General features: G+C 42.8%; 53 protein-coding genes (1 of these 53 cut by a window edge). 19 read left to right on the forward strand and 34 right to left on the reverse strand.

Annotation, left to right across the window (positions count from 1 at the left end):
* The 5 genes from bamJ to dnaK all read right to left on the reverse strand — a co-directional run.
* On the reverse strand, positions 1–533 hold the 5' portion of the coding sequence (gene bamJ / locus AC19MX_RS02910; RefSeq protein WP_432399045.1) for a BamJ family beta-barrel-assembly machinery protein. The gene continues 85 nt to the left of window position 1, outside the view; 533 of the gene's 618 nt are visible here — the first part of the coding sequence; its start codon is at positions 531–533; its stop codon lies beyond the left edge, outside the window.
* Positions 534–614: 81 nt separating this feature from the next.
* Positions 615–1421 carry a M48 family metallopeptidase gene (locus tag AC19MX_RS02915; RefSeq protein ID WP_432399046.1) on the reverse strand — a complete coding sequence of 269 codons (807 nt, stop codon included), beginning with the start codon at positions 1419–1421 and terminating at the stop codon, positions 615–617.
* Positions 1422–1525: 104 nt separating this feature from the next.
* Entirely contained in the window at positions 1526–2758 is a 1233-nt protein-coding gene (locus tag AC19MX_RS02920; RefSeq protein WP_432399047.1) for a DEAD/DEAH box helicase, read from the reverse strand.
* A gap of 108 nt (positions 2759–2866) precedes the next feature.
* Complete coding sequence (dnaJ, locus tag AC19MX_RS02925; protein ID WP_160055296.1) at positions 2867–3997, reverse strand: molecular chaperone DnaJ; 1131 nt, start codon at positions 3995–3997, stop codon at positions 2867–2869.
* 111 nt (positions 3998–4108) lie between these two features.
* On the reverse strand, positions 4109–6031 hold the full coding sequence (gene dnaK / locus AC19MX_RS02930) for a molecular chaperone DnaK (protein WP_432399048.1): 1923 nt from the start codon (positions 6029–6031) through the stop codon (positions 4109–4111).
* 395 nt (positions 6032–6426) lie between these two features.
* Between dnaK and AC19MX_RS02935 the strand changes: the two genes are divergently transcribed.
* Complete coding sequence (locus tag AC19MX_RS02935) at positions 6427–6762, forward strand: hypothetical protein (RefSeq protein WP_432399049.1); 336 nt, start codon at positions 6427–6429, stop codon at positions 6760–6762.
* A gap of 67 nt (positions 6763–6829) precedes the next feature.
* Here AC19MX_RS02935 and AC19MX_RS02940 read toward each other — a convergent pair whose 3' ends face one another.
* The 4 genes from AC19MX_RS02940 to AC19MX_RS02955 all read right to left on the reverse strand — a co-directional run bounded on the left by AC19MX_RS02940 (position 6830) and on the right by AC19MX_RS02955 (position 13098).
* Entirely contained in the window at positions 6830–8104 is a 1275-nt protein-coding gene (locus tag AC19MX_RS02940) for a glutamate-5-semialdehyde dehydrogenase (RefSeq protein WP_432399050.1), read from the reverse strand.
* Between the two features lie 10 nt (positions 8105–8114).
* A complete protein-coding gene (gene proB / locus AC19MX_RS02945; RefSeq protein ID WP_432399051.1) occupies positions 8115–9224 on the reverse strand; it encodes a glutamate 5-kinase in 1110 nt (369 codons plus the stop codon).
* Positions 9225–9404: 180 nt separating this feature from the next.
* Positions 9405–10694, reverse strand: a complete 1290-nt coding sequence (locus AC19MX_RS02950; RefSeq protein WP_432399052.1) for an NCS2 family permease — start codon at positions 10692–10694, stop codon at positions 9405–9407.
* An 862-nt stretch (positions 10695–11556) separates the two neighbouring features.
* Entirely contained in the window at positions 11557–13098 is a 1542-nt protein-coding gene (locus AC19MX_RS02955; protein WP_432399053.1) for a M17 family metallopeptidase, read from the reverse strand.
* 452 nt (positions 13099–13550) lie between these two features.
* On the opposite strand from AC19MX_RS02955, the gene AC19MX_RS02960 reads away from it, so the two are divergent.
* Positions 13551–15014 carry an aminoacyl-histidine dipeptidase gene (locus AC19MX_RS02960; protein WP_432399054.1) on the forward strand — a complete coding sequence of 488 codons (1464 nt, stop codon included), beginning with the start codon at positions 13551–13553 and terminating at the stop codon, positions 15012–15014.
* A 79-nt stretch (positions 15015–15093) separates the two neighbouring features.
* Here the strand turns inward: AC19MX_RS02960 and dinB are convergent, their stop codons facing one another.
* The 19 genes from dinB to AC19MX_RS03055 form a co-directional block, all read right to left on the reverse strand.
* Entirely contained in the window at positions 15094–16173 is a 1080-nt protein-coding gene (dinB, locus tag AC19MX_RS02965; protein WP_432399055.1) for a DNA polymerase IV, read from the reverse strand.
* 140 nt (positions 16174–16313) lie between these two features.
* Positions 16314–16781 (reverse strand): bacterioferritin, encoded by a 468-nt coding sequence (bfr, locus tag AC19MX_RS02970; protein ID WP_432399056.1) that lies wholly within the window; start codon positions 16779–16781, stop codon positions 16314–16316.
* Between the two features lie 11 nt (positions 16782–16792).
* The gene (bfr, locus tag AC19MX_RS02975) at positions 16793–17263 is read right to left on the reverse strand and encodes a bacterioferritin (RefSeq protein ID WP_432399057.1); all 471 of its coding nucleotides are present in this window, start codon (positions 17261–17263) and stop codon (positions 16793–16795) included.
* Positions 17264–17486: 223 nt separating this feature from the next.
* Positions 17487–17711: a (Na+)-NQR maturation NqrM gene (gene nqrM, locus AC19MX_RS02980; protein ID WP_432399058.1), complete on the reverse strand. Its 225-nt coding sequence runs from the start codon at positions 17709–17711 to the stop codon at positions 17487–17489.
* 69 nt (positions 17712–17780) lie between these two features.
* A complete protein-coding gene (locus tag AC19MX_RS02985) occupies positions 17781–18794 on the reverse strand; it encodes an FAD:protein FMN transferase (RefSeq protein WP_432399059.1) in 1014 nt (337 codons plus the stop codon).
* Positions 18795–18914: 120 nt separating this feature from the next.
* On the reverse strand, positions 18915–20162 hold the full coding sequence (nqrF, locus tag AC19MX_RS02990; protein ID WP_188954155.1) for an NADH:ubiquinone reductase (Na(+)-transporting) subunit F: 1248 nt from the start codon (positions 20160–20162) through the stop codon (positions 18915–18917).
* Between the two features lie 48 nt (positions 20163–20210).
* Positions 20211–20819 (reverse strand): NADH:ubiquinone reductase (Na(+)-transporting) subunit E, encoded by a 609-nt coding sequence (gene nqrE / locus AC19MX_RS02995; RefSeq protein ID WP_188954153.1) that lies wholly within the window; start codon positions 20817–20819, stop codon positions 20211–20213.
* A gap of 5 nt (positions 20820–20824) precedes the next feature.
* Positions 20825–21457, reverse strand: coding sequence for an NADH:ubiquinone reductase (Na(+)-transporting) subunit D (locus AC19MX_RS03000; RefSeq protein WP_188954151.1), 633 nt, complete (start codon positions 21455–21457; stop codon positions 20825–20827).
* A complete protein-coding gene (locus AC19MX_RS03005) occupies positions 21457–22242 on the reverse strand; it encodes a Na(+)-translocating NADH-quinone reductase subunit C (protein ID WP_432399060.1) in 786 nt (261 codons plus the stop codon). The genes AC19MX_RS03000 and AC19MX_RS03005 overlap by 1 nt, the downstream gene beginning before the upstream one ends.
* Complete coding sequence (locus AC19MX_RS03010) at positions 22235–23434, reverse strand: NADH:ubiquinone reductase (Na(+)-transporting) subunit B (protein ID WP_432399061.1); 1200 nt, start codon at positions 23432–23434, stop codon at positions 22235–22237. The genes AC19MX_RS03005 and AC19MX_RS03010 overlap by 8 nt, the downstream gene beginning before the upstream one ends.
* Positions 23434–24768, reverse strand: coding sequence for a Na(+)-translocating NADH-quinone reductase subunit A (locus AC19MX_RS03015; RefSeq protein WP_432399062.1), 1335 nt, complete (start codon positions 24766–24768; stop codon positions 23434–23436). Before AC19MX_RS03015 ends, AC19MX_RS03010 begins: the two co-directional genes overlap by 1 nt.
* A gap of 401 nt (positions 24769–25169) precedes the next feature.
* Entirely contained in the window at positions 25170–27242 is a 2073-nt protein-coding gene (locus tag AC19MX_RS03020; protein WP_432399063.1) for a TonB-dependent receptor domain-containing protein, read from the reverse strand.
* A 179-nt stretch (positions 27243–27421) separates the two neighbouring features.
* Positions 27422–27931: an S-ribosylhomocysteine lyase gene (luxS, locus tag AC19MX_RS03025; protein WP_432399064.1), complete on the reverse strand. Its 510-nt coding sequence runs from the start codon at positions 27929–27931 to the stop codon at positions 27422–27424.
* 149 nt (positions 27932–28080) lie between these two features.
* On the reverse strand, positions 28081–29181 hold the full coding sequence (locus tag AC19MX_RS03030; protein WP_432399066.1) for a TRAP transporter substrate-binding protein: 1101 nt from the start codon (positions 29179–29181) through the stop codon (positions 28081–28083).
* 203 nt (positions 29182–29384) lie between these two features.
* Positions 29385–29684: a BolA family protein gene (locus tag AC19MX_RS03035; protein ID WP_432399067.1), complete on the reverse strand. Its 300-nt coding sequence runs from the start codon at positions 29682–29684 to the stop codon at positions 29385–29387.
* Between the two features lie 131 nt (positions 29685–29815).
* Positions 29816–31240 (reverse strand): DASH family cryptochrome, encoded by a 1425-nt coding sequence (locus AC19MX_RS03040; RefSeq protein WP_432399068.1) that lies wholly within the window; start codon positions 31238–31240, stop codon positions 29816–29818.
* Positions 31241–31345: 105 nt separating this feature from the next.
* Positions 31346–31939, reverse strand: a complete 594-nt coding sequence (locus tag AC19MX_RS03045; RefSeq protein ID WP_432399210.1) for an alpha-ketoglutarate-dependent dioxygenase AlkB family protein — start codon at positions 31937–31939, stop codon at positions 31346–31348.
* Between the two features lie 100 nt (positions 31940–32039).
* The gene (locus AC19MX_RS03050; RefSeq protein WP_498296464.1) at positions 32040–33008 is read right to left on the reverse strand and encodes a magnesium transporter CorA family protein; all 969 of its coding nucleotides are present in this window, start codon (positions 33006–33008) and stop codon (positions 32040–32042) included.
* Between the two features lie 38 nt (positions 33009–33046).
* Positions 33047–33376, reverse strand: coding sequence for a winged helix-turn-helix domain-containing protein (locus tag AC19MX_RS03055; RefSeq protein WP_432399070.1), 330 nt, complete (start codon positions 33374–33376; stop codon positions 33047–33049).
* 194 nt (positions 33377–33570) lie between these two features.
* Between AC19MX_RS03055 and AC19MX_RS03060 the strand changes: the two genes are divergently transcribed.
* Both AC19MX_RS03060 and AC19MX_RS03065 read left to right on the forward strand, forming a co-directional pair.
* On the forward strand, positions 33571–34302 hold the full coding sequence (locus tag AC19MX_RS03060; protein ID WP_432399071.1) for a PH domain-containing protein: 732 nt from the start codon (positions 33571–33573) through the stop codon (positions 34300–34302).
* Complete coding sequence (locus AC19MX_RS03065) at positions 34295–35923, forward strand: PH domain-containing protein (RefSeq protein ID WP_432399073.1); 1629 nt, start codon at positions 34295–34297, stop codon at positions 35921–35923. The genes AC19MX_RS03060 and AC19MX_RS03065 overlap by 8 nt, the downstream gene beginning before the upstream one ends.
* 166 nt (positions 35924–36089) lie before the next feature.
* On the opposite strand, the gene AC19MX_RS03070 is transcribed toward AC19MX_RS03065, so the two are convergent.
* Positions 36090–36521 carry a universal stress protein gene (locus AC19MX_RS03070; RefSeq protein WP_432399074.1) on the reverse strand — a complete coding sequence of 144 codons (432 nt, stop codon included), beginning with the start codon at positions 36519–36521 and terminating at the stop codon, positions 36090–36092.
* Between the two features lie 371 nt (positions 36522–36892).
* On the opposite strand from AC19MX_RS03070, the gene AC19MX_RS03075 reads away from it, so the two are divergent.
* Both AC19MX_RS03075 and AC19MX_RS03080 read left to right on the forward strand, forming a co-directional pair.
* Complete coding sequence (locus AC19MX_RS03075) at positions 36893–38314, forward strand: coniferyl aldehyde dehydrogenase (protein ID WP_432399076.1); 1422 nt, start codon at positions 36893–36895, stop codon at positions 38312–38314.
* A 76-nt stretch (positions 38315–38390) separates the two neighbouring features.
* A complete protein-coding gene (locus AC19MX_RS03080) occupies positions 38391–38981 on the forward strand; it encodes a TetR/AcrR family transcriptional regulator (protein WP_432399077.1) in 591 nt (196 codons plus the stop codon).
* 104 nt (positions 38982–39085) lie between these two features.
* On the opposite strand, the gene AC19MX_RS03085 is transcribed toward AC19MX_RS03080, so the two are convergent.
* The gene (locus AC19MX_RS03085; RefSeq protein ID WP_432399211.1) at positions 39086–39418 is read right to left on the reverse strand and encodes a DUF1289 domain-containing protein; all 333 of its coding nucleotides are present in this window, start codon (positions 39416–39418) and stop codon (positions 39086–39088) included.
* A gap of 253 nt (positions 39419–39671) precedes the next feature.
* Between AC19MX_RS03085 and AC19MX_RS03090 the strand changes: the two genes are divergently transcribed.
* The 3 genes from AC19MX_RS03090 (at position 39672) to AC19MX_RS03100 (ending at position 41791) form a co-directional block, all read left to right on the forward strand.
* Positions 39672–40208 carry a DUF4136 domain-containing protein gene (locus tag AC19MX_RS03090; RefSeq protein ID WP_432399212.1) on the forward strand — a complete coding sequence of 179 codons (537 nt, stop codon included), beginning with the start codon at positions 39672–39674 and terminating at the stop codon, positions 40206–40208.
* A gap of 131 nt (positions 40209–40339) precedes the next feature.
* Entirely contained in the window at positions 40340–40984 is a 645-nt protein-coding gene (locus tag AC19MX_RS03095) for a DUF2913 family protein (protein ID WP_432399078.1), read from the forward strand.
* A 54-nt stretch (positions 40985–41038) separates the two neighbouring features.
* Positions 41039–41791: a substrate-binding periplasmic protein gene (locus AC19MX_RS03100; RefSeq protein WP_432399079.1), complete on the forward strand. Its 753-nt coding sequence runs from the start codon at positions 41039–41041 to the stop codon at positions 41789–41791.
* A 16-nt stretch (positions 41792–41807) separates the two neighbouring features.
* Here the strand turns inward: AC19MX_RS03100 and AC19MX_RS03105 are convergent, their stop codons facing one another.
* Positions 41808–42380 (reverse strand): DsrE family protein, encoded by a 573-nt coding sequence (locus AC19MX_RS03105; protein WP_432399080.1) that lies wholly within the window; start codon positions 42378–42380, stop codon positions 41808–41810.
* Between the two features lie 189 nt (positions 42381–42569).
* Between AC19MX_RS03105 and AC19MX_RS03110 the strand changes: the two genes are divergently transcribed.
* The 3 genes from AC19MX_RS03110 (at position 42570) to AC19MX_RS03120 (ending at position 44055) form a co-directional block, all read left to right on the forward strand.
* On the forward strand, positions 42570–43019 hold the full coding sequence (locus AC19MX_RS03110; RefSeq protein ID WP_432399081.1) for a GNAT family N-acetyltransferase: 450 nt from the start codon (positions 42570–42572) through the stop codon (positions 43017–43019).
* A gap of 245 nt (positions 43020–43264) precedes the next feature.
* Entirely contained in the window at positions 43265–43519 is a 255-nt protein-coding gene (locus tag AC19MX_RS03115) for a DUF2960 domain-containing protein (protein ID WP_432399082.1), read from the forward strand.
* A gap of 26 nt (positions 43520–43545) precedes the next feature.
* Entirely contained in the window at positions 43546–44055 is a 510-nt protein-coding gene (locus AC19MX_RS03120) for an RDD family protein (RefSeq protein ID WP_432399083.1), read from the forward strand.
* Positions 44056–44184: 129 nt separating this feature from the next.
* On the opposite strand, the gene lptG is transcribed toward AC19MX_RS03120, so the two are convergent.
* Both lptG and lptF read right to left on the reverse strand, forming a co-directional pair.
* Complete coding sequence (lptG, locus tag AC19MX_RS03125; protein WP_432399084.1) at positions 44185–45243, reverse strand: LPS export ABC transporter permease LptG; 1059 nt, start codon at positions 45241–45243, stop codon at positions 44185–44187.
* Positions 45240–46352 carry an LPS export ABC transporter permease LptF gene (lptF, locus tag AC19MX_RS03130; RefSeq protein ID WP_432399085.1) on the reverse strand — a complete coding sequence of 371 codons (1113 nt, stop codon included), beginning with the start codon at positions 46350–46352 and terminating at the stop codon, positions 45240–45242. Before lptF ends, lptG begins: the two co-directional genes overlap by 4 nt.
* A gap of 273 nt (positions 46353–46625) precedes the next feature.
* Here lptF and pepA point away from each other — a divergent pair, with 273 nt between their 5' ends.
* Positions 46626–48134, forward strand: coding sequence for a leucyl aminopeptidase (pepA, locus tag AC19MX_RS03135; protein WP_432399086.1), 1509 nt, complete (start codon positions 46626–46628; stop codon positions 48132–48134).
* A gap of 281 nt (positions 48135–48415) precedes the next feature.
* Here pepA and punR read toward each other — a convergent pair whose 3' ends face one another.
* On the reverse strand, positions 48416–49318 hold the full coding sequence (punR, locus tag AC19MX_RS03140) for a DNA-binding transcriptional activator PunR (protein WP_432399087.1): 903 nt from the start codon (positions 49316–49318) through the stop codon (positions 48416–48418).
* Positions 49319–49501: 183 nt separating this feature from the next.
* Here punR and punC point away from each other — a divergent pair, with 183 nt between their 5' ends.
* From punC to AC19MX_RS03170, 6 genes are all read left to right on the forward strand, one after another.
* On the forward strand, positions 49502–50788 hold the full coding sequence (gene punC / locus AC19MX_RS03145) for a purine nucleoside transporter PunC (protein ID WP_432399088.1): 1287 nt from the start codon (positions 49502–49504) through the stop codon (positions 50786–50788).
* A gap of 265 nt (positions 50789–51053) precedes the next feature.
* A complete protein-coding gene (locus tag AC19MX_RS03150) occupies positions 51054–51785 on the forward strand; it encodes a substrate-binding periplasmic protein (RefSeq protein ID WP_432399089.1) in 732 nt (243 codons plus the stop codon).
* A 537-nt stretch (positions 51786–52322) separates the two neighbouring features.
* A complete protein-coding gene (locus AC19MX_RS03155) occupies positions 52323–53015 on the forward strand; it encodes a hypothetical protein (RefSeq protein WP_432399090.1) in 693 nt (230 codons plus the stop codon).
* A gap of 665 nt (positions 53016–53680) precedes the next feature.
* Complete coding sequence (locus AC19MX_RS03160) at positions 53681–54130, forward strand: DNA polymerase III subunit chi (RefSeq protein WP_432399091.1); 450 nt, start codon at positions 53681–53683, stop codon at positions 54128–54130.
* A gap of 33 nt (positions 54131–54163) precedes the next feature.
* A complete protein-coding gene (locus AC19MX_RS03165) occupies positions 54164–57076 on the forward strand; it encodes a valine--tRNA ligase (RefSeq protein ID WP_432399092.1) in 2913 nt (970 codons plus the stop codon).
* A gap of 144 nt (positions 57077–57220) precedes the next feature.
* The gene (locus AC19MX_RS03170; protein ID WP_432399093.1) at positions 57221–57559 is read left to right on the forward strand and encodes a PBPRA1643 family SWIM/SEC-C metal-binding motif protein; all 339 of its coding nucleotides are present in this window, start codon (positions 57221–57223) and stop codon (positions 57557–57559) included.
* The last annotated feature ends 112 nt before the right edge of the window (positions 57560–57671 follow it).

Here is a 57671-nt window from a genome sequence, read left to right on the forward strand (position 1 = left end):
AAGTGATGTGGTACATATAATTTAAGCTTAGTGCCAACAGGCATTAACTGTAGCGCTTCAGTCCAACCGGCAATAACACCCGATACTGGGAACTCAGCAGGTTGACCACGAGTCACTGAACTGTCGAATACGTCACCGTTAAGGAATGTACCGTGGTAATGAGTACGTACAGTTGACTCATAGGTTGGCTTTTCGCCATCACCTTGTACTAATACTTCATATTGAAGACCAGACTCAGTCACGGTTACGCCATCACGCTTTGCGTTTTCAGCTAAAAATGCATCGCCTTCAGCAGTCGCCGCTGCAGAAGCCGCTTCTTGTGCTTCTTGTAAACGACGGCTGATTTCAGTAAAGGCCACTTGTAACTCTTCCATTGTTACTTGGCTTTCTGTACCGGCAAATGCATCAGCAAGACCAGCTTGGACAGCAGGGATATCAATACCTTCAAAAGAGTTTGCTGCTAGTTGCTCGCCCATTTGACGACCTACACCGTAGCTTGCATGCTGTTCCATAGTGCTGAACAAATCTGACATAATAAAGTTTCTCTCAATAATTCATTAAAAATTCGCACAAGAGTTTATCACAATAATCTACTCCCATGTTGGCAAAAAGTGCTATTTAACTTGAGCAATTTTACACTCAGTCAAAGACTGTTTTCTTGCCTGTGTATAAAGTGGCATCACTTGATTTTGAGCCGCTTGTAAGTCTTCAATACGATGGCTGTGAGATGGGTGAGTTGAAAGTAACTCTGGGCCTTGCGCTCCACCCGCCTTGGCCATGTTTTGCCATAAACTAATACTCTGGGCAGGGTTAAAGCCAGCCTTGGCCATTAACTCTAAGCCAACGATATCGGCTTCTGATTCTTGATTACGGCCAAAAGGTAAAATAATACCCACATTTGCCCCTAATCCTAATGCTGCCATATACAAATCTTTATTGGCTACGCCCGACACACCAATAGCAGCGTCGGCCACTTGCATCCCTAAACCTGTTAGTTGTGCCCGTGATACCTGCTCGTTACCATGCTGGGCTAATACGTGCGCAACTTCATGGCCCATAACGGTTGCGAGTTGGTCTTGATTACTCGCCACCTTGAGCAGACCTGTGTACACACCAATATGGCCACCCGGCAAAGCAAATGCATTGACTTGGTCTGATTCAAACAACACCACATCCCATTGTTGAGATTGATCAGGCAGTACCGCAACGATACGTTTTACAACGCAATTAACGTAGTCTGTTTGGGCTTTATTTTGGCTGATTTTCTCGCTTTGTTTCATCGTATCAAACGACTGAGCCCCCATCTGTTGCATTTGAGCATCAGAAAACAGTAATGTCTGTCCACGTCCGGTCGGTGATTGGTTATTCACACACCCCGCCAATAAAACGGATACTAATAAAGTTAGTGCAAGTGGTTTCATGGTATCGTCCTTTAACATGTATTGAGCCAAACTCAATCCGTAATTCAGTTATTTTATACTATTACCAATGGCGATTGCATCACTGCAATAAACGCGTAAACCTACTATCTTGCTGGTTTACGTTTGCTAAAATCACTTTTGCTGTGTTTGTTCGCCGTACGACGATTGGCTTGTTTATCGCGTGGCGCTCGCTTGCTGTTATCACTCACTGGTTTATCTGTCACAATAAAACCGGCAAGTTCATTTAAAGGTAATAATAGGGCTGTTAATGCTCTTATCGCTTCTAGGTAATCCATTTCTGCATGACTCACTAACGATACCGCAACACCACTAAGCCCTGCTCGCGCAGTACGCCCTATACGATGCACGTAAACAGCAGCTTGCGCTGGCAATGTCATATTAATCACGACAGGTAGCGCATCAATATGAATACCACGCGCGAGCACGTCGGTAGCCACTAACACATTAAGTTGCTTATTTTTGAACAAGGCTAATGTTTGGCTACGCTGCGTTTGTTCTTTATCGCCGTGCAGTGCGGCCGCAGTAATTCCGGCCTTGAGTAGTTTTTTACATAAGCCATCGGCTTCATCTTTGGCATTCACAAACACCAAGACTTGTTGCCAATTATTTAGTGTAATTAACTGTATTAACGCTTGGGCTTTACTGCCTTTATTAACGTGATAAACCGTCTGAGCAATATCATCGACTGCACTGTTAAGTACCTGAGCTTCAATACGCACACTCTCTTTTGACAATAATTGCTCGGCTAACTCATTTAATGCAGCAGGCATCGTGGCCGAAAACAATAATCGCTGCCCAGCGGGCATCGCCGTAATGATGGCATTAATGTCATGAATAAAGCCCATGTCCAGTAATCTGTCGGCTTCATCGAGTACCACACTGTGCACTTTGCTACACGGAATAACACCTTGTTGTATTAACGCCAGTAACCGCCCAGGAGTGGCCACAATCACATGAACAGGCGCGCTTAATCGCTCAAGTTGCAACTCAATCGCTTCACCGCCGCACACAACATCAACCTGTAAATTTAATGCGTGAGCTAATGGGGTTAAGTCTTGCATAACTTGTGCAGCAAGCTCTCTGGTTGGAACCACGACCACTGCAGATAAACCTGAAATACCTTGCTGACTAATATGCTGCAAAATAGGTAAACCATATGCATAGGTTTTACCGCTGCCTGTTTGGGCTAAAGCCAACACATCTTGCCCTGCCAATATGGCAGGGATAGCTAATTGTTGAATACGACTTGGTTCAGTAATACTGCTAGGTAAGGCTTTCAATAACGCAGCGCTGAGTGAGAATTGAGAAAATAACATTGATAACGCCTAATAATAACAAACCTAAGAGTACCCATTGTACACGGCAATAAAAAAGGCTGCTTACCAAAGTAAACAGCCTTTAACATGGTCGCTAAGAGTTCGCGATTAACTGTTTAAGTCTTGAAAGAACTTTTTTACGCCATCAAAAAAACCTTCAGCTTTTGGACTGTGTTTTTTTGATTCGCCCGTTAATGTCGCTTCAAACTCACGCAATAACTCTTTTTGTTTTTCATTCAAGTTAACCGGAGTTTCCATCACCACTTTACACAGCAAGTCACCTACTGCGTGGCTGCGGACCGACTTAACGCCTTTACCGCGTAAACGGAACATACGCCCTGTTTGGGTTTCTGTTGGAATTTTAAGGCTCACTTTACCGTCTAGTGTAGGCACTTCAATCTCGCCACCTAACGCCGCTTTACTGAATGAAATGGGCACTTCACAGTATAAGTTGTTGGCATCGCGGGTAAAGATTGCGTGTTCACGCACACTGACCTGAACGTATAAATCGCCCGGTGGTGCGCCAAACTCACCCGCTTCACCTTCGCCGGTCAAACGGATACGGTCACCAGTATCAACCCCTGCAGGGATCTTAACTGACAAGGTTTTGCTCTTTTCAACACGGCCTTCGCCATGACACTTGCCACATGGGTCTTTGATAATTTTACCGCGACCATGACAAGTAGGACAGGCTTGCTGTACCGCAAAAAAGCCCTGGCGCATTTGTACTTGGCCTTGGCCATGACATGTACCACAAGTGGTCGCCGAACTGCCTTTTTTAGCACCGCTGCCATCACACAGATCACACGCGGCCAATGTTGGAATACGTAACTCTTTCGTTAAGCCACGTACGGCTTCTTCTAAAGACAACTCTAAGTTGTAACGTAAATCGCTGCCGCGCGCAGCTTGACGTTGTCCGCCACCACGGCGTCCACCACCAAAGATGTCACCGAATACATCACCAAAGATATCGCCGAAATCACCTTGACCACCGCCGTGTCCACCACGGTTAGGATCAACGCCAGCGTGACCAAATTGGTCATAAGCTGCTTTCTTGTCGCTGTCGGTTAAAATTTCGTACGCTTCTTTAATTTCTTTAAAGCTGGCTTCTGCGGCTTTGTCACCCGGATTACGGTCTGGGTGAAACTTCATCGCTAAGCGCTTGTACGCTTTTTTAATTTCGCGTTCACTGGTGTCACGTCCAACACCGAGAACTTCGTAATAATCACGCTTTGACATAGTGTTCTGTTTCTCGAAGGTGTGAGTAAATTGTTAAATTCAATTTATACAAACGGGCGTGTGAGGATAGCCTCAACGCCCGCTTTAATGGTAACTAACTGAAATTGTTAATTACTTTTTGTCGTCTTTAACTTCTTCGAACTCAGCATCAACAACATCATCAGCAGGTTTTGATTGACCAGCATCTTGTGCTTGGCCATCTGCACCGCCTTGAGCTTGTGCTTTAGCTTGAGCAATTTCCATTAACTTAGCAGATGCTTCGATAAGCGCCTGAGTTGCTGTGTCCATTGCTTCTTTATCTTTGCCTTTGATAGCCGTTTCTAGCTCGGCAATAGCCGCTTCAATCTTTTCTTTTTCGTCGCTGGCTAAATCGTCGCCCGCTTCTTCAACTTGTTTCTTAGTTGCGTGTACTAAGCCATCAGCTTGGTTACGTGCTTTAACTAACTCTTCAAATTTCGCATCTTCGTCAGCGTGAGCTTCAGCGTCACGTACCATTTGTTCTACTTCTTCGTCTGATAGACCAGAGTTAGCTTTAATGGTGATGTTTTGCGCTTTACCGGTTTTCTTATCGGTTGCAGATACTTTTAAGATACCGTCTGCGTCGATGTCGAAAGCCACTTCAATTTGTGGTTGACCACGTGGTGCTGGCTCAATACCGTCTAGGTTAAATTGACCTAGAGATTTGTTGTAGCTAGCTTGCTTACGCTCACCTTGAAGTACATGAATCGTTACTGCATTTTGATTGTCATCAGCGGTAGAGAACGTTTGGCTCGCTTTAGTCGGGATAGTGGTGTTCTTCTCGATAAGCTTAGTCATTACGCTACCCATGGTTTCGATACCAAATGATAACGGTGTAACGTCAAGTAGTAGTACGTCTTTCACTTCACCAGAAAGTACGCCAGCTTGAATGGCTGCGCCTACTGCAACAGCTTCATCTGGGTTAACGTCTTTACGAGGCTCTTTGCCGAAGAAGTTTGTTACCGCCTCTTGTACTTTAGGCATACGAGTCTGGCCACCCACTAAAATCACTTCGTTGATGTCAGTGACTTTTAGATCAGCATCAGCAAGTGCAACTTTTAGTGGCTCTAATGTACGTTGAATTAAATCTTCAACCAATGACTCTAACTTAGCACGAGTAATTTTAACCACTAAGTGCTTAGGACCTGTTGCATCAGCAGTGATGTAAGGCAAGTTAACTTCAGTGTGGTTAGTGCTTGAAAGTTCGATTTTTGCTTTTTCAGCCGCTTCTTTCAAACGTTGCATTGCTAAAGGATCTTTACGAAGATCCAAGCCCTGGTCTTTTTTGAATTCATCAGCTAAATAGTTGATCATACGGTTGTCGAAGTCTTCGCCACCTAAGTGAGTGTCACCATTGGTTGCTAATACTTCAAATGTTTGGTCGCCATCATTGCTGTCGATTTCGATGATAGAGATATCGAATGTACCACCACCTAAATCGTATACAGCAACAATGTTGTCGCCTTGCTTCTTATCGATACCGTATGCTAACGCAGCCGCTGTTGGCTCGTTGATAATACGCTTAACATCAAGACCTGCGATACGGCCAGCATCTTTCGTTGCTTGACGCTGTGAATCGTTAAAGTATGCAGGAACAGTAATTACCGCTTCTGTTACTTCTTCACCTAAAAAGTCTTCTGCCGTCTTTTTCATCTTTTTCAAGATTTCAGCAGATACTTGTGGTGGAGCCATTTTGTTACCACGAGATTCAACCCATGCATCGCCATTATCTGCTGCGATAATTTTGAATGGCATGATGTTTACATCGCGCTGAACTTCGTCATCTTTAAAACGACGACCGATTAAACGCTTAATAGCAAAGAATGTGTTTGCAGGGTTAGTCACTGCTTGACGCTTTGCTGGTTGGCCAACAATCGTTTCGTCATCGGTATATGCGATGATTGAAGGCGTTGTACGGTCGCCCTCTGCGTTTTCAATTACGCGTGCTTTGCCGCCATCAAGGACAGCCACACAAGAGTTTGTCGTGCCTAAGTCGATACCAATAATTTTGCCCATGGGGTCCTCCAGAATTGACGCTATTACGTCACAAATATGTTATTTGATGTTGATATGGGGATGAACTACGTATTTTTCAACCTTTGGGTTGGTAAATTTGCGGTTCACATTTAGCCACTCATATCAGCCTTGATACCTATATTGGGACAGCAAAATGAATTACAAGGGTATTGATAAAAAATTTATGCCATTTTGCTTATATATCGAGAAATCTATTACCGTAAGCATTATGAGTATCGTATAGCCTCGACTAAAGGCTTTCGGCATCGATTTAGTTTTCACGCAAAATGAATTTTAGGGACTTATACGGCTAAATGTTTGATAAAAAACGGTATCAGAGTTATAACAAGATGTAGGAAAAAAAAAGATCAAGCGCAAGAAGAGGATATGCGGCAATGGGACTGCCAAGATGGAACTTTAGTGACAAGACTGAACGACAAATAAGAATTGTTATCTTAACGATTGTTGGCCTGATCATGGCCTATGAAAAGTGCTATGGCGTTTCTAGCACCCAATACCCTGCAATGTATTTATGTGTATTTGCCCTCATCGCAACTTATATGACCAATAAGGTACAACGCCGCTTTTTTACTTATGTCATGGAGTACGCTCAAGCTTTTCGTATTGTGGCAATGCTAATGACTTGTGCTTTTTTCATCATTTGGTTATTAACGACCTATGAGCGTTTTACCCTCCCAGCCACACCTAGCCACCTTATTTACAACTTATAAGCAGCCTTTTACACCATAAAATATAAGAGCGCTAAACAGCGCCCTTATATTATGGGTTAATTACGTTTTATGGCCTGCTAGTGTAATCGCCCCAGGCCAGCCACTTATAAGTGGTTAATGCATCGAGCGCCATCGGGCCACGAGCATGTAACTTTTGCGTACTCACCGCGACTTCTGCACCTAAACCAAATTGAGAACCATCGGTAAAACGAGTACTTGCATTGACATAGACGGCAGCTGAATCAACTTGATTCATAAAATGCGCTGCGGCATGAATATCGTCAGTTAAAATCGCCTCAGAGTGACCACTCGAATACTGCCTAATGTGCTCAACAGCTGCGTCGATATCGTTCACCACTCTTATGCCTAAGGTTAGCGATAACCACTCAGTTGAAAAAGATTCATCGTGGGCCGGTGTCACATCAAAACCTAAGCCCTCTAAATACGGTAATGCATGAGCACAAGCGTGAAAACGCACGCCTAGCGAATGAAGATGCGATGCAATATTAGGGATAAATTCTGCAGCAATATGTTGATGAACTAATAAGGTATCCAATGCATTACACACGGTAGGACGTTGTACTTTGGCATTGGCGATAACATCAATCGCCCGCACCAAGTCTGCCTGTTTATCGACAAACAAATGACAAATACCAATGCCGCCTAGAATAACCGGGATGCTCGACTGCTCGGCACATAAACGCTGCAAGTTTTGCCCGCCACGAGGAATAATCATGTCGACGTATTTATCTAAGCGCAGTAAACCGCTAACAATGCTTCTGTCGGGCGAGTCAATGAGCTGTACTGCATCTTGAGGTAATTTTTGGTTGACTAACGCAGAGCGGATGACGTCACTTAATACTTTATTTGATGTAAGCGTTTCTTTACCACCGCGTAAAATAACAGCATTACCGGTTTTAAGCGCTAGCACTGCAATGTCGACGGTAACATTTGGCCGAGCTTCGTAAATAACCCCAACCACACCTAATGGCACACTACGACGTGTTAACCGTAAGCCGTTATCAAGCACGCGACTTTCAGCTTCATTTCCAACGGGGTCGGCAAGTGCTATCACGTTATCAATATCAGCAATAATGCCCGCTAAACGGCCTTCATCAAGCATTAACCGGTCGATCATCGCCTCGGTTAAACCATTACGTTTCGCATTGGCAACATCTTGCGCGTTAGCGTGTAATATTTGCTCTTTATGCTCGCCCAACTGATGGGCTATTTCGGTTAACAAAGCCGATTTTTGCTTGGCCGATAATGCCGCTAACGTAAAACTAGCGGTTTTAGCGCGCTGGCCTAGTTGGGTTAAATATTCTGTTTCTGTGGCAGACATATGCTTATCCTTAATTATCGAGTACAACCATATCATTACGATGAATGATGGCATCTCCGTAGTCATAACCTAGCAAAGGCTCAATATCATTTGAGTGCTTGCCACTAATTTTAGTTAAATCGTTAGCACAGTATCGGCTTATTCCTTTGGCCAATACTTTTCCTTTTTGATCAACGATTAACAAGGTTGCTCCACGTTCAAACTTACCTTCTACTGCGATGATCCCTTTGGACAATAAACTACGCCCATTTGCCACAACTGCAACTGAAGCGCCCGCATCAATAATCAACTTACCTTGAGTGGCCGGCCCCGCTAAAATCCACTGTTTACGGCTTTCTAACGGATTTTCGATAGCACTAAAATGCGTACCAACAGATTCACGGGCAGCAACTTTGGCAATCACATCTGGGTGATGACCAGACGCAATCACCACTTCGATACCCGCACGGCGAGCAATATCGGCCGCTTCAAGTTTTGTCGCCATACCGCCAGTGCCTAAACCCGACACTGAGCCGCCAGCTAATAAACGTAAACTGTCATCAATATTGGCCACTTGCTTAATCAATTGTGCATCAGGATTCGTGCGAGGATCGGCATCAAACAAGCCTTTTTGATCGGTCAATAAAATCAGTAAATCAGCATCACATAGCAAAGCCGCACGTGCCGATAAGTTATCGTTATCACCAACTTTAATTTCATTGGTCGCCACGGCATCATTTTCATTAATAATTGGGATGATATTATGAGCTAATAACGCATTTAACGTATCACGCGCATTAAGGTAGCGTTCACGGTCTTGCAGATCGGCACGGGTCAGTAATAATTGCCCCACATGCAAACCGTAAATACTAAACAGTTGTGACCAGGCTAAAATCAACTGACTTTGGCCTACTGCGGCCAGTAATTGCTTATTGGCCATGGTGTCGGGGAATACCGGGTATTGAAGATGTTCACGTCCAGCAGCTATCGCACCAGAAGTACACAATACCACCTCTACGCCTGCACGCATTAACATGGCCATTTGCCTTGCTAATTCCACCATATGCGCCTTATCGAGCTTTTTACTGCCCGATGTCAACACACTTGTACCCAACTTCACCACCACACGCCGATAACCCATGACTTCACTCAGTTAACTAAAAAACTCGAATTATTTTTATACCCAATAAAATGAATAATTCATAGTGAAAGCCGCTAATACAGGGTATTTTTTATTTTTAAGTCATAAAAAAGGGGCCAAAGGCCCCTTAAGTTAATTGTGATGCCTTAAGCTCACAACATAATGCTATTAATGGTGAGATTAGCTATAAGCAAATTTAACCATAAATAATGCCGCAACCACTAAAATGCCAGAGTTCAAATCTTTAAAGCGACCGGTCAACAATTTGATCACCGCGTAAGAGATAAAACCTAAGCCAATGGCATTAGCGATAGAAAATGTTAATGGCATAAGTAGACATGTCACGACAACAGGCGCCGCTTCGGTTAAATCTTCCCACTCAACATTAACTAAGCCTGACATCATTAAAATAGCAACGTAAAACAATGTTCCAGCCGTAGCATAAGCTGGCACCATACCTGCTAAAGGCGAAATAAATAATGCCGCAATAAACAGCAATCCGACAATAACAGCGGTTAAACCGGTACGCCCGCCAGCACTCACGCCTGCAGTACTTTCAATGTAACTGGTGGTGGTTGATGTACCTAATGCAGCACCAGCAATGGTTGCCACACTGTCTGCCGTTAACGCACGTTTAACCCGTGGTAAACGACCTTTTTCATCGAGTAGACCACCACGTTGAGCCACCGCCACTAACGTGCCAGAGGTATCAAATAGGTCGACAAATAAGAAGGCGAAAATAACCGACAACATGCTCACTTCAAGCACGCTAGACAAGTCCATTTTCATAAAAGTCGGCGCAATCGACGGCGGTAATGAAACCAAGCCGTTATATTGCACATCGCCAAACAACAAACCTAATACTGTCACAATTAAAATGCTGAAGATAACCGCCGCTTTTAAGCCGCGTTGTACCATCGCAATAATCAAGAAAAACCCTAATGCCGCCATCATCGCAGGGAATGACGTAATGTCTCCCATTGTCACTAATGTCGCAGGACTGGCAACCACAATACCGGCACTTTTAAGACCAATAAGCGCTAAAAATAACCCAATACCCGCAGCAATACCAAAACGTAATGACATCGGGATACTGTTAACAATCCACTCACGGATTTTCACCAGCGATAGAATTAAAAAACACACGCCAGACATAAACACCGCACCTAATGCAGTTTCCCAGCTATAGCCCATCTCACCGACGACGGTGTAAGTAAAAAAGGCATTCAACCCCATACCAGGCGCCAACGCAATAGGGTAATTGGCTAACAACCCCATCACCAAACAACCCACTGCAGCGGCTAAACAAGTGGCAACAAATACTGCGCCGTGATCCATTCCTGCGTCAGCTAACATCATTGGGTTAACAAAAATAATGTATGCCATGGTTAAAAATGTCGTTAGGCCTGCAATCGCTTCTTGCTTCAGGTTGGTGTTGTGCTCTTTTAATTTAAACAGTTTTTCTAACATGGAACAGGGTTCCTTGGGTAAGGGTTAAAATATAGGTAATTGTTTTAATATCATTAGGTAGGGTTTAGCCGACTTACTTAGCCGTGACTAAAATCATAAAACTAGCGTCATTAGTGCTGACTAACTTTATAAGATGTGGATTATAAGTTCTTACAGGCGTGATAGCTATAATTGGCCATTTTGTTGAAAGATTACAGTGTTTTATATAGCGGACTAAACTCGTGAGGTAAATTGCAGACAAAAAAAAGCCTACTCTGAAGAGTAGGCAGACATGTTACAAGCATCCCATATGGGGAAAGGAAAGCTAGCACCACTTAACGTGATGTGGCGATAAATTAATTAATTTACCACCTTGTCTAAAACCGTCAAACGCGACGAACAAAAGGTTGATGGATATTAAAGCTACTTTAAGAGGGTCAATTCTTAAAATTTCATGGCGAAAATACCGCCACGTAAAACTGATACGTCAGCAAACCAAGTGTTTTGCCAATAAATTTTGCCGTTACCTGTATAAGACATGGTCTTCTCCTGAATAAAGTTAAGTTGTATAAACCTAGTAAAGCTTGGCTCGGTTCCTTGGAACGTACATTTCTCAAATCCGTTGAGACAACTTGTCACTCAGATCCCTGGAGGCTATATCCATCCTGGATTAACTAGAGCCGATAAGCACACTGCTTGTCGACGAAATGAATTATACAAAACTGTAATTTAATTACAAGTATTATTTGCTTTAATTCACAAAAACTTCATAAAAAGTGATTTAATTACAAATAAACTGTATTAAAACTATGTATAACTATTGTTAACCCAATGTAATAAGCTAATTTTAACCAATAAAAGCAGCGCATTACACTGGTAATTGTTACATTTTAGCAAACTGTAATAAAGCAACCAAAGGGTTCGCAGTGGGCTTGCCGTAAAGAGGATCGCCCTCAACGGCACTGCCTGCGATATCAATGTGAGTAAATGCCAGCTGTGTTTGCAGTAAACCAGACGCTTTTAACAAGAAAGCTGCAGGATATTGATGACCGCGCGCGGTAATCGATGACGGACCATTATTTGAAGACACCACATCGGCCGCTCCATTTTTGTCTGCGACTTTGTCAAAGTCTTCTGGGCGCAAGCGCGACACCTCAAATGGCTCTCCCCACTGCTCGCCCACATCGGCTAATAATGTTGCTACGCCTTGTTGTTTAGCCACACTATTTTCAACTAATGCGGTGTAACCACCATAGGCCCTCACCACATGACCAGTTAGCGTTGCGACCGAAAATAATTGTGGATTAATAGCCTGTTGGGCTTGAATACGTAAATGCGACAATAAATCGGCAAGCACTAAACGCCCTTCTGCATCGGTATTACCAATCCTAACTCGCACACCTGCATGGTTAGTGATAATTTCGTCAGTGACAAAGGCATCACTGCCGATACTATTTCTAACTAATCCGAGCTCAGCGACCACTTTGATGCCCTTGGGTTTAAGAATAGATAATGCTTTCATTAACCCGGCAACAGCGGCGGCACCACCTTTATCACGGCTCATGCCAGCCATAGAGCCAGCTACTTTTATGTCTGCGCCCCCCGTATCATATACAACTCCTTTACCGGCAAAGAATAAGGTTTTTGTAATGGTACCCTCGCCGACATATTCTAGTTTCACCACCCGAGGATGATGACGCTCAATACCCAATGAGCTTCGACCAACAGCGCTTAACAGTGGATAGTCACTTTTTAATTGCTCAAGCTGATCAATCACCGACACCGCGAGACCACTGCCAGCAAAAGCGTCGACACAGTATTGCGCAAAGCCAATGGCGGACATACGCTCAGGATCGGTACCGCAAAGATCACGTGCTAACACTCGCCCAGATTCTGCGGCATTGACTAACAGGCCATAAGAGTCGCTATTGAGTAAACCAATGGCTTTAAAACTGGGTACTAACGCTTGGGCTTCACGTGCTTCTAATGGTTGCCACAACTCTTGGCCACATGCCAGTGCCGCAATTTGCTGTGCATATTGATAACGTTTATCATCCACAGCAGGCACAACAAGTAATGGCTTAATTGCGCCCGCAGCTTTTGCAATAGCAATGCCTTCACGCGCTGCTTTGGCAAATACACGCACATCGTTATAAGAGTTATCGGCATCTGCAACCGGCGAGATAATTAAACGCCCTCCAGCTAAACCTGGCGCGAACAGTAAAGTGGCACTTTTGCCAACACGCATATCAATTTGGCTAGCATGGGCTGCCAATAAATTAATTTCATCTTGCTTAATATCAGCAAGGCTCGGCGCAATGACGACCACGGCATCCCAACCTTCACCTTCAAAAATGGCTTCGTCACTGGTGACATCAATAAAAGGCACTTGAAATGCTTGCGCAGTTTGATTTATTTGGGTCATAAATGTCCTTATTCAACAACAGAGTTGCTGGTTCATATTTATTTACAGATTTGTGGCCTAAACCTTGGCAAATTGATGTGGCAATATCAAGTAACGCCGCAGAATATGTTAAAATATTTGCAGCTATATGCCCAATTACCGAGTGATGTTCGATTTCAGCAAGAATTTACACGCGTTTAGGCAAGGCATTGATTGCGGGTAATGGTCGTTCCCTTTCCAAAATCAGCTAAATTAACAAAAGCCGCAGCATAAACGCCTGTAAAACTTGCCCTTTGGGAGTTTCACCGTGTCCCTTGATTTTTAAATCAAGGGCGTTGATGCGCTAATTTATAAGGTACTTACATTAACGCATCTAGTATTGAAAACACGGTGAAGCTCTGAAACATGCATCTTCTGGTTGATTGGGTATAACATCTGTCGTATTCGACTGAATTCTTCATAGAGGGCGTTTCGTGACTGCATTAACTCAATTATATCCTCAGCCTCTTTGGCAATGGTTTGAACAAATTTGCGCTATTCCACATCCTTCAAAACATGAGCAAGCGTTATCGCAACATATTCAACAATGGGCTAAAGCTCAAGGGCTTGCAGTTGTTGAAGATAAAGTCGGTAACTTAATTATTCGCAAGCCTGCCACCCCAGGTATGGAAAATTGCAAAATAGTGGTGCTACAAGCACACATTGATATGGTGCCGCAAAAGAATGCCGATAAAGTCCATAACTTTGAAACCGATCCAATCGAAGCTTATGTAGATGGAGATTGGGTTAAAGCCAGAGGCACGACATTAGGTTCAGACAATGGTATCGGTATGTCGTCTGCGCTAGCCGTTTTAGGCAGCAAAGACATTAAACATGGACCACTAGAAGTATTGCTAACCATTGATGAAGAAGCGGGCATGACAGGCGCTTTTGGTCTAGAAGCGGGTTACCTTGAGGCCGATATCCTCATCAATACCGACTCTGAACAAGAAGGCGAAATCTACATGGGTTGTGCCGGCGGCGTTGATGCACAAATCAGTGTGCCGATGTCTTGGCAAGCACCAGAGCAAAGTAATGCCAGTTTCTCAATGACCCTATCAGGCTTAAAAGGCGGCCACTCAGGGGTGAACATTCACCTTGGACGAGGTAATGCCAATAAATTGTTAGCTCGCTTTTTGTTTAAATACAGTGATGAGTTAGCCATTGAACTGGTTAGCTTTACGGGTGGTTCACTGCGTAATGCCATTCCACGCGAAGCCAATATGACCTTTATGTTGCCAAGTGAGAATGTTGCTGCGCTTAAACAGGCAATAGAGTCTTTCCAAGCTTTGGTTCGTGAAGAGTTAGCCATTGCAGACCCAGGCATGTTACTGAGCCTCGCAGAAATTGCCACACCAACAAAAGTGATGGGCGAAGATGCGCAAAATACCTTAATCGATTTACTTCATGCTAGCCCCAATGGCGTTATCCGCATGAGCGATGAAGTTGAAGGCGTAACCGAAACCTCACTCAATATCGGCGTGATTAGCACTGAAGATGAAAGCGTTGAAATATTGTGCCTTATCCGTTCATTAATCGACTCTGGCCGAGAAGAAGTTACCGGTATGCTGACTGCATTAGCTAACCTTTCTGGCGCAAGTATTGATTTAAGCGGTGCTTACCCAGGTTGGAAGCCAGACACCAGCTCGCCAGTCATGGCCATCGTGCGTGAAACCTATAATGATATTTATAAGAAAGACCCAACCATCATGGTCATCCATGCTGGTCTTGAATGTGGTTTATTTAAAGAACCGTATCCGCACATGGACATGGTTTCGATTGGGCCAACGATCCGTTATCCACACAGTCCAGATGAAATGGTTAACATCACGACTGTTGGCCAATACTGGGAATTGCTACTGGCGGTATTAGCTCGTATTCCTGCAAAAGATGCGTAATACGTTAACGAACTAATTCATCAAAAAATCAAAGGCGACTTTAAGTCGTCTTTTTTGTGCGTAACGGTAAAAAGGCAGGTTAAAATTGTAAATCGAGTTGGGTCAATTTATCTGCTAAACCATCTGATTGGCCTTGGACGATATCGGCTAAACCTACACTCACACCGATTAAGCGTATGCCACGGCCTTGGCTGCGTTGCAGAGCCTGCTTTAATAATTCGTGAAACATATTGACTGAAATAGCATCGCTACGATGCTCAATCGTAGTCTGCTTAAAATCATTAAATTTTAATTTAACCACTTGTTTATTGATCAGTCGGTCTTTCGCACTGCGATGTACCCGCGCACTTAATTCTTGAATCAGTTGCGGCAAGACTTGGTGGCATTGCTCTAGGGTAAATATGTCTTTGGCTAAGGTGGTTTCAACACCAACAGACTTACGCACTCTGTGTGGACTAATTTGCCGCGTATCAATGCCTTGAGCACGCTCAATAAGCACATGGCCAAACTTACCAAAGGCTTCAATCAGTTTCACTTTGGGGTATTGCTGCACATCAAAGCAAGTGACTAAGCCAATATCAGCAAGCTTTTGTGAAGTGACCTTACCAACCCCTGGAATTTTACTCAAAGGTAAGTCTTTAACAAAGTCGCAGATTTGATTTGGGGTTATCACATATTGACCATTCGGTTTGTTTAAATCTGAGGCAATTTTGGCTAGAAACTTAATCGGTGCAACCCCCGCTGAAGCGGTTAATCCTGTGATGGCAAATATCTCATCGCGTATGGCGTTAGCAATTAAAGTCGCACTGCCTTTATGTTCGGTGCAATCAGTGACATCGAGGTAGGCCTCGTCTAACGACAATGGTTCAACTAAATCAGTATAACGATGGAAAATCTCACGGATCTGCAACGAAACTGACTTATATACATCCATTCGTCCCGGCACTAAAATTAACTGTGGGCACAATTGCAATGCGTGATAACTCGACATTGCACTTCGGACACCAAATTTACGCGCTTCATAACTGCAGGTACTTATCACACCACGGCGATCACTTCTGCCACCGACAGCAATGGCTTTTCCTCGTAACTCAGGAAAGTCGCGCATTTCGACCGCAGCAAAATAACAATCCATATCGATATGAATGATTTTACGCATTCTGTGACCATCAGTGATTAACTTAACGCCAATAATATCACTGTATATAAAAACAGTACACTATCATTATCTCAATCACGGAGACAAAAAAGCCCAAACTGAGTTGGGCTTCTTTAACATAGCGTGTTATCTAATAATGATTACATTTTAGTTTGTAAATAGTTCTGTAAACCAATGCGCTCAATAAGACCCAATTGCTTTTCTAACCAATACATATGATCAGATTCAGTATCATCGAGTAACACTTCTAAAATTTCACGGGTCTGATAATCTTTCTTTGCTTCACACAAGGCAATAACCTTACGTAAGTTATCGGCTACGTGATACTCATAAGCTAAGTCATTTTTAAACATTTCTTGTACATCTTTGCCAATATTCAACGCTTCACGGCTGCCGACATCGGGCGTGCCTTCTAAAAATAGAATACGTTGAACTAACTTTGCCGCATGCAACTTTTCGTCGTCTGACTCATGTAAGATACGGGTATATAATTCATTAAATCCCCAATCTTCATACATATGAGCATGAACAAAATACTGGTCCATTGCAGATAACTCGCCAGTTAACAATAAATTTAGGGCGTCGATTACTTCAGGATTGCCTTTCATGATAATTCCTATTAGTCGTTAATTTGTGATTGAAGATAGTTTTGGATACCCGTTTGGCTAATCAGTTCTTGCTGAGACTCAATCCAATCTAGGTGTTCTTCTTCGTCTTCTAATAAATCTTCAAATAGATCACGGCTAACGTAATCTTGCTGAGTTTCACATACACTAATCGCTTCACGTAAGATAGCAATTTGCTCAGTCACTGCCGCTAAATCACAGCTAAGCATCTCTTGGGCATGCTCACCAATGCGCAATTTATCTAACTGCTGTAAATTAGGTAATCCTTCAAGAAACAAGACTCGCTCAATCAACTTGTCAGCATGCTTCATGTCTTCAATCGATTTTTTGTACTCTTTCTCATTCAGCTTTTCTAAACCCCAGTGCTTAAACATGCGCGCATGTAAAAAGTACTGGTTAATGGCTGTCAGTTCGCAAGTAAGTACACGATTGAGTTGACTGATGACTTTAGGATGACCTTTCATAGCAATGTCCCTTGATAAATAGTGTGATCTCGATCAATTTCATACAGGATAGAACAATGTAGATAAAAAGGCAAATTTTCCTTTATTTTCACCAACTTACAATTGATAACCATTATCATTATAACTAAGTTTTGTAACACCACTGTGGTAAGCAACCCATAAAAAAAGCCTTCATAATGAAGGCTCTTTACATTGTAAGCTCTAAAATCAGAAGCGATACAATTTAAATAATTCTATTTTGGTTGAGCATATCTTTACGGTCTTGTTCTTTTTGCATACGAAGTTTACGCGCATCACAAGGGTTATCACAGTCACAGGCTTTCTCAATACCTAACACACCTAATCCACCGCAACTGCCTTCTACCGCTTTTTTCTTCACGATATAGCCAACAGACATTAATAAGAAAAACAAAAGTAACACCACAAACGCAGCAATAAATGTGCTCATTACGAACTCCAATTAACTCAATCTAGCTTAATTCTGACCTAATCGTCAGCAATATAACCCTATTTAAGGTTACTTTACATATGCTTTAAACGCATCACTGTAATAGACCTTAAAACCTTGATCCTGCTTTTCAATCAGCATTATTGCTAAATTTTTCTCTTTAGCAAGTGCCAATGAAGCTTCGGTACCTAACACCATCATGGCGGTGGCATATCCATCTGCGGTCATACAACTAGAGTGTAGCACGGTTGCAGAGGCAAGTTTATGCTTAATAGGATATCCGTTACGAGGATCAATCAAATGTGAAAAACGCTCGCCGTCTTCTTCATAAAAGTTACGATAATCACCTGAAGTTGCTAACGACATAGTCCCAGGTTCAATCACTTGCTGTACGGCCAGGCCTTCGTCGGTCGGTTGTTCAACCGCAATACGCCATGCTATGCCATCTGCTTTGGTACCTTTAACATTTAATTCGCCACCAATTTCAACTAAATAACCACTGGCTTCATACTTATCTAAAATCGAGGCAATTTTATCAACGCCAAAACCTTTGGCAATAGACGATAAATCGACATATAAACCGGTATTGTGTTTGGTTAATGTGGTGCCATTGACAGCAAGCGCATTAATGCCCATTTTAGCTTTAGCTGCATCTATCTGTGTTTGGGTTGGTACTGAAGTGGGTCGCTTATCAGGTCCAAATCCCCACAAATTAACCACAGGTCCTAAAGTGATGTCTAACGCACCGCCGGTTTCTTGGTATAAACGTATGCCTTCATTAATCACTTTAAGCGTATCAGCTGACACTTTAACACTCTGCTGCACTTGCAATTGATTAAACTTCGACAATTCGGAATCATTGCGATAAGTCGACATCTGGTCGTTAACCACCTCTAACGCCATGTCGATTTCGGCTTGCAACAGTTGCGCTTCTGGCAGCTTATCGTTTGGCACAACTTTAATATGGTAAGTCGTCCCCATCGTGCTACCCGATAAGGCAATAACAGGCTCTGGTGTACTGCAAGCACTCACGCAAAAAAGCAATAAAGCGGTTAATAATAACTTGATAGCATTCACGGTCATTTCAAATTTACGCTGGTTAAATGAATAAAAAAAATTGCAGCCTGCAGACCTGTGTTTGACCACCCTGTCTGCATTGCTGCAATTTTCATGACTTACTTGTCAATGTAATGAGTTACCTCATTAGCCACCGAAATCATCGAGCAAGATGTTTTCGTCTTCAACGCCTAAGTCTTTTAGCATCCCAATCACGGCTGCGTTCATCATTGGAGGTCCACACATGTAGAACTCACAATCTTCTGGTGCATCGTGGTCACGTAAGTAGTTTTCGTACAATACGTTATGGATAAAGCCTGTGTAACCGGTCCAGTTATCTTCCGCTTGCGGATCAGATAATGCTACATGCCACTTAAAGTTATCATTTTCAGCCGCTAAGCCGTCAAAGTCTTCTACGTAGAACATCTCACGTTTAGAACGGGCACCGTACCAGAAGCTCATTTTACGTTTTGATTTAAGACGCTTTAATTGGTCAAAAATGTGTGAACGCATTGGCGCCATACCAGCACCACCACCAATAAAGATCATCTCTGCATCGGTATCTTTAGCGAAGAACTCACCAAATGGACCAGAAATTGTCACTTTATCGCCAGCTGTTAAGCTCCAAATGTACGAAGACATTTTACCACAAGGTAGGGTTAAGTTACGTGGCGGTGGCGTAGCGATACGCACGTTCAACATAATAATCCCAAACTCTTCTGGGTAGTTAGCCATTGAGTATGCACGAATAGTTTCTTCGTCAACTTTAGACTCTAACTTAAAGAAGCCAAAGTGTTCCCAGTCGCCACGGTATTTTTCAGGTACTTCAAACTCAGCATACTTAACATGGTGAGCGGGTGCTTCAATCTGAATATAACCACCGGCGCGGAAAGGCACAGATTCGCCATCAGGGATTTGTAGCTTAAGTTCTTTAATGAACGTCGCTTTGTTATCATTAGAGATAACTTCACATTCCCATTTTTTGATGCCGAAGATCTCTTCGTCAAGTTCGATTTCCATATCAGATTTAACGTTAACCTGACAAGATAAACGACACCCTTGACGTGCTTCACCTTTACTAATGTGATCAAGCTCAGTTGGTAGAATATCGCCACCACCTGATTTAATGTGTACACGACACTGACCACATGAGCCACCGCCGCCACACGCACTTGATACGAAAATACCATTGTCTGCTAATACGCCAAGTAACTTGCCGCCTGCACCTGTTTTAATTGCTTTATCTGTGTCGCCGTTGATACCAATGATGATATCACCGCTTGCTACTAATTTTGATTTAGCGAATAAAATCACTAATACCAATACTAATACAATCACAGTAAACATACTCACACCTAGATATACATCTATTGGAGTAGATTCAAGAATACCCATTCACTTATCCTTAAAGGTTCAAATTAATGCGTCGTCTCAATGTTCTTCTTAAAGAGAAACACCAGAGAATGACATGAAACCTAGAGCCATAAGACCAGCAGTAACGAAGGTAATACCTAAGCCACGTAAGCCATTTGGCACGTCAGAATATTTCATCTTTTCGCGAATACCGGCTAGCAATACAATTGCTAATGCCCAACCAATACCAGAGCCGATACCAAATACCACGCTCTCGCCTAGGTTGTAATCACGTTCTACCATGAAAGACACTGCACCAAAAATCGCACAGTTCACGGTAATCAAAGGTAAGAAAATACCTAACGCGTTGTACAAAGGAGGGAAATATTTGTCTAACGCCATTTCCAAAATTTGCACAAGTGCTGCGATCACACCGATAAAGGTGATGAACTTCAAGAAGCTCAAATCAGCATCTGGAATACCGGCCCAAGCTAACGCGCCAGGAGCAAGTAAACCTTGATAAATAATTTGGTTAGCAGGAACCGAGATAGCCAATACCACGATAACTGCAACACCTAGGCCCATCGCAGTTGTCACTTTTTTAGACACTGCTAAAAAAGTACACATACCTAGGAAGAACGCTAGCGCCATGTTTTCAATGAAAACGGAGCGAATTAATAAACTAATATAATGTTCCATTGCGTTTATCCTTTTGCTTCTACTTGCTCTGGCTTATACGTACGGAGCAACCAGATCAGACCACCAATCAAGAAGAACGCACTTGGTGGTAACAGTAATAAGCCGTTAGGCTGATACCAACCACCGTCAGAGATTTTACTGAGGATTTCTACGCCGAATAATGAACCATTACCAAATAATTCACGAATAAAGCCTACCGACAACAAGATTGCACCGTAACCTAAACCGTTACCGATACCATCCATAAAACTCATCAAAGGAGGCGTTTTCATTGCATAAGCTTCAGCACGACCCATTACAATACAGTTAGTAATGATCAAACCAACGAATACCGATAACTGTTTAGAAATCGAATAAGCATAAGCTTGTAGCACTTGGTCAACGACGATTACCAAAGAGGCAATAATCGTCATCTGCACAATAATACGTACACTGCTTGGAATATGATTACGAATAAGTGAGATAAACAGGTTAGAAAACGCTGTTACCGCAGTTAGTGCAATGGTCATTACCAACGCTGTTTCCAGCTTAGTAGTAACAGCAAGCGCACTACATACACCCAAAATTTGCAATGCAATTGGGTTGTTATTGATAATCGGTCCAGTTAGAACCTGTTTAAGTTCTTTAACGTCAGCCATTAGCTTACCCCTCCGTTGCGTGCTTTAGCGATAAAGCTTGCAAAGCCTTCTTTACCTAACCAAAATTGCAATGAATGTTGTACGCCGTTACTGGTTAATGTTGCACCAGATAATGCATCCACACCGTAAACAGTGCTCGCCACTGCAGGGTTCTTCGTTACATTGATAGCCAAGTCGCCTTGTTCATCAAATAACTTTTTACCTTTCCACAATGCTTTCCATTTAGGATTTTCAACTTCACCACCTAAACCCGGAGTTTCAGCTTGGTCATAATAAACTAAGCCTTGAATCGTGTTTAAGTCAGCTTCTAATGCTAAAAATGCATACATGGTCGACCATAAGCCGTAACCGTGAACAGGTAAAATAACACTGGTCAATTTACCTGCGTCGTCACGTACTAAGTACACAACAGCTTTGTCAGCAACACGCTTGATTGAAGCAATGTCGTTTTCAGGAATTGTTGAGGTTGTCATGTCACGCGACGCTTTACGTTGATCGTAAGCGTTAGCATCACCTTCTACAAACTCACCTGTTTTTAGGTCAACTAAACGTGCTTCAACATACTGGTTATATTTGCTCAGAATGTCTTGTTTAGTAACGTCACCTTCTTTGGTGTCAATAAGGCTTGCTGCTTCGAGAATATACTTTTGCTTATCAAGTAGCTTATTTTCTTGCTGAGTTGGTTTTAAAACAACCGCCGCAGTCGATACAAGCACAGAACAGATAAGACATAAGCCGACAACAACAAATAGCGTTCTACCGAACGAATCTTTATTACTAGCCACGAGCAATCCTCCGCTTGATATTTGCCTGAACTACAAAATGGTCAAATAAAGGTGCAAATAAGTTAGCGAATAAAATAGCTAACATCATACCTTCAGGGAATGCAGGGTTTATCACACGGATAAACACTACCATTGCACCGATTAAGAAACCGTATGCCCATTTAGCAGTATTAGTGAACGACGCAGAAACGGGGTCTGTCGCCATAAACATCATACCGAAAGCAAAACCACCTAACACTAAATGCCAGTGCCAAGGCATTGCAAACATTGGGTTAGTATCACTACCAACAACGTTTAACAATGTTGCAATCGCAACCATACCGAGCATTACACCACCCACGATGCGCCATGACGCAATACGGGTATAGATAATAACAAGGCCACCTAGCAAAATAGCAAACGTCGACACTTCACCAACAGAACCAGGAATAAAGCCCATAAAGGCATCTATCCAGTTTGCATTAGAGGTATAGTCAAAAGCACCTTGTGCTGCTTGGCTCAATGCTGTTGCACCAGAATAACCGTCTGCAACCACCCAAGAGGTGTCGCCAGACATGCTTAATGGGTAAGCAAAGAACAAGAATGCACGGCCCGCTAACGCAGGGTTTAAGAAGTTACGACCTGTACCGCCGAAGATTTCTTTTGCGACAACCACACCAAAGGTGATACCTAATGCGACCATCCATAACGGAATAGTTGCCGGCAAGGTTAAGGCAAAGAGTACAGATGTTACGAAGAAACCTTCGTTAACTTCATGACCACGCACCGAGGCAAAGAGTACTTCCCAAAAACCGCCGACAATAAACGTGACGGCGTATATCGGTAGGAAGAAACAGGCACCATAAAACATTAATGATGCTATGCCAGAGTCCGCAGCAAGCTGCGCACCAAATAGTTCAAATAAACCAACTTGCCAAACGTCAGGGGTACCGAAACCGGCAGCCATAGCGATTTGAGCTTGTAAACCTACGTTGTACATACCAAAAAACATTGCTGGGAATGTACACGCCCAAACCGTAATCATCATACGCTTTAGGTCAAGGTTATCGCGAACATGGGTTTTACCATGGTTCACTTTACCTGGAGTATAGAAAACAGTAGCTGCGGCTTCATAAAGCGCATACCACTTTTCGTATTTACCGCCTTTTTCAAATTGCGGTTCAATACGCTCGATAAAATCTTTCAAGCTCATTAGCCTTCCCTCTCGATCGTATCTAGACAGTCACGTAAATATGAAGCGTAGTCATATTTACCTGGACATACGAACGTGCACAATGCCAAATCTTCTTCGTCTAACTCTAATGCGCCTAAACGAGCTGCGCCATCAAAGTCCCCAGAGACAAGGTCACGAAGTAGCATGGTAGCTAAAATATCTAAAGGCATCACACGTTCATAGTTACCAATTGGCACCATTGCACGGTCTGAGCCGCCCGTACTGGTCGTCATGTTAAACAGACGAGATGGGCTTAAGTGACCTAAGAATGCACGTGTAATAGAGAATTTATCTGAACCAGGCATTGCCCAACCAAACAATTCTTTCTCATTGCCTTCTTCTAGTACACTTACCTGCTGATGGTAGCGACCTAAATAAGCATGAGGTCCTACTGCCGTACGGCCATTTAATACCGAACCTGATACGATACGAACACTTTCACCTACTGTTTCATCAGCAGTAAGTTCAGTCATGCTTGCACCCAATACAGTACGGACTAAGCGAGGTTGTTTTGCTTTAGGACCACCAATAGCCACTACACGCTCAGTGTTTAACACACCTTGAGTGAACAGTTGGCCAATCGCAATCACATCTTGATAACCTACATGCCATACACTACGAGTAGCAGAAGCAGAAAGAACATGATGAATGTGTGTACCCACTAAACCTGCTGGATGTTTTCCGGCAAATTCTTCAACTTGGGCATTGGCTGCAGGGATATCAGCACCTGGCGCTTTACATAGGTAAACTTTACCTTCAGTTAATCGTGCTAATACCTTAAGGCCGTTAGCAAAATCGTCTTTATGTTGAGCGATGACTACCACAGGATCGGCAGCAAGAGGTTGAGTATCAATTGCAGTAACGAAAATACCTGCTGTAGTAGCATCTACGGCTGGCACTTTACTGAAAGGGCGTGTACGCAAAGCAGTCCACAAACCTGATTCAATCAGATTGTCACGAACGGCTTGTACGTCTAACGTGTCTAATTTCTCTGCTTCATATTGAGCAAAAGCAACGCAATCGTCACCTTCTACAGCAATAACAACAGATTGAAGTACACGTCTTGCACCTCGGTTGATTTCTAATATAGTACCACTGGCTAAAGCCGTATATTTAACGCCTAAATTCTTTTTATCTTCAAAAAGAACCTGGCCTTTTTGTACTTTATCGCCCACTTTGATTTTCATCGTTGGACGTAAGCCAATATACTCTTCACCCAAAGTAGCTACATGTCTAATGGCTGGGCCATTATGGATAACTTGCTCTGGTCCGCCTGCTATAGGCAGTTCCAATCCTTTCTTAATTGTAATCATATCCACAAGCACTACGTTTGAAGGAAAGACAATGCGCCACGTTCCGCTACAAAAACAAAGTATTAACAAATACTTGCCATTTGAGCTAGCGCAGATTTAACACGGAAATGCGATCGCAATCACGCTGGTCGCGCGCATTTTACCGTAAATATGAGACTATCGCCACGAAAATAATAGGTGTTTTCAAACCAATACCTTTGTCTAACGACAGAATTTAACTTAATCCAACTGAATAACAACACCGTACAAAACAGCAACGACTGTATTACGATTTGACATACTATAGCATTAATAATTATAGAAATAATTTTATCTAATTTGTTCGCGCATAAAAAAACAGCAGCTCAAGCAAGATGTGCTCAGGCTGCTGCCATTAATAATAGACTAAGACTAATTGATAACTAAAAACGCGCCTGGTAACCCAAATAAGCGCTCATTTCTGATTGAGCCTGTAAACCCGCTAGGGTGCGTTTTGCAACAAGCTCTTCATCCAATACGTTTTCAACTCTTAAATACACTTCATGTTGTTTAGTCACGCGATAGCTCGCCGTTAAATCAACTTTCCATTGGCTGTCGATTGGCTCAATAGCGACAAGGTTGCCTTCATATTCTAATTCTGATTGGAACAGCGCCTGTGCAATCACAGACACATCACCCATTACCACACCAGAGCTGAAGCTAAACTGCTGCTTAGGTACCCAGGGTAATTGGCTGTCGCCGTCAAAGCAGCCATTAGTATTTGAACAATATCCAATATCTGTTTCGGCTTGGGTGTACTGATATTTTGCTTTAAATGGAATCGAAAAACTGTCAAACGCTAGGCTATACTCAGCCGATAAGTCGATGCCTGTCACCGTCACATCTTCGATGTTTTCTTGCAATGCAATTTGCTCGTAATTGCAAATCATGCCAAACATACAACCAATATGTTGGTTATCATAATCATGCATATATGCCGTCATTGCCAATGCCAAAGCATCTTGCTTATACGCCACAGCCAATTGATATTGCAATGCTTCTTGAGCAGTTTGTTCGATATTGCCGGCTGATGCAGCGGTCCAGGCCTGTTTGGCTTGTAGTGCGGCAGACCAGGCGCCTTGAGTATAAGCAACCTCAATTGAAGGAGTCCAACCATCGTCTGAAAAATCAGCTTCCGCAAGGTCATAGTCATCGTTAACATCTCGAGACACACTCACATGCTCATAACCTAATCCTAGGTTAATCGACCACTGACCATAATTTAATTGAGCATCAACCGCAGACGAGAATGCTGACGCATCATCTTTATAGACCACCAACGCATCTTTATCTGTTGCAGAGCTCAATGATAGATCGTTATTCCAAAGCCAATCTTGTTGCCCAAGCTCCATTTCAGCTTTATCGGTATGGTAACGAGCACTATAAGTCACTTGATGTTGACCTTGCATGCTAACGCCTTTGGTTTGTACGCCAAAACCGGCAAAATCGTTATCTTGGGCTAACGCACCTAAGTTCATGCCATCCGCTGTTGGCGCGATTTCAAATGCTGCAATCTCACCAAGCAATACGGTGTTAATCATTTCGCCATCAACAAACAACATATTTGCTGTTTTTTGTGAATAGGTTTGGTAATAAAAATCGGTGTCGACCGTGGATGTCTCCGACAGAAGCAGCTTATGGGCTAACACATAACGCTGACGTTCGCCGTCGGTAAAATCGATATTCGCTGCGGCATAGCGCTGATTTGGGGCAACAGAAAAATCATTATTTGTTAAACCTAAAGTGCCTTGCTCAGCATCTTGGCTAGAATACTGGTAACTGAACTCTGTTGATTGCTTATTACGTGCACCCGGTAAACTGTCAGCACCGATTTTGAACATGATATCTTTTTGGGTTGCATCGGCATCGCGAGCTAGCTCATAACCCACATCATCTGATGCTGATTGATAATCTACAGCCAACAACATGCCAAATTCTTTAGTCGTACCACTAATAATCACACCACCGCTGTAGTCGGCATCATCATTCATTTCAACATTAAATTCGCCAGCGTATTTTTTCTCATTAATCGCCACCGATTGATATTCTAGCTTACCAAATGCGGCTTCAGAGCCGTCTACCACACTGGTCATGCTCGATAACGTCACACTTTGCTGTTGTTGCAAATTAGGCTGTAATACTAGGTTTTGACCGGAATAAGGTGCAGGCGAAAAGAAGATACCGTCTTGTAATACAGCCACACCATCTGATACACCACGGTGCATTAACTCAACATTGGCGTTTGGTGATGTCGGCAATACCGTTACCCCGGTTAATCCTAACGCAATATCACTTTGGCGATAATGAAAAGCCTTCTGTGTCGATTGTTGTAAATCAATCTGGTTATTTGCCTTATCAATTGATTCTGTGACCGTCTCGGCAAACGCCTGAGTTGAATGGCAGGCAAATAACACCGCGGCGGCAATTACCGACAGGCAAAATGGGTGGTTAGACATGATTATCTCCGTATATGTGTCTGGTCGAGCTAAGTTGAAATTGTATGTATTATTATGCTCGATACAATAACGGTTTCAGTGACATAAAAACAGCATACTGATAACGTTTCATCAATATTATCGGGGTTTATTGACAAAAAAAGCGGCCTAAGCCGCTTTTCATATGTGTAGAGATAAGTTTAGAGGTTACCTAAAATCTCATCACTCAGTTTTAAGTCATCATTTCGATTGACGCTCACACCAGCTGCAATAATCATGCGAGCAATATCTTGCGCTTCTGTTAAAGAGTGCATTTCATAAGTACCACATTGGTATTCGTTAAGCTCTGGAATGTCTTTTTGCTCAACCACGTTGGTGACATCACTCATCGCAGCTAACCATGCATCGGCCACCATGCGCTCAGAAGGTTGACCAATTAGACTCATGTAAAAGCCTGTGCGACAACCCATTGGTGAGATATCGATAATTTCTACACCAGCACCGTTTAAATGATCGCGCATAAAACCGGCAAATAAATGCTCAAGGGTATGGATACCACGTTCACTTAATATGTCTTTATTCGGCGCGCAAAAACGCAAATCAAAAACGGTAATCGCATCACCGCTTGGGGTGCTCATGTGTTTTGCAACACGAACCGCTGGAGCATTCATACGAGTATGATCTACGGTAAAACTGTCTAATAAAGGCATTGCTCTCTCCCAGAATATAAAATAATTTTGATACTGTATGATCTAGACACAACATGATCTAAACACTGTACGATCTCTAAACACTATACGATCTAATGTCGAAATAGTATCACTAATCAATTTTTGTCACAGCGGGTATTGATATCATTTTATTCATGATAATTCAGTGCGTCTTCGGTATAACGAAAATAACGTTTAACCGCAGTTTCATTGGCTAAATAAGCCTGTAAGACTTTAGCAAACAGAGGATCTTTTGTGGCTTCTTGCGCTAACACATCATCTCGGGCTTGTTTTAATGCTAATAACACAGAAGAAGGAAACGGTTTAATCTCAACACTGTGCTCATCAATCAATGCATTCATTGCGGCAATATGACCTTGAGTATAATCGTCTAACATATCTTGATTCACTGCGCGCGCAGCCACTTTTACGATGGCTTGTAAATCGGGTGCCAATGCAGCAAAAGCTTGTTTATTAATTAAAAACTCCATGGTTGAACCAGGCTCATGCCAACCAGGGTAATAATAATATTTAGCGACCTGATTTAACCCTAAAGGTAAATCATTATATGGCCCTACCCATTCAGCCGCATCGATTGCGCCAGTTTGTAATGCGCCATAAAGCTCGCGGCCAGCAAGTTCGTCAACAGGAATACCACCAAGCTTTTTTAAGACCTCACCACCAATGCCGGGCAAACGCATTTTAAGCCCTTTAATGTCTTCTGGGGAATGAATAATCCGATTAAACCAGCCGCCCATTTGCATTCCGGTATTGCCACCCGCTAACGGTAAAACCCCAAACGGTTGATACACTTCTTCCCACAGTGCCATACCACCACCGTAGTGCAACCATGCATTCATTTGTTGTGCATTTAATCCAAAAGGGATCGACGAAAAAAACTGTGCGGCAGGTGCTTTGCCCTTCCAATAATAAGCAGCACTGTGTGCCATTTGAACCGTGCCTTGACTGACACCATCAAAGACAGACAAGGCCGGCATGAGCTCACCAGCGCCATAAACATCGATTGATAACCGACCATTAGACATTTGCTCGACTAATTGTGCAAAACGCTCGGGAGCCATGCCTAATCCAGCAAGGTTTTTAGGCCAAGATGTCGCTAAACGCCATTTAATTGCTTGATAAGGTACTGCAGGTGATTGCACTTCTGCCTGAGGCGTTTGCACCTCAGGTTGGCAACCTAACAGTAAAGTGAGCCCAATTAACCAGCAGGTCTGTTTCACCTTACCCATGAAGATATCCTTAATTTTCAAACATAATTAAGGTTTACTCTAACATAACCATAACAAGTGACAATGATTGTCATGCAATAAAAAACCTCACACAGAGGCGAGGTTTTTTCGTTTAACGTATTGAATAAGTTTATGCTTTTGCCCGCTAAATATTGTCGTGCTAATGCTCAACCACTCACAGCAAAAATGACAGTAAAGGCGGCTTAACCTTTGCAGTTAGGCGTTTTAGGCACTTCATCTAATGCCTGCCATTCTGTTTCGGTATATACATTTATCGATAATGCATGCACACCATTGGCTAACTCATCCGCTAAGGCTTGGTTAACTAAACGATGGCGGGCAAGTAAACGTTGTTCGTTAAACTGGTCACTTACAACAACCACTTTAAAATGGGTTTCTGAGTTGGGCGGCACGTGATGACGATTACTTTCGTTAACCACCTCAAGATGCACGGGCGCAAAGGCTTGACTCAATTTATCTGTAATGATTTGTTCGACAGACATAGTGATACTCTTGTTAATTCATATCAATGAAATCGCAGGGTACTGGTTTGCACATTAAAGGTCAAACAAGCAGCGTAAAACTCACTGTTGGAGCACAACTTTTACTCAACTCTTATTTGGCTCACACATCCTCACGCCGTTGGCCAGTCAGCCATATCCACAGTATCAATACTCGGGTTATTGCTGCCCTCACCTTGTTGTAAGGCTTCGCTGCCTAGCCATGCGGCAATAAAGTGGCCAAGAGGGTCGTAAGTTTGCTGTTGTTTGGCAAGATTAAACCGTCTGGAACCTCGAGGATCGGCACCCACACCGGCCAAATATTGCCAATTCCCCCAATTGACTGCCACGTCATAGTCGATCAGTTGTTGCTGAAAATATGCTGCACCATAGCGCCAATCACATTGCAACTCATGGATCAAACAGCTGGCGACAATTTGCCTACCACGGTTAGACATGTAACCGGTGTTATTTAATTGTTTCATTAATGCATTAACCAGAGCAAATGGCGTGGTTGCGGTTTTCCAGGCTTGCAATCGTTGTGCATAAAAACTGGTTAACGGCTTTTTGCCGCTAATCCCAGAAAAACGAAATATTGTGCGATTAAATTTATGGCTATACCAATGAAAATACTCTCGCCACAATAACTCATATTCTATCCATTGGCTTGAGTCGTTGGCACCATGCTCTGATTCAAATTGTCGCAATGCCGATACGACTTGGCGTGCCGATAAACAACCATTGGCTAACCATGGCGAAAACTTTGTTGAGTGTTCCCACCCATCGAGTTCGTTACGCACAACTTTATAACTGTGGGCCAAATTAGAGGCAAAATAACTGTCTAATTGCAACGCACCTTGAGCCTCGCCGCCACAAAATACATTACTCATCATGTGAGTTTGAGGGAGCCATTTGGGGTACCGTAACCAATCCTGCAACAGCCTATCTTGTGATTGCAACGGGATCATTGGTGGCAGCCAAGAAACCGCATCACTGGCCGCAGTAATATCAATACCCTCAAGCTGTTTACGAAATTGACTGAATGTCGCTGGGAGCGCATTTAAATCAAAAGGCAATTGCGCTAAATTAAATAAGGTTTGAGTCGTTACGGTTGAAAATTCAATGCCTGCACTATCGCTGCATTTCTGCTGAATAACCTGCCATGCCGCTTGCTCATCCGTACCGCTGTGATGGCTTCGATAAACTCGCGTAATACCATGTATATCAATAATGTGAGGCAAGCAATCTTGCGCCCGAGCATAAACGATGTGAAGTTGTTGGCCATATTGATTGAGGGAGTCATCTAAATCCTGCAGTGACTCAAGTAAAAAGCGCAATCGGTGCTTTCCTACATAGTCGGCTTGATATTGAACACTACGAAACCACTGCGGATCAATACAATACACCATCATAAGTTGCTGTGCATTCTTGGCTATATCGGCAAATATAGCGTTATCGGCTATGCGTAAATCATCGCCAAGCCAATAGAGCGCATTAACATTCTGATGTGGCGTTGTGATGCCACCGGTAGAAGAAGTCTTAACATTTACTTTTATCATTTATTGCACCACTGCAAGGTGTTCTCATACCTGTTTAGTACGTAAACATGGCACAGTAAGGTTCAATAAAAGCTTTTTGCTTAGCAGTGTTGTGACAACACTGACTTAGCGATAGTAATGAGGGATAACATGCCTAAAAGTAAAATTAATTCTTGGCTCGGTTACTTTAAGTCGTTTAGGCAAAGCATGTTGCCAGTGCTGTTGCATACCTGGATGCATAATCAACAAATCACCTGACTCCAGTGCATATTTTACTTTAGTTTGCGTCTCTTTATGGCGCACAACAAAATCTCGGCAAGCACCCAATGTGACAGATGCAATCGCAGAACGAGTCACAATCTCTGGCTCATCATCACTGTGCCATCCCATACAATCATGCCCATCAGCGTAGCGATTTACTAACACTGAATTGCTTTGTATTTGATGATCGCTCAACAGCTTTTGTCGTAACCGACTTAATACTTGGGGCCAGGGTAATGCGCTAATGTGCAATTTAGAATAATGATAATCGCAGCCCACATCGCCAAACCACGCTTGCGTTCGTGGAATAAGATGTTGTTTACCATACACTTCAATCGCGACTTTTTCTAAAGGATAGTGAGCCACCTCATTAAGCAACAACTCTTGCTGTTTAGCGGATAAGAAGCCTTTAACCCAAGTGACGGGTGGATTGATTTGATGAGCAATTTGATGGCCCATAATGACGTTATCGGCATCGAGAGCTAACTCGGTATGTGGCCCATCAAAATCAAACCCCTTTTGCAAACCTGACACCATTTCTCCTATTGACGCTATTGTGTTAAAACCAGCGCTTTATTTTAGCCATCCATAAACCCGAAACTGCAATTAGCGCCATTAAGATCAATACTGCAAAATAGCCATAAGACCATTTGAGCTCTGGCATATTGTCAAAGTTCATCCCATAAATACCCGCGATGACCGTTAACGGCAAAAATATAGCCGTGACTAAGGTTAATGTCATCATCACCCGGTTGGTTTTATGTGCGCTCACAGAAATAAAGCCATTAATTAAGCCGCTGACTAGGCCTAGGTATAAACTGGCACGGCTCGATAAACGCTCGAACTGGTTATATAAATAACTCAACTGTGAGTAATCAAATCCAATGTGTTGTTGACCATCATCGCCTAACAGTTGTTGTAGCAATTCTTCATGATAGCTAAACGAGCGTTTAGCCTTTTGTAATTTACTGCTGTATGCCATTAATTCAGCGAGCAAATCATCGCTTGAGGCATCAAAAATCTCGTCTTCAATATCATTAAGGCGTTCTTCTAACGCCAACATCACCGCTAAATAATCGATCACAATTTGCCGCATAATAGCAAAACACACCGAGCTCATTTCAGGCGCAACTATCGCGTTACTGTCAATCAATTGTTGGGTGACTTTGCTGACACTAATAGACGGTTTGAGGTGCTGTGTAATCAAAAACTGACTATTCACATGCATTAGCAAATGACTTCTATCGAGTAATAAATAATTCTCGCGCTCCATCAGCTCGTGAGTGAGCAGATAAGCGTGATCACTGTAGGCCTCTATTTGTGGCGGATGACGCTCACGATGCGCGTCTTCAAAATCAAGATTATCAATACCAAACTGAGGGTGTTCGTTAAAGAAAGCGTGATTATTAGGACCGCTAATATCAATCCAAATAAGATGTAGATTAGGATCGTATTGCGCCATTAAGCTGTCATCGCCATGCGACAACAAATGACCTTGAGTATCGAATAATAAAATGTGAATTGTCATAATTGACTCGTGTTCAAACAGCACTAAAGCCAAGTAAACTAGCTGGCCAATTCCTGAGGTTCGCCCTCTTCTATCACCGTTTTAATTTGTTGAAAATGGCTATTTACCCACGCACTGCTAATGGGGCCCCAAGTCGAAATTCGATAATGCCCTTCATTATGTCGCTGACCTTGCTGGATAAAATCAACCTTAATACCAATATCAGCAAACGCAGTTATGGCATCTTGTAAGGTTCGTCTTGGCATACCTGTTAATTTTTGCAAGCTCAACAAGTTATGCTGTTCTTCATCAAGTAAATGCGCTAAATACAATTTCCGCAAAAAAGCCTTTTGCGATTTATTGACCTCGTTAAGCTCAGAAAACATCATGATAACGCCTTATAAATAATACCACTTAATCTGAAATTACTGCATGTGTCGCCTTGCTTGCAAGTTATATCAACGGTTGAGGCCTAATCAATAGGCAAAAACCACTTGAGATAAACATTTACAACCTGTTAGTCGCTAATTGCCATTAAAACATGGCAATATAATATGGACGGTAACAAAGGAATAACATAATAATGAAAATGGAACCAACAGAAAAAAGCCCTCAATTATCAACAAAAATCTCCTCGACATTGAATGAGCCCGAAGTTGAATTAATCCATTATCAACATGGCCCTAGCTTAACGCAGGCGCAATATATTCCTTTAGCCACGTTACCCTTAACAGCTGTCGATGCGAATTACCCCAAATTGCTACTCATTATCAGTGTTGCCATCGCGATATTCATCACCCTCGCCATTACCATTTTTGGTCTCGTGAATCCCGATATTCCAACGAGCGTGACATTATCAATATTGCCTAGTTATGCATTGCTGGCCTTAATTATCATTAAACTGATTCATCTTAAAGCCAAGCGGATCGCCTATGGCGTATTTGAGCACGAGTTAGTGTTACGTGAAGGTCTATTTTGGATCTCGACAACCGCATTACCTTATACCCGCTTACAACATGTTAATTTATCCCAGGGGCCGCTTGAGCGCAGATATAACTTGGTGTCATTAAAATGCTTTAGCGCAGGCAGTGGCGTAGCAGAAATAGATTTACCCGGATTAAATGCCGAACTGGCTGAACATATACGTCAGCACCTGTTAGTTAAGGCGGCATCGAACCACCAGCCTGTAACTGAACCGCATGAGAATGACAGCAATAGTTCATTAGAAAATGACACTCAAGCCAACGAAGATTTGGAGCATCAACTCACCACGTCTAAAGTCGAAACATCCGTTGAGGACACTCCTCATGGATGAGTCGCCAAAAACACCTCAACCGATAAAACAACCTGATGTTATAGAGGCCGCTACGACTCAGCAGCACAGCAGTGATGATCTCGCCAATCAACTCAAAGACTGGCAGGCCTTGTCACCCTGGTCGATTATTACTTATATTTTTAGCACCCTAAAAGGCATTCTCAGTAACGGGTTTGCTGTAATCCCTTTAGTGTATACGGGTTGGAAACAAGGCTTTGATGCGCAATGGTTTATCCTGGCGCTAAGTGCAATCATCATCCTTGTGAGCATTGCTGCCACCATTGAGTGGCGTAAATTCCGCTTCCGTTTAAATGGCGAACAACTCGAGGTAAAGCGTGGGCTATTTTTTACTAAAAAAGATGAAATCCCACTCACCCGCATTCAAAACATTCGTTATGAGCAGCCTTTTTATTTTAAACCCTTGTCGTTAGGCACCTTAGTTATTGAAACCGCAGGTTCCAAAAAAGATGAAGCACAGCTTGCCGCCTTAGATACACAACAAGCACAAACACTTAAGCGTTTATTACTCAAGCTAAAACAATCAGAGGATCCACTTAACCACTCGGCTCAAACAACAGATGCCTCACTGGCAAAAACAGCGCATACAGAGGCGTTAGACTCGCAACCGATCGCTCGTAAATCGTTTGGTGATTTATTGCTGTTTGGCTTTTACCATAATAACTTTATTTGGTTTGCGGTGATTGCTGGTCCAGTCCTTGGCCAGCTCAATGTAGACAAGGTATTTGATTCGCCATTAGCCAAGCAGTTCTGGTTATGGATAGAGAGCCAAACTCACCAAAACATCGGCTTACAAAGCTTGTTCTTTATCATGGGTTTACTCTTTTTATACGGATTGTTTTCACTTATATCGATTATTGCTGCTGTGTTGAAATATTACCCATACAAGCTCGACCGGCACGACGATACCCTTCAGCGCAGCGGCGGGGTAATTTCACATCAACAAGATGCTTTGGCCATTAAACGGGTACAACTTATCCATGCTCAACAGCCGGTATTGGCACGTTTATTTAAACGCTGGACCTTGTATTTTAAACAAGTCAAAGGTCAGGAGGTTGAGCAAAAAACCAAGCAACATATGCTTATCCCCAGTGTTAAACCAAACGAAGTCGAATCGATTTTAACAGCCATGCCCAATCTCAGTGGTGGCGCTGGCGCTTTACCTCGTCATTACACCCATATTCACATTAATTGGTTTACAAGGCGGATCATGCTGCCACTTGCTATCGCCATATTACTGTCGGTTATAGCTTGGTTCGATGGTCGCAATTTGAGCTACTTTGAAACGACATGGTTGATAACCTCCATCGTCATTGGAGTCATCTATTTACGCTATCGACATTGGGGATATGTGCTTGAAGATAAGGTGGTTTGGCAGCATACAGGTTTGTTAGGCAGGCAATGGAAACGCATTGCGTTTGACAAAGTTCAGCATGTAAAAATAACCCAAACACAGGGGCAAAAGCGTTCAAAACTTGCTTATGTCGAAGTGGGCCTTGCCAGTGGCAGTATCGTGTTTCCCTATGTCCCAACCGACATTGCTGAGCAGATCATTTCACGCTCGTTACATGCTGTGAATCGTAATACCCAAAACTGGATTTAGCCTCAGATGACCCACACAAACAAAGTTGTCTAGGCCATTACAAACAGACACAATCTAGACGAGATTACAAATGCTACCAGTTACCTATCCTGATCACTGGTCACTGGTCACTGGTCACTGGTCACTGGTCAGCATTGTTAATCAACCAGGCTCAAGCAGCTAAAGGTTACTTGACCACTAACACCGGGCATTTCGCTTTGTTAGCCACTTCTTCAGCCACATTATCATGTAAAAAGTGCGCAAGACCTGTGCGACCATGACTGGCGATAACCACCATGCCAATTTCATCGCTATTGGCTTCAGCCAAAATTTCGGTCACGGCATCACCACGACGGATCACCGTTTCGACCTTTAAATCGGTTTTTAGCTGAGCTAATAATTCATGCATTTGCTTAGCGGCAGCATCTTCCATAGTTTTAGACAACTCTTCGGGCGTAATGGCGAGCACCATATAATTTTCGTCACCAAGAGGTTGATCAACCACATTCAAAATACGAATTCCCACATTGTACAAATTTGCCATTTCAATCGCATATCGTAGCGCATGTGACGCCGTATCAGAAAAATCGGTAGGCCATAAAATATTACGTGTACGCATGTTGTTATCCTCCCGTACGTGAACAGCTTATGAGTGAAGTAACCGATTAACGATGACAGTAACCATTACAGCTAATAAACACCAATACAACCCGAAGATACCATTACAATCTGTAGATTGTATCTGCAAGATTAATCACTCCCCTTTCATTATTAGTGTAGTCATGAATGGGTGATTTTTTAGTGATCGAAATCAAAAAACATACCGAAAACTTGCGTTGGTTCAAAAACACGCCTAATATCAGACCGACTAATCAGTCGGTTTATTTTTAAACATATTGGCCATTCACAAAGGGCAATACTATCATGTTGAAACAGGCATGTTGAAACAGGCATGATTAACCGACAACCTACTTCAGCCGGAGAATAATAATGAACATGGCAGTTGATCAAACAGTAAACTCACTCGCGCAATTACTCGACACTCAACGAAGCCGTTATTTGTCGCAACCGGCACCCAGTTATCAGTCACGCGTCAATAAGCTCACTCAATTAAAACTCGCATTGCTTGATAACCAACAAAAAATAATCGATGCCCTTAATCAAGATTATGGTCACCGCTCAGCTAACGACACCGTCATTTCAGATATTTTACCTTGCATTAATAATATCAATTACACCATAAAGCATCTCAAATCGTGGATGAAACCGAGTCGTCGTCATGCGGGTATGTTATTGTCACCGTCTAGGGTTTCAGTGCAATATCAGCCATTGGGCGTAATAGGCATTATCGTGCCGTGGAACTTCCCCATCATGCTATCAATGGGCCCATTGGTCACAGCCATTGCGGCTGGCAATGGTGCCATGCTGAAAATGTCAGAATTCACTCCTGCCACTAATGCGGTTTTACGACAATTATTGGCCACTATTTTTGAAACGTCAGAGGTCGCTATTGTTGAAGGCGAAGCTGAAGTTGCAGCCGAATTTTCATCGCTGCCTTTTGATCATATTTTGTTTACCGGCTCTACTGTAGTGGGGCGTCATGTTATGCGCGCTGCGGCCAATAATTTAACCCCCGTCACCTTAGAGTTAGGCGGCAAGTCACCGGCAATCATTGCCCCAGATATGCCAATGGAAACCGCCGTTGAACGGCTCATTTTTGGTAAATGTTTAAATGCAGGGCAAATCTGTGTGGCGCCTGATTATGTGCTCTGCCCAGCCGAAAAAGTTGATGAGTTTATAGCAGCGTACCGTGCACGATTCAGCAAAATGTATCCAAACTTTGTCAACAATGACGATTACGGCAACATAATTAACGATCGCCAATATCAACGTTTAATGAAAGTGCTCGATGATGCAAAAAGCAAAGGTGCCAACGTCACGTCAGCAACCGATGACCCTGTATCAAGTAGTTCACGAAAGTTAGCAACGCAGCTCATCACTCAAACCACCGACGACATGCTGCTTATGCAAGATGAAATATTTGGGCCATTGTTACCCATTATTAGCTATCACAATATTTCCGAAGCCATCAGTTATGTTAACCGGGGTGATAGACCGCTTGCGCTTTACCTGATGAGTTTTGATAACCAAACTCAGCAAACTATTTTGCAGCAAACCCATTCTGGTGGTGTTTGTATTAATGACACAGTGTTTCATGTCGCAGCAGATGATGCTCCGTTTGGTGGCATTGGTCCATCAGGTATGGGGCACTACCACGGTAAAGAAGGGTTCTTAACGTTTAGCCACGCAAAAACGGTATTAAACAGTGGTAAAATTAACACTGGTATTTTTGTACATCCACCTTATGGTGGCTTTATTCAACGCCTATTGATGAAATTCTTCTTACGTTAATCATGCTCAAGCCCAGTAAATGTATTGCAACACTTGTTGGGCTCAAACCACTTAATTGACAGGTATTATTGACCTAATGAATAGTGCACCCGTTACCATTACACAAAAGAAACAAGCCATTTTAGATTCGGCGCTGTCACTGTTTGTCGATAAAGGCTTTAATGCCACATCAACCGCATCAATTGCTAAAGCAGCAGGGGTTGCTACGGGTACACTATTTCATCATTTTCCGGCAAAAAATGACATAATGAACCAACTTTTCCTGTCGATTAAACAGGAGTTTGCTAACAATATGGTGAGTAATATTGCGCTTTGTGGCGACATTGAAAAAGACGCCAATAACCTGTGGCAAAAAGCCATTGACTGGGCCATAGCACAACCCCTTAAACAATTGTTCTTTTTACAATATTCAATGTCAGCCGATATTGATGCCGCAGTAAGAAAGCAAGCGATGACCAGTATTTTAGGTTTTGTGGTTGATTTGATTGAGCAAGGTAAACAACAAGGGATTATTGCGGATTTTCCGAGTGAATTATTACTCGAAAATTGTCATGGTCAGTACTTAGCTGCTATTCGTTTTTTTACCGACAACCCACATCTAGGAGATGACAAAATACATCGCAGCGCCAGCTTCAAGTTATTCTGGCATGCCATGAAAGCCCAGTAAGCCCAGTAAGCCCAGTAAGCCCACAGTTTAAGACTGAGTAATTTAAAACTAAGTAACTAAAAGCTAATAACATAAAACTAATAACATAAAGCTGAGCCGCTTAGCTAATTATCTAAACCAAAGTCATCTAAACTAAAACCCGCTAAATCGACATCATCGCTTACTGAATCGTTGTTATTGTCAAAATCGAATTGCGCAGTGTGGGCAGCTTGTTGATTAAGCACTTCTTGTTGCTTGGCTTTATGCAGAGCATATTGACGGCGACGTTTTCGCTGCAAGCACAAACGAATCACATCTTGTTTTTGTAACTCACTAAACGTCATCCAGTTAAAACGCTCATCACGGCTTCGAAGACAACCCACACAATAACCGCGACTGTCAGACTGACATACGCCGATACAAGGGCTGGGGACCGCAAAAAAACTTAACTGTTCCATCATCAGTGAAATTAACTCCAGTACATAAAATGAAGACTCTTTCAGATTATCGATTACTATACGATATAGTCGATAAATTAATCGATACATTCATCGTGACATTCATTGCAAGAAGTATAGGTAACGGATCTACACAGCTACAATCTTCGTATATTAAGGTTATACTAATTGAGTTAATTTTGTACATTATTGCTGTTTAATAGGAGGTCTCATGAAAACATTTTGGCGTTCTGGTCAATTTTTTAGTCGTTACATAGGATGGCGCAAGCCTGTCATCATCTTAAGTTCGTTGCTATTAGTGGCCTCGTGCACAACTAAACCAAAGCAAGATTATGATGTAAATTATGACTTTTCTGCACTCAATAGCTTTAGTCAACTTACCATTGAGCAAACGGATGACCCATTAACCGCAGACAGAATTAACGCGGATATTAAGCAAACATTATTGAATCAAGGTTATGTTTATCAAGCAGACAATGCTGACTTTATTGTCAATTACGCTTTTGTCACTCAAGACAAAGAAAAAAACTCAGGCCTGTCTATTGGCTTAGGTTCCGGCACTTGGGGTTCTAGTGGTGGTATTGGTTTAGGCACGAGTATTGGCATTCCACTTGGCAGTGACACCGCAAAAACACAAATAATACAAATTGATATTGTCGATCCTAAAGATAAGCGTTTAATTTGGCGTGGTAATGGCCAATATCATTTTGATCAAGGCGGCGAAGAAAAAGCCCAGGGAATTAACCAAACCGTTATCGCAATTTTGGCGCAATTCCCACCGCAAAAATGATAACTCATGGCCATTGTGTAGTGAAAAATATCCAATGGCCGGCTTAGTTATCAAGTCGATGAAAAAATCTATTTAGCAATTAGCAACGCCGCGGTAAACTAGTGGTCAATTTACTTTATTGATTTGTTGAAATGACCACCGAAACATATAACCAAGCATTACTGACTTTAGCCCTGGCAGGCATCGATGCCATAAACACTTCTGCATCGCAGCATAAATCGCCAAGAACGCCAGCACAAGAAAGCCACTTTTTATGCAATTGGATGGTTGAGTCATTAAAAACTAAACGTTTTTCTAAACTAGTCGCAGACGATCTCACAACATGGATCCGTCAAGCACGCAGCCAAGGTGCTGGAGCCCAGCTTAAACGACTGCTGACTTGTATTGCCGATCAGTATCAACAAGCCAATAATAGCGCTATCGCTACAGGAGCTGGGCTTAAAAATCTGCTCGCTGAATTAACGGCACAAAAGTGGGTGATCATTACCGACACCGATATAGACGCTAAACTTAAGCTAGACAGCGTTGGGCAATCGAGCTTAATCATCTCTGCTAAAGAATTTAATCAGCACATTATCGATGACAACATCGTTAAATCTATTTCCATGTACATCCGCGGTGATGAAAGTCTAGTGGCGCGTTTAGCACTCACTCAAGGCATTTTATTAAGCCAAGGCAATAAGAAAACTACACTGATTAAACATCACAAGACCTACACCTTACGGCCTAAAAATCTGCATCCAAGTTTATGCTTATTGTGTCTTGATCAATATTAGCAAAAGCAAACCCGGCAGCGTATTGTGGGTACACGTGTAATGTGAGGAGGTACCATGAAAAGAAGCGTTATTGCGGTGACTTGCTTTGTACTCCTTTTTCTATCTACGCTAGCGTTTGCCGATACTGCGCTCAAATATAACGTTAATGGTTCCAGTAATTGGGTGCCTTATTACATCCCCGACTCACCTGAAAGCCCTGGTATTTTAGGTGAGTTAGTGCCCCTTTTGCTCACCCATGCCAACATCAAAATTGAAAAACACAACTTTCCACCAAGACGAACCAACTATGCGTTAGACAGTGGTTGGCTTGACTTTGATTTTGTTAGCCCGAGTTGGTTTCCTCATGACGATTTAGGCGAGGAATTTGTTCAATCGTCAGCCATTATCGCCATTGAAGAGCACATCATTACCCTAGCCTCTAACGCTAAAGATTGGCAAAGTAACGACAGCCTAAAAGGTCAAGAAATTGGTACAGTAGGTGGCTACTTATACCATGATGACACAGAGTTCACCCGGGTGGATTTCAACTCAGAACGAGAACTCATCAAAGCACTTTATAAAGACCGAGTTAAAGCGGCAATATCGGGTGACTTGCCCGCATTATATTGGGCCAAACAGCTCAACAGTCCTATCACGCTTGCCGCGCTCCATTCAAAAGGGCATATAGTGATGCGACTTCGAAAAGAACATGCGGCATTATTACCGAGAATCAATGCAGCTATTATTGAGTTGCAGTCTAACGGTACGATTACGCGCATTATCAACAAATACACCCAGCAAGCAGTATTTGAGCACATTGAGCAATAGTCTAAGCGTAAAAGGCTTAAAACGGGTTTACGCTATAACCTTCGTGAGCCAATACAGCATGAGCCGTTAATGCCGACAGCGCCATATCCACTCCAGGTAATAAGTCATCAGGCGTAATGCCATAATAAGCTGCGGTTTGGCCGCACACATAAAACCTAACGCCTTGTTTAACTAATTGCGCAATCAAGTCTGCATTAGCATTACTCTTACCCGTATTAAGCATTTTATAAAATCGCTCTTGAGTCATATCGCTCGCAGCTTGCCCATGAACGACCATCGCCAGTGAAATGTCTTCTCGTTTCACTCCGGCTGCAACGTGCATATTAATAAAACGGGCTAAGGTATCTATGCTGCGATTAAGTTCACCCGCTTTTGCTGCTTGGCCTAAATCAAACGCCACTTTAAACTTCATGCCTTTGGGGATCACTAAACTGCTATTGACCTCTGCAACCTTGCCATAATCTTTAATCACGGTGCCGGGTTTAAATGCTTCAATGCCAGCATTAGCCGTAAAAGAAAAACATGCAAAAACGGCAATTAACGCGGAAAACACCGCGGGTGTGATCGTTAAAGGTAAATTAATTTTCATTATAGTGATGTTCCTTATGATACCGAGTCTCGCAGCTTAATTAGCCACTCATTAACAATGTGGATGCCACTTTAACACAGTTTAACGCATGGAATTTAGCGCATTTCTGAGTATAATCGCCTCTAAAATAAGCCAAAACTGATTAATATGCCAATACGCCCGATTTGCCTCACTGACTGGTCAAGCATTATGGCCATACAAGCTCAATGTTATGTCGAGCTCACTCCTGAATCGTTAAGTGTGATGCAAAGTAAATGGCTGGCATCGCCTTCAACCTGTGTGGTCTTCGAGCAAACTCAACAAGTATTAGCCTATGCTTTAGTGCATCCTTGGAATCGTGGCGATGCACCGTCGTTAGACAGTGAGATATCATCGCAACATTCAACCAGTTGGTATTTACATGACATGGCCATTGCACCGAGTGCGCAAGGTTTAGGGGTTGGCAAACAACTTTTAACGCATGTACTTAATCAAGCTAGCGCGTTAAATATCGACGGCATTGGGCTCGTTGCGGTGCAAGGTGCACACACGTATTGGCTGCAACAAGGCTTTAAGCCACACGCAACATCGCCAAAACTCACTCAATCGCTTAGCAGCTATCCTGCTGGAGCCTGTTATTTATATTTAACGTTAACTTAAATGTAACCAATGGCCTCTTGATAAAGGTTAATAGCAATTTTATTGATAATTTATGGCAAGTTTTTGCGAACCTATTGGTTATAGCCTGTTGAACGTGGGACAATTAGCCATTATGTAAGAGCCTGCAGTTACACCCACTAGACTCTTACAACGTGGAACCTCATGCCTTAATAGCCATCTTATGGCAGGACAATCATCCTAGGTACCATATTATTTATGATTTACATTAATTTCAGGAGTTCGTCATGGCGCGCCAAGTGATTTACATTTTTAAAGGTCAAACAAAAACGATTCCATTTAGCTACGACATACACCACGACCTTTATGAAGCGGCTGCTGAGGCTGAAGGAATTGATTTAAAAAAGTTTCTCTCCATGGAAAAGCAGATTGCATTGACCTCAAAAAAAGGCGCTAAAGCAGAAAAAGAATTCCGCAAAAGCGAATTCGCTCGTTTTGGCTTTACCAGCATTAAGTTTGTGCGTGAAGATGATGAAATCTAACCTCAATTGAGTCGTAAGGAATATCAATGTTAAACACAGAACATGCCAATTTCCCTCGAGCCAGTTTTGTTCGCAGAGTCGGGGCGATAATTTATGATTCTTTACTCGCTGTTGCAGTTTATATGTTTGCCGGTGCGATTGGTTTTGCTGTCTTCTTTGGCTTACAAAGCAGCGGCATGATTTCACTCAATGGTTTTGAGCACACTTCAGATCTACTCAATAACACGCCGCTTTATCATGGACTTTATCAGCTGTGGTTAGCACTGTGTGTGGTGAGCTTTTACGCTATTTTTTGGAGCCGTGGAGGTCAAACGTTAGGCATGAGAGCCTGGCGTTTAAAAGTCCAACATCCTAACGGGCAAAACCTGAGCTTTATTACTGCTTGTGCTCGCGTAGTGTGGTCTTTATTAGGTGTGGGTAACTTATGGATTTTAATCAATGCCGATAAACTGGCTTTGCAAGACATGATGACCCGTTCAGAAGTGGTGTTATTGTCGGTTGAGGCCAATCAAATGCGTAATTGGCACGGCGCATAATATCGCTAAATAATGACATAATTTGATGGAATTAGTTGATGGTAACAGTTAGTGATTTTAGTTAATTCCTAAGTAATAAAAATGGCAACCTACTGGTTGCCATTTTTGTTTATCGCGTTAGCAAAACATTTATTTTCGGATGTAATATAAGGCAAAGCCGGTAAATAACACACTGGGCGCGACGGCCCCAATAAATGCCGGTATCTCGTAAACAATGCTCATGGGACCAAATATTTGGTTACTAATATAAAAACTAAAGCCAGCCACAACACCCAATAACACTCGAGCGCCCATCGTTACGGTACGCAATGGACCAAACACAAACGATAACGCCACGAGCATCATCACTGCCACCGTCACAGGCTGCATAATCTTGCGCCATAACGCTAAATCATATCGACTTGAGTCTTGCTGGTTAACCTCTAAATAGTCTAGATAATCGAGAAGCCCTCGAATGGATAACGACTCAGGCTTAACAGACACGACACTCAATTTATCTGGTGTCAGTGATGAGCGCCAAATATCGCTGTCTACATAATCTCGAACCACTTTATCATCTTGTATTGAAGTGTGATTAACGCCAATGAGCTTCCAAACATCCCCCTTAAACATGGCTTGCTCAGCGTGAGTAACGCCCGTCAATTCAAGCTTATCGTTAAAGCGATATAAGCTAACATTATTAAGGGAATCGACATTGATCACTTCACCGATATTAACGAACATATCGCCATCTTTAGCCCAAACACCGCGATGAGATTTAATTAAACTGCCACCTGAGGTTTTAACCGCTTGCAATTCTTTAGCACTTTTCTCCGCAATGGGAGCGCCCCACTCTCCTAGCGCCATCACCATAATCATCAGTGGAATAGCAGTCTTCATCGCCGATTGAGTAATTTGTAAACGCGACATGCCAGAAGCTTGCATGACCACAAGCTCAGAATTAGACGCCAACATCCCCATGCCGATTAACGCGCCAAGGAGTACCGCCATTGGGAAAAACATTTCAATGTCTCGTGGCACTAAAAACAATACGTAGATACCCGCATCGATTAACGTATAGCTACCGCGCCCGACAACGCGTAACTGATCTACCCACTTAATAATGCCCGACAAGCCAGTTAGAACAAGTAAACACAAAGCCGACGTGCTGACAATCATACGGGCAATATAAAGGTCTAAAATTCTCATGCTGTCACCTGCTTACGTTTAAATAAGCCTAGCAACTTTTTACCTGACGGCCGCTCTTTAACTAATAACAGTAACCCTAATATCAAAGCGCAACCATGGATCCACCACATGCCTAAATACTGTGGTACCACTTCATCTTGCAAGGCTTTACGGCCCGCTACCATCAATCCAAAATAGCCTAAATACAATAAAATAGCCGGGAACATTTTGGCAAACTTACCTTGACGAACGTTCACTCGAGCTAAAGGTACGGCAATTAATGTCATTAATGGAATAGCGATAGGAATTGCCAAACGCCATTGAAACTCAGCTGAGGCTTCAGGTCCTGGGGTTGCCAATAATTCGTCAACAGGCAGTGCTGACAATTTACGACGACGCTCATCCACTTCCTGCTCTTTGATTTCCATTTTATAACCACCAAACTCAATGGTCTGTAAGTCAAGAGAATTGGGACTACCTTGGTAACGTACTCCGTTTTCAAGTTGCAGTTGTTGGCTGCCAATATCGTCTTCTATCACTCGGCCTTGCTGAGCAACAACAATGTTGGTTAAGCCATCTTCATCTTCAGGATCGGGTAACTGCGCCACAAAGACGTTATCAAGAGTGTTATCTTTGTTAATACGCTCAACAAACAACACCGCCCGCCCGTTAGGACTGGCTTGGAAGCGCCCTTGAGTCAAGGCTGCAAGACCGGCCTCCGACTGAGCTTTCTCTAATACCTGGTTTTGACGTTCTTCTGCCCACGGACCGACATAAATCGACAAATAAGCAGTAAAAATCAAATTGCCAAGCGCAACCAGTAACGTGACGCGGGTGACATACCACTCACTAACACCTACGCCGTGCAATACCACCATTTCATTTTCGGCATACATACGCCCATGAGCCAATAAAATGGCTAAAAAGAAACTCAGCGGCAAGACTAAAACGGTTAATTGAGGCAAGTTAAGCCCCAGCAATGTCATGACTAATGATGCAGGAAATTCGCCGTCTGAAGCGTCAGCTAACACGCGCACAAATTGCTGGCTAATAAAAATAGTTAACAGTACCAAAAGTACCGCAAATTGTGCTTTTAAAACTTCACCAATCAGGTATCTAAATACAATCACAAGTAGGATCCGGTGGTTAAACTTATCTTTTTACTGGTATCAGAGCAACTTTCATGTAAACTGTCTACTTTCAGCAGTTTTGCTAGTTTTCTGACCAGCGCGGAAGGTGCTTTCGGGTCATCATTAACCTCTATTTTGGCAGTCAATTTCCGCCTTTTTTTAGTTAATAATCCCAAACAGTTAACACCTTTTCGTTGATTATATGCCAGATGGCCTAATGCAAACATTATCTAATAAATATAAAAATTTGTCTTTAAGAATCTAGGAGTGCTCATGGAGTTTAGCGTAAAGAGCGGCAGCCCCGAAAAGCAACGTTCGGCTTGTATCGTTGTTGGTGTCTACGAACCTCGCCGTTTATCTGGTATCGCAGAGCAATTGGATAAAATCAGTGAAGGTTACATTAGTAATCTACTTCGCCGTGGCGACCTTGAAGGTAAGCCTGGTCAAATGTTGCTATTGCATCACGTACCCAACGTATTAAGTGAACGTGTATTATTGGTTGGTTGTGGTAAAGAGCGTGAGCTAGACGAGCGCCAATACAAACAAATCATCACAAAAACCATCAGCACGTTAAACGAAACAGGCTCTATGGAAGCAGTATGCTTCTTAACTGAGTTGCATGTCAAAGGCCGCGACACCTATTGGAAAGTTCGCCAAGCCGTTGAAACAACTCAAAACAGCTTATATTCATTTGATGCATTAAAAACCCGTAAGGGTGAAACTCGTCGTCCACTGCGTAAAATGGTATTTAATGTGCCTACTCGCCGTGAACTCACCATTGGTGAGCGCGCGATTGAGCACGGAGCCGCGGTGTCAGCAGGTATGCATTTATGCCGCGACGTGGCCAACATGCCACCGAATATCTGCAACCCAGCTTATTTAGCATCTCAAGCTCGTCAAATGGCTGAAGTGCACGAAAACCTAAAAGTGACGACCATTGGCGAAGAGCAAATGGCCAAGTTAGGTATGCATTCATACCTTGCTGTAGGTCGTGCTAGCGCAAACGAGTCAATTATGACCGTGATGGAATATCAAGGCGCAGTAAACAGCACAGAAAAACCAATTGTACTTGTGGGTAAAGGATTAACCTTTGACTCAGGCGGCATTTCATTAAAACCAGGCGAAGCCATGGACGAAATGAAATACGACATGGGTGGCGCTGCGGGTGTAATTGGCGCAATGAAAGCGCTATGTGAAATGAAGTTGCCTATCAATGTTATTGGTATTTTAGCTGGCTGTGAGAACATGCCTGCGGGTAACGCATATCGCCCAGGTGACATTTTAACAACCATGTCAGGTCAAACGGTTGAAGTGCTTAACACTGATGCTGAAGGTCGTTTAGTGTTATGTGATGTATTAACTTACGTTGAACGCTTCGATCCTGAGCTTGTCATTGATACGGCAACCTTAACCGGTGCATGTGTGATTGCATTAGGTAAACATGCTTCAGGCTTGTTTAGCTCACACAACCCATTAGCACATGAATTGCTTAATGCTGGTGAGCAAAGCGGTGACCGTGCATGGCGCATGCCGTTATGGGATGAATACCAAGACATGCTAGACAGCCCGTTTGCTGACATGACTAACTTAGGTGGCCGTCCTGCGGGCTCAATCACTGCGGCGTGTTTCTTGTCTCGCTTTGCTAAAAAGTACAACTGGGCGCATTTAGACGTAGCCGGTACAGCTTGGAATAGCGGCGCAAACAAAGGTTCAACCGGTCGTCCGGTGCCGATTTTAAGCCAGTTCTTAATTAATCGTGCTGGTGTTGAAATTAGCGAATAAGCTTTGGCTTAACGCATAAAAAAGGGTAAAGCGCAGGCTTTACCCTTTTTTGTTACTGTTTTATTGGAATGGTAGATGATCATCACCTCGGGCCGCATGGTTTTAAGATTAGAGAGCTTAAGTTTAGAGCCGTTGAATATAGTCACTTTGAATATAGTCACTTTGAATTTAGTTTTATTAAGCGTAGTGCTATTGAGCGAAGTGCTATTGAGTAAAGCGTTATTGAGTGAAGTGCCATTGAGTTGGCAACCAAAATTAGACGACTTAAATCAGCCCTCAAATTAGGCCAGCCATTGACGATGTAACTGCTCGCCATCACCGAGATAATCTAATACCCAGGCCAATGCGGGTGACATTTGTTCATCATTCCATGCAAGACAACATGGGCTCGGTTGCTTAATTCGACTCAGTACCTTGCTCACTAACCTACCCGACTCAATTAACGGCTGTGCTAAATGAGCAGGCATATAGCCAACACCAAGCCCTTCGACAAAACAATTAATCGCACTGTGCCAATCGGGCACAACCAAGCGGCGTTGGCCATTTAACAACCAATCGGTTCGTTTAGGAATTTCACGTGACGTATCTTCCAAGCAAATAGACGGAAACACTTTAAGTTCATCATCAATCAAAGGCCGCACAATATCGGCTAACGGATGCCCCGCACTGACAACAAACAACCAATCAATGTCGCCCATATAAGTAAACTTATAAGCCCCGCCAACCGGATTGGCGGTAGTAGCACCAATCGCAATATCACTACGACCAGTAGCAAGTGCCTCCCATACACCATTAAACACTTCGATACGAATAATTAACTCAACATCTTGAAACTGCCTATAAAAGTCAGCAATTAAGGCATGTACACTGTCGGTTCTCGCGATGTTATCAAGCGCAATTGACAAAGTGGGCTTCCAACCATTCGCCACTCGTTGAGTGTCGCGCTTCATCAGCGCCATATCAGCCAAAAAGACACGAGCTTTGGCTGCAAAATGCTTACCGGCAGGGGTTAACGTAACACTGCGATGATGGCGAATAAATAGCTCAACACCTAATTCCGTTTCAATTTGTTTAATTGAATAACTAATAGCAGATGGCACTTTATGTAATTTTTTTGCCGCCGCAGTAAAGCTGCCTGTTTGGGCAACAACATCAATTAATTCGAAAGTTTGCTGTGAAAGCATATTGATTTAACTCATTAAAAATGGATATTTATCTAAAATCAACAAACATAAAAATACATCCTAAATAAATCCCTCAATCTAATCCATCAATATTTTTGATGGCAGTGGTCAAAAATAAACGTTTCCTGCTAATTTAGTAACCCATTAAGCTACTGTTTTTTATTCATACCAACAGAACTAAAGATGTCAGAATTTAGCAGCAACAATATAATTACTAACACTAAACCAACAAAATTAATGTTTTATTTTTTCCTTTTTTATTTAGCTTTGCTGAGTATGTTAGGGTTTATTGCAACAGATATGTATCTACCTTCGTTCAAATCTATTGAAGGGACATTTAATGCCACCACCTCAGAAGTGGCTATTTCGCTAACCAGCTTTTTAGCTGGGCTTGCAATCGGTCAGTTACTGTATGGTCCGTTAGTCCATAAAATAGGCAAACGAAACGCCCTACTGGTCGGCTTAGGTTTATTTATGCTGGCAAGTGCATTGATTGCAACCAGTGACAACATCATGACAATGAACATTGCGCGCTTTTTTCAAGCGATTGGAGCGTGTAGCGCCGCGGTAATTTGGCAGGCGATTGTGATTGAACAATACCCAGCAGATAAAGCGCAAAACATATTTTCTAATATCATGCCGTTAGTTGCACTTTCTCCTGCGCTAGCCCCTATTGTGGGTGCATTTATACTAAACAGTTTTGGTTGGCGGGCTGTGTTTATCTGTTTGTGTATCATCGCCGTTATGCTGATTACCATGACCTGTATTTTTGTCCCTAAAGAATCCAAACTTATTCAGGCCAATAAAACACATATTGGCTATCTGCAACTACTCAGCAATACTCGCTACTTGGGTAATGTATTAATATTTGGCGCGTGCTCAGGGGCTTTTTTTGCTTACTTAACCTTATGGCCAGCGGTAATGGAACAATATGGTTATGCCGCAACAGAAATTGGTTTAAGTTTTGTTCCACAAACAATCATGTTTATCGTTGGTGGCTACTCCAGTAAAATACTCATCAAAAAGCTGGGTACCCAAACCACATTAACTTGCTTATTGATTTTCTTTGGTTATTGCGTTGCAGCCATTTTTGTCTCAAGCGTATTAATCAACACCGACACCATTTGGCCGTTATTAATTGCATTTTCACTACTTGCTGGCAGTAATGGTGCAATTTATCCCATCGTCGTTAACAATGCGCTGCAAGAGTTTAAACACAACGCGTCAAAAGCCGCTGGATTACAGAATTTTATTCAAATTTCGATTGCCTTCGGCGCATCAAGCTTAGTCGTGCTTTGGGCTGACTTAGGTGACAACGCGATTGGATGGGGTATTTTAGTTTGTTCAATATTAGTCGCAGTGGGATACATCATTAAACGTCATGATTCTTGGAAACAAATCAAGCAGCACTTTGTGTTCCCCGATCCGGCAAGACTGAGTCAAACCTCAAGCAAAGAGGTGCCTAAATAACGCATCAATAAACGCAATAATGATGAGGTTATAGTTTGTTTTATAACCTCATTACATGGTAGATTAAATATCGAACAATATCATCGAACAATACCATCGAACAACATCGCTAAAAACGACGTTATATACTGACTCAACAATCAGAAGGAATTGATTGAATGGCACGGCATGCTCAACACTCTAGTCCCCTACAATCGGCCATTAATTGATGAAATACTCTCAATTAAGCCTCTGTACTATATTAATATGTGCGTTTGTGACCTTGATGCCTTTAAACAAGCTAGCAGCACAATCGCTCTACGACACCCAATTTATTACCCACCCACTACGGCCTTTTAGTTACCAAGATAACGGAGTGCTAAGTGGATTTTCTGTCGACATAATTCAGGCGATGATACAAAACACCAATGTGAGTGCTAAAACAGATATTGAAATGTACCCTTTTAATAGGGCTTTTCAGTTGTTAAAGTCACAACCTAATACTGCATTATTTGCTATCGCAAAAAGACCTGAGCGTGAACAAAGCATGAAGTGGGTCGGGCCTATCATTACTAGCGGCGTATATTTTTATAAAAAGCGAAGTTCGCAATTGTCTGTTGCCCACTTAGCAGATCTCAAGCGAGTACAAAATATTGGCGTGGTGCTTGATAATGCCGACCACACTTACTTAAGCGCCCAAGGATTTACCAATCTCAGCACCGACAATGCTCAATTACAATCCCTAAAGATGCTCAGCTACGGCCGTGTAGACGCTGCACCAATGAGCGAATTAGTGATGCCTTTTTTAGCAAAAGCGGCAAATATCGATATTGATACCATAGAACGTACACCAGTTAAGCTATACGACTCAACCTTGTACATTGCTTTTTCAAACGACACAAGTGACGAGGTAGTGGCACTCTGGCAACAGGCATTTGATGAACTAAAAACATCAGGGCAGTATCAAGCAATTTATGACCGATACTTTACCCAAAAGATCAGTATTGCTCAGCACTAAAAACCCAAACTCCCAAAACTCAACATCTTAAATCCAGCGCCATTGGCCATTGTGCTAAACACGTTAACCAAGGGCGCGGTTATACCATTCCGCGTTAGTAAATGATCTCTCAGCGAGAATGTAAAAGGGCTTAAACAAGGCGTATGGCTGAATGAATAGTTGTTCTCTTTCGAAGTCATGCAACGCAGTGTAAGCCCTTTTAAAACTCGCCTGAAAGGAATGCCCCTGCCGCTTTTGCTCTGCGTTCTCGCTATTTGAAAGGGAACAACCATTACTACATAGCGACGCCTTAATCAAAAACCGCTGGAAGCATTCTGAGTGGGCACTTATTAATGCGCAATGGTATTAATTATCGACTCATTTTATCCGCTAAAAATACCGCTACCGACAATGTCGATTTGAAAAATCTAAGCGAAAAAATAGCCAGCAACTAAACAATTGTTAACTTGTTACACATACGTAACAAGCCTATTATCTCGTTTGCAAACATGATAAGTCCATAATCTATAAAACAAACTCGCAGAAAGGGATCTTCAGGTGAAAGCGCTAAAAGTCATCATCATTACAATCGTTAGTGCATTGGCCCTTTATGGGTTAGTGGCAATTTTATTGGGCTGGCTACTCAGCTCCATGTGCGGTAACACCGTTTACACCGAATCACTTTCATTAGATAAAATGTACAAGGCTGTTATCTTTGAACGAAGCTGCGCCGGTGCTTCTGACTACTCAACTCAAATATCAATCATCAAAGCAGATGAGCAACTGTGCGACAATTGCGCTGGTGATGTGCTCGTTGCTAATGGCCATCCTAACGACAATAAACTCAGCTTAATCTGGTTAGGGCAACAAGATTCTGACGATCAACATCTGCAAATTCATGTTCCTGCTGACATTACAATTGAGACTCAAGAAACCAGCTGGTCCTCTTGGTTTGATAGTATCGATATTTCCTACCCTGTATTTGACCAATATCCATTAGCTTGCGAACACAACCCGCAAGCTAAAGCATGTCAATTCATCACAAATGATCAAAAACTGATTGATGTATTAATTCAATTTAAAGACTTTAAAAACCATAAAGCACTCGCCGTTTCAGTGAGTGATAGTGGTCATATTCGCTATGGCTACGGTTTTGGTTATGATTCAATGTTAAAAGCGCAACGCAGAGCATTAAAAGAGTGCACCAAAGGCACAAGCCCTACTCATGCAAAATGTGAATTAATTCGCTAGGGGCACGCAGTGCTATTTGAGCGTCACCAACACAAAATACATCTCATAGATAATCACAAAATAGCGGTCAGTTACGACCGCTTTACTACCCGGTTCAGCTTATCCATTAATCAACAACAAGTTTATACCCGGCTACTACTGCTAGGTCCATGGCGTAAACAGCAGCTAATGATTAATGATATTTCTTACTCTTTAACCTGAACTCGGGATAAGGGATGAACTTATACTATTTAAAATCAACACGTTACCCATCCTCTCTTTCAAGCTTGTCATTTGTTCTGCTAACAAGGCGAATTGACGCGTCAATAGCTAGCCTATTGTAAGTCGATTCAACGCAGTTAGCAGGGCAAAGGACTGTTTGAAAGGCATTTATTATCCCGAGCTCAGGTTATTTAACTATTAGATGGTTCGTATTGTGGCGTTCAAGCTTAACGCCACAGCAATCATCTCCTCAACGTCCATCCATCAAGGAGCTATTACCTCAGCGGCGTAGAAAGTCCATTATGATCGCGCTCTATGTCGGATTAATCAGCACGATTAAACTGACGATCATGACATTGAGCTATGCTAATGTCATATAAATAGCAAAACCACAGCCATTAACCCGCAAGCGATTTTAGTGTAAACTCGTGGTCAACTTATAAACCGGTAAAAAGCTGCACAACATGACTCAAGCCTTGTTTTACCTTATGCCTGATAATCATAATCAAATGAGTGCATTAGATGCGCTTTATTTGGCTGCCTGCCGGTTAGCAGAACAACACTATCGCCAACAAAAAACCGTCTATATTCACTGCAAAGACAAGCAACAAGCTTATGCAATTGACGAGTTACTGTGGCAATTTGAGCCTAACGCCTTTGTACCGCACAATTTAAAAGGCGAAGGCCCAATAACAGGTGCGCCGGTTGAAATTGGTTTTGACACCTTAGGGCCAAATAAAAGTCGCCAAGTTCTGATTAATCTTGCAGACCACATGCCCACTTTTGCGGTAAACTTGCCCCATATTATCGATTTTGTCGCTAATGACGATGAGCTTAAGCGCATTGCCCGCAATCGCTACCGTCAATATCAAAGTGCAGGCATTACACCTAGCACTCAAGCATTAGCAGAATAAACACTTAATTTAGATAGAGAACATAACGCTCCTATGGAAAAAACATACAACCCAAAGTCTATCGAACAAGCCCTTTACCAAAACTGGGAAGAGCAAGGTTACTTCAAGCCGCATGGCAATGAATCACAAGGCAACTACTGCATCATGATCCCGCCACCGAACGTAACCGGTAGCTTGCACATGGGTCATGCATTCCAAGACACTATCATGGATACCCTTACCCGCTATCAACGCATGAAGGGTAAAAATACCCTTTGGCAAGTGGGTACCGACCATGCAGGTATTGCGACTCAAATGTTAGTTGAGCGTAAGCTTGAAGCTGAAGAAGGCAAAACACGCCATGATTTAGGCCGTGATGCGTTTATCAACAAAGTATGGGATTGGAAAGCCGAATCAGGCGGAACCATCACTAAGCAGCTTCGTCGTATGGGCGCCTCTGTTGATTGGGATCGCGAACGTTTTACCATGGACGAAGGCCTATCAAAAGCCGTTCAAGAAGTGTTTGTGCGTCTTTATGATGACGAATTGATTTATCGCGGTAAGCGCCTAGTTAACTGGGATCCAAAGCTACACACCGCCATTTCCGATCTTGAAGTTGAAAACAAAGAGAAGCAAGGCCACATGTGGCACTTCCGCTATCCTTTGGCACAAGGCGCACTCACGGCCGACGGTAAAGACTACCTCGAGGTTGCCACCACTCGCCCTGAAACCATGTTAGGTGACAGCGCAGTTGCAGTGCACCCAGATGACGAACGTTATCAATCACTCATTGGCAAATTCATTTTATTGCCTATCGTTAACCGTTTAGTACCGATTGTTGCCGACGATTATGTCGACATGGAATTTGGCACCGGCTGCGTAAAAATTACTCCAGCACATGACTTTAATGACTATGAAGTCGGTAAACGTCATGCATTGCCTATGTACAATATCTTCACCTTAGATGCATCAGTACGCAGCTTTGTTGAAGTGATTAACACTGATGGCACACCAAACAAAGCAATTGAAATCGCCTTACCAGAACGTTATGTCGGCCTAGACCGTTTTAAAGCACGTGACGCGATTGTCGCTGAATTTGAGACATTAGGCTTACTTGAAAAAGTGGCTCCACACGGCTTAAAAGTGCCTCATGGCGACCGCTCAGGCGTGGTGATTGAGCCATTACTGACAGACCAATGGTACGTTGCGGTAGAGTCTATGGCTAAAACAGCCATCGAAGCAGTTGAAACCGGTGAAATCAAATTTGTGCCACAACAATACGAAAACATGTATTTTTCGTGGATGCGCGACATCAACGACTGGTGTATTTCACGTCAGCTATGGTGGGGACACCGTATTCCAGCCTGGTACGACGAAAACGGTAAAGTGTACGTTGGTCGTAACGAAGCAGAAGTGCGCGCCAAACATAAGCTTGCCGACTCAGCCGTGCTGCGCCAGGACGATGACGTACTTGATACCTGGTTCAGTTCAGCGTTATGGACATTCTCAACACTAGGCTGGCCAGACAATTTAGAAGACTTAAAAACCTTCCACCCAACCGACGTGTTGGTCACAGGTTTTGACATTATCTTCTTCTGGGTTGCCCGTATGATCATGATGACCATGCATTTCATTAAAGATGAAAACGGCAAGCCACAAGTGCCTTTTAAAACCGTTTACGTGACCGGTCTTATCCGTGACGAAGTCGGTAATAAGATGTCAAAGTCTAAAGGTAACGTACTTGACCCATTAGACATGATTGACGGTATTGAACTAGAAACGCTAGTTGAAAAACGTACCGGCAACATGATGCAGCCTCAGTTGGCCGCTAAAATTGAAAAAAGCACTCGTAAAGAATTTGCCGACGGCATTGAAGCTCACGGCACAGACGCATTGCGCTTTACTTTAGCTGCAATGGCATCAACCGGTCGTGACATTAACTGGGACATGAAGCGCCTAGACGGTTACCGCAGTTTTTGTAACAAGTTATGGAACGCATCACGCTACGTGTTGATGAACACCGAAACTCAAACCAACCCAGACAGCGACGAAGCCGGTACACCACTTGATTGCGGCCAAATCTTAGTTGACGGCAAACTAGGTGAAATGGAACTGTCATTAGCCGACCGTTGGATTATTGGTTTATTTAATCAAACCGTAAAAACCTTCGACGACTATATGGCTGCATACCGTTTTGACTTAGCGGCTAACACCTTATACGAGTTCACCTGGAACCAATTCTGTGACTGGTATTTAGAGTTAACCAAACCCGTAATGCAAAATGGCAGCGAAGCGCAAATGCGCGGCACTCGCCATACCTTGGTGACCGTGCTTGAAAAAATGCAGCGTTTAATGCACCCAATCATGCCGTACATTACCGAAACCATTTGGCAGCGCGTTAAGCCACTTGCTGGCGTGACTGGCGACACCTTGATGTTAGCCACCTTCCCAACATATCAAGCTGACCATGTTGATGAGACGGCAATGGCCGATTTAGAATGGGTTAAGCAAGTCATTGTTGCGGTACGTAATATTCGTGCAGAGCTCAACATTGCGCCTTCTAAGCCACTAAATGCATTAGTGCGCGGTGTGAGTTATCAAGACAGGATCCGCCTTGAAGCTAATCAAACATTCTTTGCCAGCTTAGCGAAACTCGAAACCATCACCATTCTTGAAGAAGGTGAAACAGCGCCAATGTCGACCACGCAGCTAGTGGGCAATATGGAGCTGTTGATCCCAATGGCGGGTTTAATCGATGTTGCTGCTGAAATGGCGCGTATCGACAAGCAGTTAGAAAAGCTGGCGCAAGAAATTGCGCGCATTGAAGGCAAATTGTCTAATGAAGGCTTTGTCGCTAAAGCCCCTGCTGCAGTGATTGATAAAGAACGCGCAAAAATGACCGACTTAACACGCGATATTGAAAAGTTAAACGAGCAAAAAATTGAACTGGCTAAAATAGAAGCCTAATCAATTAATTACATTGATACAAAAAACCAGCGATACGTCGCTGGTTTTTTATTTTACATTTATATAAAACTTTAATATCTCATTTTGCGTTTTTGCTGTATAAGCTTGCGCCAATATCATCATTCTATTTAATGGGTCAAAACCATGTCTGATAAGTACTTTTTCAAAGGGCGTAGAACCCCAAAGCCAGCGTATGGCGAAAGTGGTTATAACACCAAACGTGCCAGTAAACCGGGTACAGAGATTTCACCGTTAATCTTATCGGTGCAAACTGAAGCGCGTAAAGTTGAAGTTGCAGCTTTGGTTGCCGAACAAAAGCTGATTGCCAACATTACCGTTGATGCAGATAAAGCTGAAAACATCATTGAGTTAACGGGATTACTGAACAAGCCGAAAGCAGTCAGCTTTGAAGCTAAACCTAACCGTAATGATGTATGCACTTGCGGCAGTGGCAAAAAATACAAAAAGTGTTGTGGAGCCTAAAGCGCCAGCTTTACATGCTAAACACATAGCAACACTTCAAAACAAAGCGGATCTCACGATCCGCTTTTTGTTTTTTGGATATTTTATCAGAACTTAGGTAGAGTGTCTGGCG

Source organism: Shewanella sp. MF05956 (assembly GCF_059758055.1).

Excerpts from the sequence above, each read along its gene's own strand:
- AC19MX_RS02915 (WP_432399046.1), bottom strand. The coding sequence starts at position 1,421 with ATGAAACCACTTGCACTAACTTTATTAGTATCCGTTTTATTGGCGGGG.
- AC19MX_RS02920 (WP_432399047.1), bottom strand. The coding sequence starts at position 2,758 with ATGTTATTTTCTCAATTCTCACTCAGCGCTGCGTTATTGAAAGCCTTA.
- dnaJ (WP_160055296.1), bottom strand. The coding sequence starts at position 3,997 with ATGTCAAAGCGTGATTATTACGAAGTTCTCGGTGTTGGACGTGACACC.
- dnaK (WP_432399048.1), bottom strand. The coding sequence starts at position 6,031 with ATGGGCAAAATTATTGGTATCGACTTAGGCACGACAAACTCTTGTGTG.
- AC19MX_RS02935 (WP_432399049.1), top strand. The coding sequence starts at position 6,427 with ATGGGACTGCCAAGATGGAACTTTAGTGACAAGACTGAACGACAAATA.
- AC19MX_RS02940 (WP_432399050.1), bottom strand. The coding sequence starts at position 8,104 with ATGTCTGCCACAGAAACAGAATATTTAACCCAACTAGGCCAGCGCGCT.
- proB (WP_432399051.1), bottom strand. The coding sequence starts at position 9,224 with ATGGGTTATCGGCGTGTGGTGGTGAAGTTGGGTACAAGTGTGTTGACA.
- AC19MX_RS02950 (WP_432399052.1), bottom strand. The coding sequence starts at position 10,694 with ATGTTAGAAAAACTGTTTAAATTAAAAGAGCACAACACCAACCTGAAG.
- AC19MX_RS02955 (WP_432399053.1), bottom strand. The coding sequence starts at position 13,098 with ATGACCCAAATAAATCAAACTGCGCAAGCATTTCAAGTGCCTTTTATT.
- dinB (WP_432399055.1), bottom strand. The coding sequence starts at position 16,173 with ATGCGTAAAATCATTCATATCGATATGGATTGTTATTTTGCTGCGGTC.
- bfr (WP_432399056.1), bottom strand. The coding sequence starts at position 16,781 with ATGAAAGGCAATCCTGAAGTAATCGACGCCCTAAATTTATTGTTAACT.
- bfr (WP_432399057.1), bottom strand. The coding sequence starts at position 17,263 with ATGAAAGGTCATCCTAAAGTCATCAGTCAACTCAATCGTGTACTTACT.
- nqrM (WP_432399058.1), bottom strand. The coding sequence starts at position 17,711 with ATGAGCACATTTATTGCTGCGTTTGTGGTGTTACTTTTGTTTTTCTTA.
- AC19MX_RS02985 (WP_432399059.1), bottom strand. The coding sequence starts at position 18,794 with ATGACCGTGAATGCTATCAAGTTATTATTAACCGCTTTATTGCTTTTT.
- nqrF (WP_188954155.1), bottom strand. The coding sequence starts at position 20,162 with ATGGGTATTCTTGAATCTACTCCAATAGATGTATATCTAGGTGTGAGT.
- nqrE (WP_188954153.1), bottom strand. The coding sequence starts at position 20,819 with ATGGAACATTATATTAGTTTATTAATTCGCTCCGTTTTCATTGAAAAC.
- AC19MX_RS03000 (WP_188954151.1), bottom strand. The coding sequence starts at position 21,457 with ATGGCTGACGTTAAAGAACTTAAACAGGTTCTAACTGGACCGATTATC.
- AC19MX_RS03010 (WP_432399061.1), bottom strand. The coding sequence starts at position 23,434 with ATGAGCTTGAAAGATTTTATCGAGCGTATTGAACCGCAATTTGAAAAA.
- AC19MX_RS03015 (WP_432399062.1), bottom strand. The coding sequence starts at position 24,768 with ATGATTACAATTAAGAAAGGATTGGAACTGCCTATAGCAGGCGGACCA.
- AC19MX_RS03020 (WP_432399063.1), bottom strand. The coding sequence starts at position 27,242 with ATGTCTAACCACCCATTTTGCCTGTCGGTAATTGCCGCCGCGGTGTTA.
- luxS (WP_432399064.1), bottom strand. The coding sequence starts at position 27,931 with ATGCCTTTATTAGACAGTTTTACCGTAGATCATACTCGTATGAATGCT.
- AC19MX_RS03030 (WP_432399066.1), bottom strand. The coding sequence starts at position 29,181 with ATGGGTAAGGTGAAACAGACCTGCTGGTTAATTGGGCTCACTTTACTG.
- AC19MX_RS03035 (WP_432399067.1), bottom strand. The coding sequence starts at position 29,684 with ATGTCTGTCGAACAAATCATTACAGATAAATTGAGTCAAGCCTTTGCG.
- AC19MX_RS03040 (WP_432399068.1), bottom strand. The coding sequence starts at position 31,240 with ATGATAAAAGTAAATGTTAAGACTTCTTCTACCGGTGGCATCACAACG.
- AC19MX_RS03045 (WP_432399210.1), bottom strand. The coding sequence starts at position 31,939 with ATGGGCCATCAAATTGCTCATCAAATCAATCCACCCGTCACTTGGGTT.
- AC19MX_RS03050 (WP_498296464.1), bottom strand. The coding sequence starts at position 33,008 with ATGACAATTCACATTTTATTATTCGATACTCAAGGTCATTTGTTGTCG.
- AC19MX_RS03055 (WP_432399070.1), bottom strand. The coding sequence starts at position 33,376 with ATGATGTTTTCTGAGCTTAACGAGGTCAATAAATCGCAAAAGGCTTTT.
- AC19MX_RS03060 (WP_432399071.1), top strand. The coding sequence starts at position 33,571 with ATGAAAATGGAACCAACAGAAAAAAGCCCTCAATTATCAACAAAAATC.
- AC19MX_RS03065 (WP_432399073.1), top strand. The coding sequence starts at position 34,295 with ATGGATGAGTCGCCAAAAACACCTCAACCGATAAAACAACCTGATGTT.
- AC19MX_RS03070 (WP_432399074.1), bottom strand. The coding sequence starts at position 36,521 with ATGCGTACACGTAATATTTTATGGCCTACCGATTTTTCTGATACGGCG.
- AC19MX_RS03075 (WP_432399076.1), top strand. The coding sequence starts at position 36,893 with ATGAACATGGCAGTTGATCAAACAGTAAACTCACTCGCGCAATTACTC.
- AC19MX_RS03080 (WP_432399077.1), top strand. The coding sequence starts at position 38,391 with ATGAATAGTGCACCCGTTACCATTACACAAAAGAAACAAGCCATTTTA.
- AC19MX_RS03085 (WP_432399211.1), bottom strand. The coding sequence starts at position 39,418 with ATGGAACAGTTAAGTTTTTTTGCGGTCCCCAGCCCTTGTATCGGCGTA.
- AC19MX_RS03095 (WP_432399078.1), top strand. The coding sequence starts at position 40,340 with ATGACCACCGAAACATATAACCAAGCATTACTGACTTTAGCCCTGGCA.
- AC19MX_RS03100 (WP_432399079.1), top strand. The coding sequence starts at position 41,039 with ATGAAAAGAAGCGTTATTGCGGTGACTTGCTTTGTACTCCTTTTTCTA.
- AC19MX_RS03105 (WP_432399080.1), bottom strand. The coding sequence starts at position 42,380 with ATGAAAATTAATTTACCTTTAACGATCACACCCGCGGTGTTTTCCGCG.
- AC19MX_RS03110 (WP_432399081.1), top strand. The coding sequence starts at position 42,570 with ATGGCCATACAAGCTCAATGTTATGTCGAGCTCACTCCTGAATCGTTA.
- AC19MX_RS03115 (WP_432399082.1), top strand. The coding sequence starts at position 43,265 with ATGGCGCGCCAAGTGATTTACATTTTTAAAGGTCAAACAAAAACGATT.
- AC19MX_RS03120 (WP_432399083.1), top strand. The coding sequence starts at position 43,546 with ATGTTAAACACAGAACATGCCAATTTCCCTCGAGCCAGTTTTGTTCGC.
- lptG (WP_432399084.1), bottom strand. The coding sequence starts at position 45,243 with ATGAGAATTTTAGACCTTTATATTGCCCGTATGATTGTCAGCACGTCG.
- pepA (WP_432399086.1), top strand. The coding sequence starts at position 46,626 with ATGGAGTTTAGCGTAAAGAGCGGCAGCCCCGAAAAGCAACGTTCGGCT.
- punR (WP_432399087.1), bottom strand. The coding sequence starts at position 49,318 with ATGCTTTCACAGCAAACTTTCGAATTAATTGATGTTGTTGCCCAAACA.
- punC (WP_432399088.1), top strand. The coding sequence starts at position 49,502 with ATGTCAGAATTTAGCAGCAACAATATAATTACTAACACTAAACCAACA.
- AC19MX_RS03150 (WP_432399089.1), top strand. The coding sequence starts at position 51,054 with ATGCCTTTAAACAAGCTAGCAGCACAATCGCTCTACGACACCCAATTT.
- AC19MX_RS03160 (WP_432399091.1), top strand. The coding sequence starts at position 53,681 with ATGACTCAAGCCTTGTTTTACCTTATGCCTGATAATCATAATCAAATG.
- AC19MX_RS03165 (WP_432399092.1), top strand. The coding sequence starts at position 54,164 with ATGGAAAAAACATACAACCCAAAGTCTATCGAACAAGCCCTTTACCAA.
- AC19MX_RS03170 (WP_432399093.1), top strand. The coding sequence starts at position 57,221 with ATGTCTGATAAGTACTTTTTCAAAGGGCGTAGAACCCCAAAGCCAGCG.